This is a genomic window from Xanthomonas nasturtii (genome assembly GCF_001660815.1).
In the GTDB taxonomy this organism is placed as follows: Bacteria; Pseudomonadota; Gammaproteobacteria; order Xanthomonadales; family Xanthomonadaceae; genus Xanthomonas; species Xanthomonas nasturtii.
This window is the reverse complement of sequence record NZ_LYMI01000005.1, coordinates 1-57,671: the sequence shown is the minus strand read 5'-3', so window position 1 is coordinate 57,671 and position 57,671 is coordinate 1. Positions and strand designations below refer to the sequence as shown.

General features: G+C 61.9%; 40 protein-coding genes, 1 other RNA gene and 4 pseudogenes (1 of these 45 running past the window's edge). 21 read left to right on the top strand and 24 right to left on the bottom strand.

Features of this window, described 5'->3' with window-relative positions:
* The 5 genes in view from A7D16_RS02590 to A7D16_RS02570 are tightly spaced (at most 37 nt apart) and all read left to right on the top strand, a layout consistent with a single transcriptional unit that may run on beyond the window.
* A protein-coding gene (locus A7D16_RS02590) for a DUF4007 family protein (protein WP_064629547.1) crosses the window boundary here: on the top strand, positions 1 to 651 show its 3' portion. It extends 279 nt beyond the left edge of the window; 651 of the gene's 930 nt are visible here — the last part of the coding sequence; its start codon lies beyond the left edge, outside the window; its stop codon occupies positions 649 to 651.
* Positions 648 to 4,133, top strand: coding sequence for a hypothetical protein (locus tag A7D16_RS02585; RefSeq protein WP_153043114.1), 3,486 nt, complete (start codon positions 648 to 650; stop codon positions 4,131 to 4,133). The genes A7D16_RS02590 and A7D16_RS02585 overlap by 4 nt, the downstream gene beginning before the upstream one ends.
* Positions 4,130 to 4,930 carry a phosphoadenosine phosphosulfate reductase family protein gene (locus A7D16_RS02580; protein WP_064629544.1) on the top strand — a complete coding sequence of 267 codons (801 nt, stop codon included), beginning with the start codon at positions 4,130 to 4,132 and terminating at the stop codon, positions 4,928 to 4,930. Before A7D16_RS02585 ends, A7D16_RS02580 begins: the two co-directional genes overlap by 4 nt.
* Positions 4,931 to 4,967: 37 nt before the next feature.
* Positions 4,968 to 7,346, top strand: a complete 2,379-nt coding sequence (locus tag A7D16_RS02575; RefSeq protein WP_064629543.1) for an ATP-binding protein — start codon at positions 4,968 to 4,970, stop codon at positions 7,344 to 7,346.
* Positions 7,347 to 7,348: 2 nt separating this feature from the next.
* Complete coding sequence (locus tag A7D16_RS02570; protein ID WP_153043113.1) at positions 7,349 to 9,343, top strand: hypothetical protein; 1,995 nt, start codon at positions 7,349 to 7,351, stop codon at positions 9,341 to 9,343.
* 132 nt (positions 9,344 to 9,475) lie between these two features.
* On the opposite strand, the gene A7D16_RS02565 is transcribed toward A7D16_RS02570, so the two are convergent.
* A complete protein-coding gene (locus A7D16_RS02565; protein WP_064629539.1) occupies positions 9,476 to 10,411 on the bottom strand; it encodes a hypothetical protein in 936 nt (311 codons plus the stop codon).
* Positions 10,412 to 10,665: 254 nt separating this feature from the next.
* Between A7D16_RS02565 and A7D16_RS24375 the strand changes: the two are divergent.
* A pseudogene (locus A7D16_RS24375) lies at positions 10,666 to 11,140 on the top strand (IS5/IS1182 family transposase); the annotation flags it as partial.
* A 146-nt stretch (positions 11,141 to 11,286) separates the two neighbouring features.
* On the opposite strand, the gene A7D16_RS24275 reads toward A7D16_RS24375, so the two are convergent.
* Both A7D16_RS24275 and A7D16_RS22850 read right to left on the bottom strand, forming a co-directional pair.
* A complete protein-coding gene (locus A7D16_RS24275) occupies positions 11,287 to 11,556 on the bottom strand; it encodes a BPSL0761 family protein (protein WP_283161835.1) in 270 nt (89 codons plus the stop codon).
* Between the two features lie 93 nt (positions 11,557 to 11,649).
* Positions 11,650 to 12,117, bottom strand: a complete 468-nt coding sequence (locus tag A7D16_RS22850) for a hypothetical protein (RefSeq protein ID WP_100097271.1) — start codon at positions 12,115 to 12,117, stop codon at positions 11,650 to 11,652.
* Positions 12,118 to 12,578: 461 nt separating this feature from the next.
* On the opposite strand from A7D16_RS22850, the gene A7D16_RS02555 reads away from it, so the two are divergent.
* The 3 genes from A7D16_RS02555 to A7D16_RS02540 all read left to right on the top strand — a co-directional run bounded on the left by A7D16_RS02555 (position 12,579) and on the right by A7D16_RS02540 (position 15,654).
* A complete protein-coding gene (locus tag A7D16_RS02555; protein ID WP_064629608.1) occupies positions 12,579 to 12,821 on the top strand; it encodes a helix-turn-helix domain-containing protein in 243 nt (80 codons plus the stop codon).
* 429 nt (positions 12,822 to 13,250) lie between these two features.
* Positions 13,251 to 14,408: a hypothetical protein gene (locus A7D16_RS02550; protein WP_064629535.1), complete on the top strand. Its 1,158-nt coding sequence runs from the start codon at positions 13,251 to 13,253 to the stop codon at positions 14,406 to 14,408.
* A 137-nt stretch (positions 14,409 to 14,545) separates the two neighbouring features.
* Positions 14,546 to 15,654 (top strand): IS3-like element ISXca2 family transposase gene (locus tag A7D16_RS02540; protein ID WP_087944180.1). Its coding sequence is split into 2 segments (ribosomal slippage): positions 14,546 to 14,798 and positions 14,798 to 15,654, totalling 1,110 coding nucleotides; the frame shifts between segments, so codons are not numbered across the junction.
* A 172-nt stretch (positions 15,655 to 15,826) separates the two neighbouring features.
* Here the strand turns inward: A7D16_RS02540 and A7D16_RS02535 are convergent.
* From A7D16_RS02535 to A7D16_RS02525, 3 genes are all read right to left on the bottom strand, one after another.
* Positions 15,827 to 16,579 (bottom strand): hypothetical protein, encoded by a 753-nt coding sequence (locus A7D16_RS02535; protein WP_046932797.1) that lies wholly within the window; start codon positions 16,577 to 16,579, stop codon positions 15,827 to 15,829.
* An 800-nt stretch (positions 16,580 to 17,379) separates the two neighbouring features.
* Positions 17,380 to 19,362, bottom strand: coding sequence for an XVIPCD domain-containing protein (locus A7D16_RS02530; RefSeq protein ID WP_064629533.1), 1,983 nt, complete (start codon positions 19,360 to 19,362; stop codon positions 17,380 to 17,382).
* Positions 19,363 to 20,265: 903 nt separating this feature from the next.
* Positions 20,266 to 20,928, bottom strand: a complete 663-nt coding sequence (locus tag A7D16_RS02525; RefSeq protein WP_064629606.1) for an imm11 family protein — start codon at positions 20,926 to 20,928, stop codon at positions 20,266 to 20,268.
* A 97-nt stretch (positions 20,929 to 21,025) separates the two neighbouring features.
* Here A7D16_RS02525 and A7D16_RS22845 point away from each other — a divergent pair, with 97 nt between their 5' ends.
* Positions 21,026 to 21,400, top strand: coding sequence for a hypothetical protein (locus A7D16_RS22845; protein WP_128698603.1), 375 nt, complete (start codon positions 21,026 to 21,028; stop codon positions 21,398 to 21,400).
* A 42-nt stretch (positions 21,401 to 21,442) separates the two neighbouring features.
* Here A7D16_RS22845 and A7D16_RS02520 read toward each other — a convergent pair whose 3' ends face one another.
* Positions 21,443 to 22,255 (bottom strand): DUF2971 domain-containing protein, encoded by an 813-nt coding sequence (locus tag A7D16_RS02520; RefSeq protein ID WP_046932765.1) that lies wholly within the window; start codon positions 22,253 to 22,255, stop codon positions 21,443 to 21,445.
* A 415-nt stretch (positions 22,256 to 22,670) separates the two neighbouring features.
* Here A7D16_RS02520 and A7D16_RS02515 point away from each other — a divergent pair.
* A pseudogene (locus A7D16_RS02515) lies at positions 22,671 to 23,528 on the top strand (PA0069 family radical SAM protein); the annotation flags it as partial.
* A gap of 68 nt (positions 23,529 to 23,596) precedes the next feature.
* Here A7D16_RS02515 and A7D16_RS02510 read toward each other — a convergent pair.
* Positions 23,597 to 24,318 (bottom strand): annotated as a pseudogene (locus A7D16_RS02510) (2OG-Fe(II) oxygenase).
* Between the two features lie 280 nt (positions 24,319 to 24,598).
* Positions 24,599 to 25,939, bottom strand: coding sequence for an outer membrane protein transport protein (locus tag A7D16_RS02505; protein ID WP_064629532.1), 1,341 nt, complete (start codon positions 25,937 to 25,939; stop codon positions 24,599 to 24,601).
* 217 nt (positions 25,940 to 26,156) lie between these two features.
* Between A7D16_RS02505 and A7D16_RS02500 the strand changes: the two genes are divergently transcribed.
* The 3 genes from A7D16_RS02500 (at position 26,157) to A7D16_RS02490 (ending at position 28,266) form a co-directional block, all read left to right on the top strand.
* Positions 26,157 to 26,849 carry a rhomboid family intramembrane serine protease gene (locus A7D16_RS02500; RefSeq protein WP_064629529.1) on the top strand — a complete coding sequence of 231 codons (693 nt, stop codon included), beginning with the start codon at positions 26,157 to 26,159 and terminating at the stop codon, positions 26,847 to 26,849.
* Between the two features lie 110 nt (positions 26,850 to 26,959).
* The gene (locus A7D16_RS02495) at positions 26,960 to 27,280 is read left to right on the top strand and encodes a DUF1820 family protein (RefSeq protein ID WP_064629527.1); all 321 of its coding nucleotides are present in this window, start codon (positions 26,960 to 26,962) and stop codon (positions 27,278 to 27,280) included.
* Positions 27,280 to 28,266: a D-2-hydroxyacid dehydrogenase family protein gene (locus tag A7D16_RS02490; protein WP_064629525.1), complete on the top strand. Its 987-nt coding sequence runs from the start codon at positions 27,280 to 27,282 to the stop codon at positions 28,264 to 28,266. The genes A7D16_RS02495 and A7D16_RS02490 overlap by 1 nt, the downstream gene beginning before the upstream one ends.
* A gap of 360 nt (positions 28,267 to 28,626) precedes the next feature.
* Here the strand turns inward: A7D16_RS02490 and A7D16_RS02485 are convergent, their stop codons facing one another.
* Positions 28,627 to 30,135, bottom strand: coding sequence for a S41 family peptidase (locus tag A7D16_RS02485; RefSeq protein ID WP_064629523.1), 1,509 nt, complete (start codon positions 30,133 to 30,135; stop codon positions 28,627 to 28,629).
* A 178-nt stretch (positions 30,136 to 30,313) separates the two neighbouring features.
* On the bottom strand, positions 30,314 to 31,612 hold the full coding sequence (locus tag A7D16_RS02480; RefSeq protein WP_181920666.1) for a murein hydrolase activator EnvC family protein: 1,299 nt from the start codon (positions 31,610 to 31,612) through the stop codon (positions 30,314 to 30,316).
* 97 nt (positions 31,613 to 31,709) lie between these two features.
* On the opposite strand from A7D16_RS02480, the gene A7D16_RS24370 reads away from it, so the two are divergent.
* Entirely contained in the window at positions 31,710 to 32,366 is a 657-nt protein-coding gene (locus A7D16_RS24370) for a DUF4097 family beta strand repeat-containing protein (RefSeq protein ID WP_330469433.1), read from the top strand.
* A 145-nt stretch (positions 32,367 to 32,511) separates the two neighbouring features.
* Complete coding sequence (locus A7D16_RS02475) at positions 32,512 to 34,320, top strand: M28 family metallopeptidase (protein ID WP_064629519.1); 1,809 nt, start codon at positions 32,512 to 32,514, stop codon at positions 34,318 to 34,320.
* On the opposite strand, the gene A7D16_RS02470 is transcribed toward A7D16_RS02475, so the two are convergent.
* From A7D16_RS02470 to A7D16_RS02450, 5 genes are all read right to left on the bottom strand, one after another.
* Positions 34,315 to 34,391, bottom strand: a non-coding RNA gene (locus A7D16_RS02470) — sX9 sRNA. The genes A7D16_RS02475 and A7D16_RS02470 overlap by 6 nt on opposite strands.
* A 405-nt stretch (positions 34,392 to 34,796) precedes the next feature.
* On the bottom strand, positions 34,797 to 35,243 hold the full coding sequence (locus A7D16_RS02465; RefSeq protein WP_064629517.1) for a PepSY domain-containing protein: 447 nt from the start codon (positions 35,241 to 35,243) through the stop codon (positions 34,797 to 34,799).
* 301 nt (positions 35,244 to 35,544) lie between these two features.
* Entirely contained in the window at positions 35,545 to 36,660 is a 1,116-nt protein-coding gene (locus tag A7D16_RS02460; protein WP_064629515.1) for a glycoside hydrolase family 5 protein, read from the bottom strand.
* 448 nt (positions 36,661 to 37,108) lie between these two features.
* Positions 37,109 to 38,161: a glycoside hydrolase family 5 protein gene (locus A7D16_RS02455; protein ID WP_064629514.1), complete on the bottom strand. Its 1,053-nt coding sequence runs from the start codon at positions 38,159 to 38,161 to the stop codon at positions 37,109 to 37,111.
* 500 nt (positions 38,162 to 38,661) lie between these two features.
* Entirely contained in the window at positions 38,662 to 39,735 is a 1,074-nt protein-coding gene (locus A7D16_RS02450) for a glycoside hydrolase family 5 protein (RefSeq protein WP_064629512.1), read from the bottom strand.
* A gap of 309 nt (positions 39,736 to 40,044) precedes the next feature.
* Here A7D16_RS02450 and A7D16_RS02445 point away from each other — a divergent pair, with 309 nt between their 5' ends.
* Positions 40,045 to 41,103 (top strand): NAD(P)-dependent alcohol dehydrogenase, encoded by a 1,059-nt coding sequence (locus tag A7D16_RS02445; RefSeq protein WP_064629511.1) that lies wholly within the window; start codon positions 40,045 to 40,047, stop codon positions 41,101 to 41,103.
* A 583-nt stretch (positions 41,104 to 41,686) separates the two neighbouring features.
* Here A7D16_RS02445 and A7D16_RS22835 read toward each other — a convergent pair.
* The 5 genes from A7D16_RS22835 to A7D16_RS02425 form a co-directional block, all read right to left on the bottom strand.
* Positions 41,687 to 42,160, bottom strand: a complete 474-nt coding sequence (locus tag A7D16_RS22835; protein WP_161945009.1) for a hypothetical protein — start codon at positions 42,158 to 42,160, stop codon at positions 41,687 to 41,689.
* Between the two features lie 145 nt (positions 42,161 to 42,305).
* Positions 42,306 to 42,659 carry a hypothetical protein gene (locus A7D16_RS21075; RefSeq protein WP_082925697.1) on the bottom strand — a complete coding sequence of 118 codons (354 nt, stop codon included), beginning with the start codon at positions 42,657 to 42,659 and terminating at the stop codon, positions 42,306 to 42,308.
* Between the two features lie 15 nt (positions 42,660 to 42,674).
* A complete protein-coding gene (locus tag A7D16_RS02435; protein ID WP_064629507.1) occupies positions 42,675 to 44,156 on the bottom strand; it encodes an FAD-dependent oxidoreductase in 1,482 nt (493 codons plus the stop codon).
* 127 nt (positions 44,157 to 44,283) lie between these two features.
* The gene (gltB, locus tag A7D16_RS02430) at positions 44,284 to 48,756 is read right to left on the bottom strand and encodes a glutamate synthase large subunit (RefSeq protein WP_064629505.1); all 4,473 of its coding nucleotides are present in this window, start codon (positions 48,754 to 48,756) and stop codon (positions 44,284 to 44,286) included.
* Positions 48,757 to 48,958: 202 nt separating this feature from the next.
* Positions 48,959 to 49,339, bottom strand: a complete 381-nt coding sequence (locus A7D16_RS02425; protein WP_064629503.1) for an I78 family peptidase inhibitor — start codon at positions 49,337 to 49,339, stop codon at positions 48,959 to 48,961.
* A 56-nt stretch (positions 49,340 to 49,395) separates the two neighbouring features.
* Here A7D16_RS02425 and A7D16_RS02420 point away from each other — a divergent pair, with 56 nt between their 5' ends.
* On the top strand, positions 49,396 to 50,667 hold the full coding sequence (locus A7D16_RS02420) for a DNA topoisomerase IB (protein ID WP_064629501.1): 1,272 nt from the start codon (positions 49,396 to 49,398) through the stop codon (positions 50,665 to 50,667).
* An 86-nt stretch (positions 50,668 to 50,753) separates the two neighbouring features.
* On the opposite strand, the gene A7D16_RS02415 is transcribed toward A7D16_RS02420, so the two are convergent.
* Positions 50,754 to 51,098 (bottom strand): hypothetical protein, encoded by a 345-nt coding sequence (locus A7D16_RS02415; RefSeq protein WP_064629499.1) that lies wholly within the window; start codon positions 51,096 to 51,098, stop codon positions 50,754 to 50,756.
* A gap of 313 nt (positions 51,099 to 51,411) precedes the next feature.
* Between A7D16_RS02415 and A7D16_RS23845 the strand changes: the two genes are divergently transcribed.
* Positions 51,412 to 51,783: a pirin family protein gene (locus A7D16_RS23845; RefSeq protein ID WP_239686937.1), complete on the top strand. Its 372-nt coding sequence runs from the start codon at positions 51,412 to 51,414 to the stop codon at positions 51,781 to 51,783.
* Positions 51,711 to 52,246 (top strand): annotated as a pseudogene (locus A7D16_RS23840) (ROK family protein); the annotation flags it as partial. The gene A7D16_RS23845 and the pseudogene A7D16_RS23840, both read left to right, overlap by 73 nt.
* Before the next feature lie 203 nt (positions 52,247 to 52,449).
* Here A7D16_RS23840 and A7D16_RS02400 read toward each other — a convergent pair.
* Together A7D16_RS02400 and A7D16_RS02395 are read right to left on the bottom strand one after the other, a co-directional pair.
* Entirely contained in the window at positions 52,450 to 53,916 is a 1,467-nt protein-coding gene (locus A7D16_RS02400) for a ribonuclease H-like domain-containing protein (protein ID WP_064629497.1), read from the bottom strand.
* On the bottom strand, positions 53,913 to 56,408 hold the full coding sequence (locus tag A7D16_RS02395) for a DEAD/DEAH box helicase (RefSeq protein ID WP_064629489.1): 2,496 nt from the start codon (positions 56,406 to 56,408) through the stop codon (positions 53,913 to 53,915). Before A7D16_RS02395 ends, A7D16_RS02400 begins: the two co-directional genes overlap by 4 nt.
* 177 nt (positions 56,409 to 56,585) lie before the next feature.
* On the opposite strand from A7D16_RS02395, the gene trhA reads away from it, so the two are divergent.
* Positions 56,586 to 57,248: a PAQR family membrane homeostasis protein TrhA gene (gene trhA, locus A7D16_RS02390; protein WP_064629487.1), complete on the top strand. Its 663-nt coding sequence runs from the start codon at positions 56,586 to 56,588 to the stop codon at positions 57,246 to 57,248.
* Positions 57,249 to 57,671 lie beyond the last annotated feature (423 nt).

Genomic DNA, 57,671 nt, shown 5'->3' with positions numbered 1-57,671 from the left:
GATCCGCGCAAAGGTGAAGATCCCTATCTGGAAGATGTAGGCAGCCTTTGGCTGCTGCATTGGCGCCTAGCCGCCACGGCCAACCTGGCGGCTTGGGAAGTGGCGTTCTTCGAAATTCCTGAGCGTGAAATCCTGCGCCGCTTTTTGTTTCAGCGTGTGGAGCGCCGCGCCGCTGATCTGGAGAAGAAGCTCTCAACGACGACCATCCGTCAGCATGTGGACATCTTCCTGAGCTGTTATGCCACGCCCCTGGTCACAACGGGGCAGACGGTGGAAGAAAGTCTCGGCTGTCCACTTCAAGAGCTGGGCTTGGTAAGACTGTCGCCGGCAGGTGATCGAGATGAGGTCATCGAATTTGCGCGGGGGCCGTGGCGGCATCTTAGTCCCGTGACTTTCCTTCGCATCCTACTGGACTACTGGCAACTACGCGCGCCTCACGACAAGACCATCGCTGTGCGGGCCCTGCTTACGGATTTCGCCAGTCCTGGGCTGACTTTGCGCTTGGACGAAGGCAACCTGTGGCAACTGCTACAGGCGGCTGAAAAAGTTTCGGGCGGCATTTTGCAGCTGGCCGACAGTATTGAACGACGCGCCGTGGTCCTTCAGACCGCCGATGTCCACCGCGCCAAGGCTGCAATCAACTACGTATGAAGACCTTCTCTTCCCCTCCCTTTATCAAGGACGCGCTATCGGTACGTAGTCGTTACGTCCGTGCCGTCAATATTGGGCGTGATTTGAACGATGCCGACGCGCTGAGCGGATATCTGATGACGGATAGTATTCGTCATGCCATGTCCCGCTTGTGCCAGGGCCTGATGGTCAGCTCGTCCCAGCGTGCTTGGCGAATTACAGGCAGCTACGGTGGCGGAAAATCTGCGTTCGGTCTGTTCCTGGCCAACCTGTTTACTCACCCAATCAACAAGCGTTCGGCGGTGGGTCGGTTGCTTGATGAAGCGGGCCCAGAGCTATTGGCGCTGGCCAAGAAGTTGCCGCGCTACGAAGTAATTGTCATCACCGGCACGCGCGACGATGCAAGCATCGCGTTGGCGAATGCTCTGTTGGAGCTCGTGAATCAGCGGCGTAGCAGTCCGACGCAGAAGCAGTTGGTCAACCGACTCACGGCATACATCGTGGCTCGCGAAAAAGGACAGAAGACACCGGCTGCGGTGCTTGCGTTGTTGACCGAAACGCGCAGCTTCCTTGCCGGCGGTGTCAACGCAGCTGAAGGCTTGCTGTTAGTCGTCGACGAGATGGGCCGCTGGCTCGAATATGCGGCTGATCCGGAAACTGATATCGATGCCTCCTTCTTTCAAGCTTTGGCAGAGGAATGTGGAGGCCGGGTTCGCGACATTCCGGTCGCCATTGTCGGCATCCTGCATCAGCGCTTTGAGGATTATGCGGCCGGGCGGCGCGACAAGCGCTCAGGCTTGGAGTGGGCCAAGGTCGCCGAGCGGTTCGAAGACATTACCTTCGCGCAGTCGTTCGAGAGCACAACGCGACTGGTCGCGCAGGCCATGGAATCAGATGCGAGTGCTTACAAGCGCGCCGGCATTGTCGCCCAGGCAGGTGCGCTCTACACGCAAGCGGTCAAGCTGGGAGTGTTGGAATCCGGTCTCCTACCTGGTGGCATCGCTGAAACTGGGCGTCTATATCCCTTTCATCCGATGGCGCTCGCCAGCGCGGTAGCGCTGTTCCGGCGTTTCGGCCAGAACGAGCGCTCCACGTTCTCGTTCCTGCTCGCCTCAGAACCTTTTGCGCTGCAAGACTTCATTGGTCGTCGCCGGCTGGCAGCCGATAGCTGGTATCGCGTCCATGATCTGTGCGACTGGATGCTGGCACAGGGCTCGCTTCGCACGCTCGACGAAGACCGGCTCAAGCGCTGGGCGCTGCTGCAGGAAGTTCTCCGCGCAGCGCCGGTGTATGAAGAGGCTGAAGTGCAATGCCTCAAGACAGTGGGCTTGCTCAATCTGCTGGAGCCGCAGTCAGGCATTTCCATCACCGCCGAACTGGTCGCTTTCGCTGTCGCGGATCAGGTCGATTCGAAAGTCGTGCTAGATGCCATCGCCAAGCTGGTGCAGAAGTCACTGCTATACGTGCGTCCGGCCACACAGGAGTTGTGCCTGTGGCCTCAGAGCAGTGTCGACGTAGCCAGTGAGCTGGCACGCGTGCGGAAGACCATGCCTGCGCTCACGCACCTGGGCAATCTCATCGATTTGCTGCCGTTCCCGCGCCCTGTCGTTGCCCACCGGCACTATTTGACCACCGGTACGTTACGCACGGCGCATGTGCAGTTGGTCGAAGACCTGAATGACGTTTCCAAGCTGGCATCTGCACCGCTGAGCAGCGATGGCGAGATCCTGGTAGTGCCGTGCTACCCCGATCAGGAATACAAGGCCGTGGCCAAGCGGCTGAAGGAACTGAGTGTGACTGCACCTGAAGGGCGGTTGCTTGCCCTGCGGCGGATCACCGAAGATGACCTTGAGTTAGCCGACGAGTTGTCGGCGTGGAATCGACTCGAGCGCGAATGCACAGATCTGCGCGTAGACAGCTACGCACGTAATGAAGTGCGTCAATCCGTGCATCGCTTGACCGCTGCGCTGGTGCACAGGCTTGCCGACCTACGATCGCCCACCCAAGGCAGCCGGGACGCCAGTTGGTGGCATGCGGGTGTTGCGCTCGACGTGGTGGACGGTCGCGAGCTCAATCGGCAGCTGTCGCAGATATTCGATCATCGCTTTGCCCAGTCGCCCAAAGTGCGAAACGAGCTCATCAATCGCAATGTTGTGTCGAGTGCGGCCGCCGCGGCACGCCAGCGCCTGCTCGAGCGTATGTTCAGTCACGCCCATGTGGAGAATCTGGGGATCGAGCAGACGCCGCCGGAGAAGGCGATCTACTTGTCCGTGCTGAAGGATTCCGGTCTACACACTGTGCGCAATGGCCAGTGGACCTTCCAACAGCCCGTACGCGGGAGTGACTGGCATCTGGCTTGGACTGCCTTGTACGACATGCTGGAAGAAAAGGGGTTGGTCAGTGCCAAGGAAGTCTTGAGGCATTTTGCTGCTTCCCCCTTCGGGATGAGGGAAAGCGTTGCATTGCTGTTGATCGGTGCATTCTTGTGTGTGCAACGCCATAACGTCATCCTGCGCGAGCGCGGGACATACATCACTCAGCTCGAAGACAGTCATATCGCGCGCCTGGTCAAACGTCCGGAGACGTTTGAGTTGCACATGGTGCACGCCCAGTCCACGACGCTGGCAGCTCTGGAGGTCTATCGCGATGTCCTTTCCGCGCAGGTGCCGGGTGATGCTTTAACTGCCACGGTGCCTGAGCTTACGCGTCGCTTGTACGAGTGGTATCTCAGCTTGCCGGAGCACACCCTCAATACTACCGATCTGGATGTGACCCACCGTGCGGCGTTGGCGCTGCTGGGCAAGTCCAGCGATCCGGTAGAGCTACTGACCGTCGGTCTGCCATTGGCCTTGGGCGTGCTAAAGCAGGCGCGTCCCATCGATGCTGGCTCCAAGCTCAATCTGCAGCTGCTTCGTGGCCGAGTGGAAGGCCTGCTGCGGGCCGGTAGCGATCGCTTGAACGTAATGCGCGCGGACATCCTCAAGGTAATGGCCGAGGAAGTCGGCGTGCGCGATCCGGCGACGGTGCGCTCGCATGTTATCGCCCTGGCCGACAAGGCCCAGGACGAAGTGGTCGATTACGCATTGAAGGCTTTCATCCAGCGTAGCGGTGACGGCCAGCGCAGCGAGGCCCAATGGATCGATTCCTTGGCCAGCCTGCTGGGCGGTCGTAGCCTGGAGACCTGGCACGACGACACGCTGCTGCGTTTCCGTGCCGAGCTGCGCCGTGTCTACACGCTTTTGACCCGCGTCGTAGCTTTGGCTAAGTTGACAGGCAAGCGCTCGGGCCCGGATCACACCGTGGTGGCCGTCCATGTCGTGGACCAAAAGGGCCGGGAACGCTTTGTCACCGTGCCTGCGGATGCTCAAGGCTTGATGCCCGCGGAGCAAATGGACGATCTGCGTGCTGCACTTGCCCGGTTTCCCGTGCCTGCCTATGCACTGGCACGTTTGCTGCTCGAGTACTCCGTTGAACTTTCTGTTACCCCCGAGGAGGCAGCATGAGTGAGCCCCGCCACATCCTGAGTCTCTCCGGTGGCAAGGACAGTGCCGCACTGGCGCTGTACATGCGTGATCGCGTGTCGAATATGGAGTACATCTTCAACGACACCGGCAAGGAACTGCCTGAGACCTACGAGTATCTGGATCGTATCGGTGACTACCTGGGGCGTCCGGTCACCAAGCTCAATGCCGATAAGGGCTTCGATCATTGGTATCAATTGTACGGTGGGATGATTCCGTCCAACCACCGGCGCTGGTGCACCAAGATGCTCAAGCTCAAGCCGTTTGAGGTCTACGTCGGCACCGATCCGGTGGTGAACTACGTCGGCATCCGGGCCGACGAAGACCGGCAGGGCTACATCAGCACCAAGCCCAACATCACACCAGCCTATCCATTCATCGAGGACGGGCTAGTGTACGCCGACATCGTACGCATCCTGCACCAGTCAGGCGTAGGTATGCCGCCTTATACCCGTTGGGGACGGACGCGGTCGGGTTGTTTTTTCTGCTTCTACCAACAGAAAATTGAATGGGTTCGTCTTCTAGAGACCTATCCGGACCTGTTTGATGAGGCTGCCGAATACGAAAAGGAGTACCAGCCGACCGGCAATCTGTTCACCTGGTCCAACGGCGAAAAGCTTGAGGACCTGCGTAAGCCCGACCGGGTTGCGCAGATCAAGGCGGACGCACTGGTGCGTTCGGCCCGCACGGGATCTAAGGACAATATGTCCTTGGCCGATATCTTTCGCGCCCAGCGAGAGCCCGTTACAGATGACGGCTGCGTTGTGTGCACGGTGTAATTAGTCAGTATCGATTCTACTGCCAGAGACGGGGATAATGGCATTCAAGATCAGCGCACGTACCATACTGCAGCTCGGATCAGAGCTCATATCATCGGATGCGGTCGCCCTCTATGAGCTGATCAAGAATTCGATCGATGCTCGCTCCAAGACTGGCGTCTCGATTACATTCGCCATCGTCATTCGCGAATCCGACTATAGCCACGCCATCGCACTTGCGGACGAATTGGGCTCGGACGCGCAGCGTATGGAGCGTGTCCGTAGTGCTCTTCTCAACGCGGTGCTCCCTACAGCGCCCGAAGAAAACCTGAAACTTTTCCGAAGCACGATAAATAAGTCCGCCAACCTCAAGGGCCTACTAGAGGCTGCAAAAGAGGCCTACCGAGCCTGCAACACCATCACGGTCAGTGATACGGGTGAGGGCATGACGGTAGACGATCTCCGCGACATTTATTTGTCAATTGGGACCACCAGCCGCGCCAAGCAAGTTAGGCTTGCGCAAGAGCGCGGCGAGACTGTATCTCCCTACCTGGGTGAGAAGGGCGTTGGTCGGCTTTCGGTGATGCGGCTCGGAAAAAAAGTCAGGATTGAGACGGCCACGGTCGAAGATACGCATATCAACCTGCTGCAAATTGACTGGCAGCTATTTGAGGACGCCTACGACAAACCTGCATCATCGGTGCTCATTGAGCCAACCGTTGACGGGCCTAAGGCCAAAGGTGAGCAGTTCACCAACATAATTATCTCTGATTTGCGCTCAAGCTGGTCCGTCACTGCGCTGGAGAGGATTGCTGCGACCCAGATCGCTCGCATGCTAGACCCGTTCTCATGGGATGGCCGCAGGTTCCAGATTCGTTTGTCCTTCAATGGACAGGCAATCGAGAAGATGCGGACGGTCTCCGGCGACCTTCTATCTCAGGCGCATGCGCGCTGCACCGGTAAGTTTTCGGTTGACGTTGAGGGTGTTCCGAGCCTGGCGATTGAGTTGGAGAGTTCTCTTTATGAAGGACCCAAGACGGCCCAGCAATTTGATAGAACAGATCTTTATTCAATGGCAGGACTCAAGGATCTTGGACTTCCGCCGGTTGTTCTGTCGCGGCTAGGTGACTTCAGCTTTGATCTGTACTGGTTTAATCGGCAGCGACTGCGCGCATTGCCTAACGTGGGTGATCGGAATGAAGTCCGGATGCTGGTGAATGCCTGGGCAGGTATCTGCCTGTTTCGCGATGGCTACCGCGTGTTGCCTTATGGAGACGAAGGTGATGACTGGCTTGAGCTTGACCGAAAAGCACTATCTTCCGGCGGCTATAAACTGAACACTAAGCAGATCATCGGCCGTGTTCGAATTGGGCGCCTCCTAAATCCCCAGCTGATTGACCAGACCAATCGCCAAGGTCTTACCGAAACACCCGAGAAAGTCGCGCTGGGCCGCATTCTGCACAATGTTATTGAGAAATGGTGGCGGGCCTACCTGACTGAAGCAACACGCGCACAGAAGAGTGCGGCCGCCATGGACTATGACACTCATAGGGAAGTGAGCACGGTTGACTCGCTGGAGAATCGGGCAAAGACATCCTTGCGTTCGATCCAGCGCGAGTTCACTGGAGACGCGTCGTTGCTCCAAGAGGTGACGGATGCATTCTTGGAGATCAAGGATGCACATGCGCGTGCCGTGGCCCACATTGAGACCGTGGAAAGCCAAAAGGAGAGACTCACCCAACTGGCGGGCATAGGCCTCATGACGGAAGTTGTAGCTCACGAACTGGCACGTGCGACTGAAGATACGCTCAAGACCCTTAAGTCCGTGCCGTCGCGTTCGCTTGATGCTTCAACATTGGCAGCGTTGAAAACGCTGTCGCAGCAGGTTGGAGTCATAAAAAAGCGTCTAGCGGCATTGGAGCCGCTGTCGGTGCCCGCACGTCAACGGCGCAGCTTGCAGGACATAGCCCAGATTGCGGCCTATGTTCTAGATGGGCACTCGGCCCAGTTCAAAAGGCATAAGGTTAACTTGGTCAACCATGTTCCCAGTGGTAAGACAATCATGGCCTTCGTCTCGGAGGGTAATGTCGTTCAGATCCTAGAGAACCTCATCAATAACTCTATCTACTGGCTGGATGTCTGGCGTGAAGAACACCCACATGTCGTAGCGGAGATCCATGTCGAGATGCTGGAGAATCCCCCGCGGCTGCGCTTTTGGGATAATGGCCCGGGCATCCCGAGCCCGCGGGTGAACGTCGTGTTTGAAGCGTTCTTTTCGACACGCACCGATAGTGAGACGCGCAGAAAAGGTTTGGGTCTGTACATCGCCAGGGAGAGTGCCGAAATGCTTGGTGGAAGTCTCTCCCTTGTCGATGAGGGGGCTGTCCGAGATGGACGGTACAACATCTTTGAGTTGGAGCTTAAGGAAAGTCGTTAGACATGAACGTCAGCGAAGCATTTGTTAAAGCAGGAATTCAACACGCCATCATTGTTGACGATGCATACGACCCTGCACCGACTACAGCGCTAGCTAATGCAAGCGCCAATACAGTGATCAACGACTTGGACGAGGCGCAGTACACTGCTCTGCTCGAGCTTCTGCAGGCCAATGTGCCGCTTGAGGAAGGAGCCGAGGTTGATTACGTCGATCAGGACCAGCAGTTGATCGCCTACCTGACCTCCTTGGATGGTACTCGGGTACTTTTTACCGAACGCGCGCGTTTCGCGCCAGCGGCAGAGCGCGCATTTGAGACCTACCTGGATCTCCAACGAACCAAGCTCAATGATGTGGAACTGCTCAAGGAGCGTCTTGAAGCCCATGGCATTACCGTAGACACCTATGGTGTAGATGCCGATCTGACGCGATCGAAGGACGCGCAGCTCTTGTTCTTGGACCTACATTTGCGCAATACAGCCGGAGGCAAGATTGGTGTCGAGGATGCGCTTGATGTGTATCAACGGATCGATCGGGTACACCCCCGAGCACATCGCTTTGTTTTCTTGATGTCGACGCTTGATAAGCCTCTGGAGCAGACGGCTGAACCTTTCCGTCAGCAGGCGAAGCTGTTCGTTTCACAGTTTGAGCCGCTCAAGAAATCTCTGATTGCGAAAGAAATACGGCTTGACGAGCTGCTGCGCAATTATGCGCTGACTCTACTGCACCTGCGGGGGCTCCGCACGGCTGTCAATGGCTTCGTTGATGCGATCAAGGACGCAGCTGATCGAATGGAAAACGCTTTTCTCGACGTCGATATCGCCGACTACAAGGTGCTGCAGGCAAATACCACAGGCATCGAGAAGGTTCCGCTTGGCGTATACGTCTCAGAACTTGCATTGGAGTACCTCAACTACGAAGTGGAGTCCGACAGTCGTGTCTGGGGACTTTCCAATGAAATTGATAGTTGGAACCGAGATAATTTACCGCGCTCACGATTCGCGCTCCGGCCCTCGGTTGGGAAGGTTTATTCCGGCAATGTAGTGCACGCCCGCGAACGTCTTGCGGGTGAAGACAAGGCCAAGCGGGGACCGAAGGACGGATTCTTCTACTTGGGCGATGTCTTCTTCAAGACAGACGACTGCAAGACGGGGACTGTTCCCAAGACCGCAATAGTCATTGCCACCCCTGCTTGCGATCTAGTTAGGCCGGAAGTGCTCGTCAAAGATCGCACTATCCTGTTATGCGAAGGGAAGGTATCCAAGCTTAGTATCACCTCGCCTATTCCCTCCCTTAAGGGTGGAATTGCGCCGTTGGTCATACCGCATCCAGTGGATGCAGGTACCCAGCTGGAAATAACTTGGAACATCAAAAAGCTTGTTACTTGGTCGGCGAAAGACATCAAGAATGTCCGGGGCCGTCATTCGAAATGGCAGCGTGTAGGCCGTCTGCGTCCGCTCTACGCACTACAGGTTCAGCACGCCATTACTGCCGATCTCAGTAGGATCGGCACCCAACGTGCTCCCAGTGAGCTGGTTCCATTCGGGATTGAGTTGCTTTATCGCAACGGAGATAAGTGGGCATCGTTGGATAAGGCGGAAGTGAAATCCAGCATCTGTGCCGCGGTCTACCAATCGGAGGATAAGAAGCGCTTTACCTTTGTTGTTTCTGATCCTACCGTGATGCGCTTCCGCGATGCCATCGCAGACCTGGGTCAGAAGACCAAAGACAAAAAGCTCAAGGCGGTCATTCGCGAGTTGGAGGTTCTGAAGAATCTGGATAAGCGCCTGGTCTACTACGTTGCAGACAAGTCAGCGAGGAACATTGAGGATTTTAGCGTGTACCCGCTGGATGACGGGAGGATTAGATCACCTAAGCGCAAATACATCGCTTATGCCGATGGACGGAACAAATGCTTCTATCGTTCTGTCACGGGTGGGGGCAGTGTAGCGGATGGTCAGGAGGCATACTTCGTTGTCCGTTTCACCAAACTTCCGTAGTAAATTGGTGCAATGGCTTCGCACGAGCGTAGGGTGTGAGCACTCCCGATGCATTTTTGCCCATACTGCGCTCAGCGCATCTTCGGCCACATGTTTTAAGTCGGCGCCTGTACGCCATTGGTATTGCAGCGGTCAGGTGTATAGGCGTCCGGCCTCTCGACTGGTAATGGCCAGATCGATTTCCGGGTAGTGCACCTGCACATGCCGGCTGAAAGCTACGATGGCATGCCCAAGCGTTTCAAGTTGAGCATCGATCGACTCATAGATATTGGTCTCTTCGGACGACCTGCAGCCGTCACCGAGCATATGAAACACCAGCATGTTGTTTGGGAGTAGATCGTACTGAGCGAAGGCCATACGCATACGGAGTTCAGACCATTGCGCTACAAGATGATCGATCGCAGACAGGAGCGTCAGATCGCTTACGACAAAAGCTGGACTATGTCGAACAGCCAGAATTTGGTTTAGATGCTCCTCAACGGAAAAGTGAATGTACTTTGCGCCCCAAGTGAGATATTCGATCACGGATGGGAGGTCAATAACATTCAGCAACTGCGTGAGGTTCCGTACATCCCGATCATGCTGAGTATCTACGGGCGTGACTTTCCATAGTGGAAAGTGCTGGGGATAGTGCTTGGCAGCAAGCTCAGGTTTTCGCGCCAGATCCTGCACAATGTCTGGCCAGAACACGATCTCAACGCCGAACTTGCCCTGTGAAACCCGGGCCATAGACAGCGTCCGCACATACTCTTGAAGTGTCGCGTTGGTATCGCAGGTCGAGGCGAGGTAGAACATGGTGATGGACGGAGTGAACTTCTCCGCATTCGCTACCTCGGCAGCCACCATTGCCGAAGAGATGGGATTGCTGGTGTTCTTGCACTGGATGGCTACCAAGTTGCCGGCGTGGTCTTGGCCGTATATATCGACGCCATGCTGCGGTTGGCCTTGACGGCCGTGTCTGGACAGGTTTGGGTTCGACCAGCGTACGCCGAACGCGTCGCGGCAGATGTCCTCGAAAGCGCTCCAGGACCTTGGGGGTGGTAGGCGTGAGCTAGCAATGGTCACCATGATGGAACGTCCTTGAGCACCAATACGAGATTGCTGCAGCCAGGTACCAGTCACAATCAAGCCCCAGCAACAGTCGCTCGGCCAGCAACCCTAGCTGACCGGTAGCCGTATATTGTGTGTGTCGTACTCGAAGCAAGCAATCAGCGGCCCATAGACCAATGCCAATTGCCGCCTTGGATACGGCGGTACCAACAAGGGCGCCTCCCTCAAGAGTGAATCGCCCTGACCTGCCGATCACTCCTGACCATTGTCGCGCCCAGTCTGGTCAAGAGACAAAGGATGGCGAGCGCGATCAACAGATGCACCAAATCAAGAAGACAACCAGTATCACTTCGGGACGAAGGCGCACATGGGTGGAAGATGAGTTCGGCCTGGTGCACTGCCGAATGCAGGTCGGCTAATGTGGCGAACATCATTCAGGATGTGCGTACCGCTGCATGGCAGGGAGAGTGCGAGCGGCTATACCTGGATGGACAGGCGCGCGAAGATGAAGCCCAAGCTACGTTACCTGATCGCGTAGAAGCCCTCCAAGCTCAAGTAGATCAAGAACAAGCGCGAATTGGAGTTCGTTGAGCATTGGGAGCACAAAAAGGCCAGCCCGACGGCGAAGGGGAACATTAATTTCGGGTAATCAAGCGCCAGTTCGGCTATGTCAACGTGCACTATCATGGCTTGGCCGAGAGCACCGCGGATATGCTGATGCTGTTTGCGTGGCGAATCTGTGCTTAACCACAAGCAATCACTGCGTGCCGTTGGAAAGGTGCGCCTTTAACACGGGAAAAAACCCCTAAAACTGCAAACAATGAATGTTTGAGCACCGCCAGCGTGGCCGACACGGTTTGTCTCATCCTACGACTGCATTGATCAGATCATCACTAGCCTCCGATGTGTGGACCACGCTTATACCCGCGAACCCAGTCAGGATCGAACGCGGTGACCAGATAGTTCCGTACTAGCCTTGACCCCGTAACTTGCAGTAGATGTGCCTCATTGGCCGCAATCGCTTCAACGTCCGACACTGAAGGAAAGTGACGCAGAAGTCGGTATGCCTCCGTTCGGACCGCTTTGGGCACGGCCGCATTAGCCGAGAGTTCTTTAAGAAACGCCCCAGCCTGGATAAGGTTGCGCGTGCGCTCGACTGGCATCGTCATTTCATCACTCCCTCTCGGGTAGGCCGCTGCCGCCCCTTGCGGATGTGCGGACCTAGGGTAGATTTCTGGCCCATATCCGAACCTCACTCATGGCAGTGTCTGGTTTGCGGTGGACGGAGGCCCATGCTTGGGCTTTGGCACATCGGACCAATACGACGTTCCCTCGGGTAGCAACATGCTCAAAAAGACGTCCAGAAGGACAGGCCGCTTCCAATTTGGATCCGGTACAAAGCGGTACTCATCACGTGCCAGCGTATTGCTGGTCGATCGGGAAGTGAGCCAACGCGCTCGGCGGCGCATCTCCTCTAACATCGCGTTACGTGCCGCTTCTTGATTCATGCCCGTTCGCAAGAACGCAGCGGCTGCCCCCCGGGCTCCGTACCACGCCAGGTAGCGCTTGCGCGCCAAACTGTGATTTGCCCACTCATCGGCCATCACATGCATGATCAAGCGCGCACCGGCGGGCTCTAGCGTGTGGCGACGTAGTAAGTGGGTTAGGTAGGTTTCGATCTCGGCATGAGCCAGCTCGCCCCATAGCTCCAGCTTGGCGTCCAAGGCATCGGGGCGTGCAGCCAGCTCTACCAAAGTGGAGTGGAGTCTGACTTGGAGATCATGCGGGCTGCCCCAGTCAGTGGGATAGAACCAGGCCAAAGGCTCGTACAGCGAACGCCGAATGCCTGGGTTCGGGCTCTGGGAGACCCGTATCGTTCCGGCATCCTCCAACCGCCCTAGCAGCGAGTGACTTAGCGCTGTTCCGGTGCTGAAGGGCGCCTCGCTCGAAGTAGATAGCTCAAGCGCGTACCAAGCGGCAAGGCGTACCAAGCCCAGCGACTGTGCATAGGGCACCAAGTCGCAGGCGGCGGGCGGCAGAGTCGGTTGAGTGGCTGCACATACCATCGCACCTCTCGCGAGTAAGCCGAGGATGCTACCAGCGGCCCTCTACCTTGGCTACATGTTTTTCATGTAACCGGTAGGTGGGTCATAGATTCCTCAGTCGTCCAAGCCCGGTGACGACGGTGGCATCCAAAACCATTTATCGCGATGACTACCGAAAGCTGGTGGAACGGCTACGGGACCGCCGCGAGATGCTGGGGCTGTCGCAGAGTGAAGTGGCCCGCGCATTGGGCTGGCCACAGCAGCGCGTCTCCGCGGTTGAGGCTGGCGCTCGCCGGCTGGATGTCATCGAGTTCTTCCAGCTGACTTCAACCCTGGGTCTGACTGAGTCGCAAGCCGTCAAACTTTTTTTTTCGCCCACCTGAGGGTGCTGCCGGCGGGCCCCTTCGTTTCTCGGGGTAGTGTGGTAATCCAGACTTAGGGATCTCCTGGACAACAACGCGGCCCAATGTTTCATCGAGATTAATACTGCCATGTCGAATCAGACACACGAATTCATGTTCGTCTCATGAATTTTAAAGTGATGACACATGGTTAGTTTCAAGAGGACTTCGCTGGACGGCCCTCTTCGAGGTCACCCAGGTCAGGGAAGGTGGCTCAGTGAACCCGCGACGCAGTTTTAGCGCGCCCTTGGAATCCAGGTAGCAGAGGGCATACACTGGCCGTGGCGCCCGCCTTGCTTGCACACGAGCAAAAACAGGCCGTATCCCTTGATCGACTCTTCTTCTGGCCAGCTGCCGGGGAGTTAAACGTGTGCGCCTGACCCGGATCTGCGTGGCCGTCGAGGACGAGTCATGACCATCAAGCAATATGCGTTTCATGCCCATGCGTACCTTCGGACGCAGGGCTTCGCGTCGCTTACCCGCAGCCAAGTCCATGAGCTGCTGGCGGCTGCCGCCGGATTTGCCACTCATGCCGCGTTCCATCACCAGGCCGCGTGGTGCGATGTAACTTGGCGCGATACTGGCCTCATGCCGGATAGAGACAGAGTCGTCCATCGGTGTCTTCACTTTGGGATGCCACTCGTGGAGGCGGAGCGAGCAGCCCAAGGCTTGGTCAGCTTTCTTGACTCATCCGGCTACGCGCCGGTGCGCTTTGAGGAGCTGATAGCCGCGCTCGCAAGCGATGAAGACGAGTGGGCGGACAAGGATGAGGCGGGGTCGGATGTCGTTGCCGAGTGGGTTTCGACCGAACTGATCAGCCGCATTCAGCAAGGGCATGATGCGCTACTAGGCGAGCTCGCCTTGCTGCTCGAAGGATTGGAGGCGGCTGCGGCGCGCGGCATAGCCGCTGCGCACCTTGCTACCGCGTACATGCTTGAGTCATATGGGGATCTGCCAGACGAGGATGACCGCCGCTTCGGTCGCGAACTGCGCCGGCGTGGTCAGTGGTTGACCGAGCCAGTGGGCTTCGCGGAGATTGCCACGGATACAATCGGTCCATTCGTTCAGTTGGTGGCTAAACATCGTTACCACCTCCTTGCTGCGGCACGGGGCGGCGATAGGCGCGCGATGCTGCTCACTGCGAAACGCTACGGTGATCCTGGGGCGCTCGAGCTTGAGCCGTCGGATGAAACGGATCCGTACGAAATGGTTGACTTGGCCGACACGCATGGTCGACCCGAGCTGGCCTACCAATGGCTGACCGTGCTCGCACGCGATGGGGATGTATCGGCCATGCGCGAGCTCATCGAAGGCCGGGGCGAGACCCAGTTCCGCGCTTGGATCTGGATGCACCTCTCGCGGATGCTGGGTGGGGACCTGAGCCAAGACCGGCATGAAGCGGCCAACGAGGACGGTACTCCGTATGACGACGATATCGGAGGGCCAGGTTATGTCACGGGCGACGACGGGATCAAGCTGGAGCCACTCGCGATTGAGGAGAACAGTCGCGCCAAAGAAGAGGCCGCTCAGCTGTTCGCGGTAATCGAAGAGCGCTACAAACTAACCTGATCAAATTCGGTCACGGGCGGGACGCTGCTAAAGGGAGCTGCCCGCATTTTCGCGTAGACGTGCTGTCGACTCCCCGTAAACTTGATCCAGCCATAACTAGAGGTCTCCGGGCACACTAGCCATCAAGGAGACCACCAATGCGCAAGAGCAAGTTCACCGATAGCCAGATCGTCGCCACGCTGAAGCAGGTCGAGGGTGGCCGCCAAGTCAAGGATGTGTGTCGTGAGCTAGGGATTTCCGATGCGACGTACTACGTCTGGAAATCCAAGTACGGCGGCATGGAGGCCGCTGATGTGCAGCGCCTTCGCGACCTGGAGACCGAGCACAACAAGCTCAAACGCATGTACGCCGAGCTGGCGATGGAAAACCATGCATTGAAGGATGTCATCGCAAAAAAACTGTAGACCCGGCGCACAAGCGCCCGCTTCTGGCCTGGCTCATCGAGCAGCATGGCTGGAGCGAGCGCCGGGCCTGTTCGGTGGTTGGCGTGGCGCGCTCGACGATGCGCTATCAGCGTCGTCCCGATCGGGATGATGAGGTTATCGCGCTGTTGTCCGAGTTGGCCGAGCGTTTTCCTGAGCGTGGATTTGGAAAACTTTTTCAAATCATCCGCCGTCGCGGACATGTGTGGAACCACAAGAGGGTCTGGCGCGTGTATTGCCTGATGAAGCTCAATCAACGTCGTCGCAGCAGGCGCCGGGTACCGACGCGTCATCCACAGCCGCTGGCCTGCGGTGATCGCCCCAATGCTGGATGGTCGATCGACTTCATGTCCGATGCGTTATGGGACGGTCGGCGTTTTCGCACGTTCAATGTCATCGACGATTTCAGTCGGGAAGCCTTGGCGATCGAAGTGGACCTGAATCTTCCGGCCGCCCGCGTCATCCGCACGTTGGAACGCATCGCAGCTTGGCGCGGCTATCCGAACAAGCTACGTTTGGACAACGGGCCGGAATTTGTCGCGCTGGCCTTGTCCGAGTGGGCCGAGCGTAAGGGCATCGCCTTGGACTTCATTGAACCGGGGCGTCCGATGCAGAACGGTTTTATCGAACGCTTCAACGGCAGCTACAGGCGCGGCGTGCTGGACATGCATCTCTTCCGCACGCTGAGCGAGGTCCGCGAACAGACCGAACACTGGCTTGCCGACTACAACCAACAGATCCCGCACGACAGCCTGGGCGGACTAACGCCCGCTGAGTTCCGTGATCAACATCAACCGCAGACCTCTAGTTTTAGCTGGCATTGAATTGCGGGGAGTCGACAGTGCGCCCTGCGCGCCGTCAGATCGGTCTCACGTGTAGCAGTAAGTAGGTTGCGTTGCTGTAACAGACCAGGTCCGCTTTCGGCCAAGATCGGACGTTCATGGCATGAAGTTGACCAACCCGAACCTGCTTCGCCGGTTCGGGTGGAATGAATTTTCAGACCTCAACCCTGGTTGGAAAAGTGCTTGCAAGCTCCGGCCCAGGATCAAGGTGGTAGAAATTGCAAAGTTCGGCTATGTTGATACCAATAAACTTTCGCACGGCAAACAGTCTGTCGTTCATTTCCTCGAAGCGAACATCGGATCGCGTTGAGTTCATGTAATGACGGCACGCGCCGATGATCGAATCAATGATCACAGTGAGCCTTGAGGTCTGCTCAATTTGCCCAGCCAGCAAGGTAAGGCTGCTGCGCAAGTCTTGCATAGACTGAACCACATAATGGTAGTTCTCTTGCGGATACGGCACGAAAAGAAATCCCTTATCTTTCAGAAGAGCGAGCGCCTTGTTCGCAGCCGCGTAGTCTTGAGCATGCGTGCCAAACTGAAAGACTGCTCTCTTCCCACCCTCCAGGCATTGCTTTATAAGCGTCTCGTGATCTTTTTTCCAGTTTTCAAGCTGAACTACCGGATAGGACACGCCTTGGTTCTTGTCAATCAGGTCGGCGCAAGCGCCGCATAGCCATATCGCGTTTGCTATCGAGCGGCGCTGTACGCTGCTTTGATTGGGATCGTACCGCGGGCCGCCCTTGCTTGCAGCCTTGATGTGTGAAGCTTTTCCGGTGGATATGGACTTATTCTGATCAGCGTAGTCTGGTCCAATTGTGAGCCTTCTGCACACTGGATTAGAGCAAATGTAAGCGGCACGCCTAGCCGCTCGGCTTGCCGTTGTAGGTGAAAATCGATCGGCCATGATCAATCCGTCTAGTTCTGAGTGCAAGAATAAGCCGACCCACGCAGCGGGTTCGGCTCGAATGAGTGATAAGCCGATCAGCTACTTTTCCTTCACCGCAGCAACCGCCATTGCGGAGAGAGCCGCAATAGCTACTGCGCCTGCCACTTTGCCGATAATAGAGGCGACTCCGGACCCGGCATCAGCGACAGTGCCTGTGCAGCTCGGGCATAACTCGTGATCGTAAACTTGGGTGCCTTTGGCAAAATCGTGGCAGCCTGGAGTGCGGCATAGAAAAACTGTCTCGCCGCATTCCGGGCACTTACACCTATCTCGCCGAATAGTATTTTCTTCTATGATTTCTGCGGCGACGTTTTTGCTGCAGAATGGGCAAATTCCCTTTTGCTTTGCATTCATTAGATCCCCCTGATGTTATCTGATGATGGTTTAATTAACTTTATAAAAAATACACTATTCCGTGCGTTCCGGCTACAAAAGGCAAGTTTTCGTGATCCGCTACAAACGGGGAACTGTGACGAGCAAGCGCCATCGCAGAACTAGAAAATCAGGCCTTGGATGGGAAAGCAAATTGGATGGCGAACTCAGCCGGCGGGACATCGCCGGTCGAGGAATACATGCGCGACGTCCCCTCACCTAATGGACAACGGATCTTGCGGCACTCCTTGAGTTTCGATTTTCTCACTGCAACCGATTCCTTTGCCATTGCTCCTAGCGTGAGGCGTGGAACAGACACCGCCTCAGCACGTGAGGTTCGTCGTCGCCACAGTCTAGTCTTCGCTTCAGTCAGATACCTATCCCGGTTATGACATCCGCGGCCCGTTCCTGCTTTGATCGTCCTGGGTATGGTCGCGTGCTTGTGCTAGCTCCTGCAATCGCGTTTGTTCCTGTGTATCACGTGCCTGGTTTGCCGCCAGGTACTGTTGTTCGGGAGCCGCAGCCAGTGCCTCGCTGGTCGGCATCTGTGCGCGGTTGGCATACGGATCCGGGGACGCGCCTGGGCCTGAGCGAATCACGAACATCGTCACCCCGCCTGGAAGCTTGTCGGTCGGGACATTCAATGCGACGTCGACCTTGTCGCCGGGCTTGAATCCCGCTTCAACAGCCATTTTGTACGCGCTCGCAACCATGCGATCGCTGCGCTCATCCCACGGTTTGTTGGCGCTTTCATCGAGCCTTGCGATGGATGAGCGTAGTTGCTCCACCAGCGCAGCGTCTTGCGGCTTCGGGCCAACGTCGCTCTGACGACTCACAGATGGCTGCTCGTCTTCACGTGGATCGTGCCATGCAACAGAGCGCGCACCCATCTGCATTCCCGGTGCGGCGACCTGTGCTGTGGTCGCGCCGGTGGCCGCTGTACGCCCCTGCGCATGATCGTCGTCCAGCGAGGGCGACCTTCCTGGCGCTGTCTGCGACGACGGCGCGCTGGGTAATGGGGTTTGCGAGGAAGGTGCCGTAGGCTGCTGCATCTGAGTCGACTGCGCAGGGGAATTGGGCGAGGTGGCGTTGGCAGGCATAGCCTGCTGCCGTTCTGCCTGCGATATCTCTGCTGCCGTCGTGGTCGCCTTGATCTCCATGCGGTCGTCGTTCTGGCCAACCACGGTGGCGATCGATCCGTCTTTCTGCAGCTGCAGGAAGAAGGGCATCTGCTTGCCCGTATCGCGTGCATGGTCTTGTGCAACTGCGGCCGTGGCGGCATCAATCTGCGCGTCAGTGCGCGTAATGCCAGCGCGGGCGTACATCCCGGCCACCTGGCTGTGCAAGTCGCTCTGCGTCGGTGTGGGATTGCTGCGGGCGACCTCCGCCATGGACGCCATGTCTTGAAGCCCGGCCTGTTGGCTCTGCCACGTGCGGTTCAATTCCTCGCGCGTGTTGCCGGTGGCCGCATTGGTGCCATAGAGCGTGCCGGGCGTGGTCCATTCGCCGTGGGCGTCGCGGGTGTAGGAATGACCGTCGGACGCCTGTAACGGCTGCGGTTGCGTGCGTGCGTTCGTGATGGCCTGCGGCACCGGCTCGCGATTGGCGAACTCATTCCAGCCGAACTGGTTGTAGGCGATCTGGTAGCGGGCCGCTGTTGCTTCCGGCGTGTTGGCGGCGTTCTGCGCAATGATCGTCTGGGACTGGCTCTCCAACTCGGCCCCACGCTCGGCACTGATCGGGGCACTGCGTGTGACTGGTATCTTGCCGTCGATATTTTGCCTGATTTCAAGCTGCCACTTCCCGGTCTGCGCATCGCGCACATAGTCGCGGCCCGTTTCAAACGGTTCGCGCGGCGGATGCGTTTCGTTCTTGGCATCCAGGCGGTATGGATCCTGTGGCTTTGGTGGATTTGCCAGCCCGAGTGAGTAGGAGTCGTTAGCCGCGCGGTAATTCAGTTCATCGGCAAGGCGGCCAGCAGCAACCAGGCGTGTCTCCTGATAGCCGCCGCTTGGCAACGGAGCGCTCACCGTACGCGTCCACGTGCCCTGTGGATCCTCTGGGTTACGCGTCCACTCGTTGCCACTGCGGTCCGGCTGTGTGTAGATCCGGTTGATGTCCTGCTTCTCTGCCCAACGTTCGCCAAGGTAGGCGCCCGCCACGCCGCCGACCAAGCCAGTAGCCAGCGCTCCAGGACCCGTCCAGGACCCTGTGACGGCCCCGTAGCCTGCACCGAGCAAGAAGCCGCCGGCGATACCACCTGCATTGCGGCCGACGAAATGCGTGGCTGCTGACTCGGCGCCAGTATCGTTGCCCTGCGTACTTAGCTGGACAACGCGGTGGCCGGTCACGGCGAAGTCATAGGCCATCAGCGCAACACCGGCAGCACCCGCGACACGAGCACCAGAAAGCCCCCGGGCTCCGGCAGCCTCCGCTGCAAGCCCTTCGCCTGCCACGATGCCGCCTTCGCCTGAGGCGCCGGGAAGCCGCGGTCCAGCCGGTGGCCTAGTGAGAACCGGGGGCATCTCCTGAGCAAAAGCTAGGCGCAGACGGGCTTCAATCGGTTCGGTGACTGGCAGACGCCCGGCCTGGTTCGCTTCAGCAACTGCTGTGCCCAGCGACTTGTGGCCACCCCATTTGTCGCTGAGCGTGGATGATCCCGGCTGATTGATCGCATCCAACGCTAACTTGACGTTACGCTCTGACTGAGTGACGCCAGCCCATTTCGCCTCTGCATCTGCCATCTTTCCCAATTCGGAAATCTGGGCTGCATGGCTCTGTTGGTATGCAGCGAGATCCCCATGAAACGCTCGAATCTTCGCGTTCGCTTGCTCCTGCGTCATGCCCTGAGTCGTGTTAGTGACAAGATCGCCATTGACTAAGCCCACCTTAAGAGTGTCGGTTAAGGCATTGACCCTAGCTGCGATTCGCTGAGCTGCTCCCGGGTCCGTTGCTTTATCCCCAAGCAGGGTTTGTTGGCCGTCAGGAGATATCTCTAGCCGATCAAGAGCAGTCTTAAGCTCGTCGGTGTATGCGCCGAGGGGACCACCTGGATGAGGCGACAATCCCATCTGTGCTGCCAATGCCTGGTCTGCGGGCAGATTGAGAATATTGCGTGGGCCATGCAGTTCAAACAAACCGCGTTCCGATAGCGCCTGTAGTAATTCACTGCGGGCATACGCAACTTGCTCAATTACGTGATGTCCCTGGAAAACAGGTGTGTCGGCCATGCTGGTGCTCCTGCGCAAAAATCCATGAATGCGTCGGGGGAATCAAATTTCTGCAGCGTCTCGTATCCGAACACCGTCGAGGTTCGCAGCCATTAGTGCGTCGGCTAGAACACGGTCGCAGATAGCATCTATCGCGAGTCGCGGTTGCCGGAAAACGTGCGCGTCACCAACGATCTCTTCCTTGAAACCGAGACTTGCACCGCCAGCCACGCTGTAGAACTTGAGATCTTCTGCGGTCTGGTGATCGCGCTCATACTCGATCTTCACTCGTGAATTTTCCTCATCGAGCGCATCGAGAGAACGCACCACACCACACAAGTAGTACTGGGGACCTGCAGAACCATCGGCGAGGGTAAAATCACACGCACAAAAAGCGAACCCGTGCGGATCAATAGACTCGAAGATGTGTTTCAGAGATTCGGAAACAATCCACTTACCTGCCAACTTTTCAAAATCTCTTGGCATCCCGCCTTGGTCGGGTACATGGATCAGGTGGGGTCTTTCTGGGTATTGATTTGGATCGCCATTTGGATTTTCAATCATGAAAGTCCCAGGCAGCCGTAGCTGCTTCTTGTTAGCAATCTCTAAGCCGGGCTGTCTGCCATTTCCCCAGAAGCTGGGCTCAAGAACAAAAAACTTCCCCTTCTGAGATGCGCTCATAACAGTGACCGGAATCGCACTTTGATCGTTCATTTGGGCTTCCATCATGGATGCGGGTGTGCTGCACATTGAAGTTGAATCCTCCTGCCGTCGCCCCTGCTAGAGTAGCAGATGGGCTTGCCTTCTATTGATGAGGTCTTACATGATTGTTATAGAAAAAATTTCTAGCGTGGCTAAGTTATTGTCTGAGGCTGCCCAGTCGAGAAGCACTGTTGGATTTAGGAAGCTTCACGAAATTTTCGATGAGGGTACTCGAAGTAATGACGTGTACGATACTTTGGAAGCCGCTAGCCGAGCGCTTTGCGACACACGCACAGCTATCTACAGTGCAGTGCTGGCGAAAAATTCCGATGGTTGCCCTGGAAGTAGTTTTTACGACATATTTAATAATATTCGCAGCCAGGATTTTTTCGGAATCGCAGGACACAATGACATCCATAAATTAACAGATGAAGACCGGGTGGCAATGGCAGGAGTCGAGCGTGATCGGGTCTACCAGCACGCAGAGGAAGATTGAACACCTTGTTCTACTTCGAGAACTGAGAGTAAATAACTGATCCTACTGCCTGTAGGGCGTCTTCGATGTATCCACTGGCACAGACCACTCAACATCCCCGCCATCGCTGCGATAGGCACTCTCAACTGAGCCGAGAAACATTTTCATGGATAGTGAAGCCAGGTGCTGATCCCGAATGGGGCCAACACGAACACTAACTATCGCTTCTGCAGGGATCTCGATCTCAACGTAAGGAATCAGCATCCCATTCCTGGGTCTGTACTTGATGTCGTGCTGATCTGGGCGCGCGATCATGCGAACTTCGCTTTCCTCCTCGAAACCCGCATCTTTGAAGGTGGCTGCCAACTCGATCAGTTCGATCTGCTTGTCGATCGAATCAACGCTAATGCAGCCGTTAATCTCAGCCATGGACCGCGAAATGCTGGTGCCAGCATTGGTCAACTGCTGTGAAGCTTGGTCCGCCTTTGACTTGCTATCGTAGATGCAGTCCCTCAGCTTTAGTCCGAATTCCTTTAGGCGCTCGCTATCAAAGGCGACAGCGTAGTTGCCGTATCCACGCCACTGACTGAGCAGATCATCCTTTCTGCTGAAAGACATGGCAAATACAGGATCCTCAGTCCACGAAGCGTCTTCATATTCGTCCAATGAATTAGACAAATATGACATGGCTTTCTCAGCATAATCCCAGTCGTAGAACAGCCCATGCGGCTGGTGCTCCATCGCCTTCTTCAGGATCTCGACGCCATGCGAAAGTTCGGTCGAGTCATTCATAAAACGTAAGTCAGTCAACCAAAGCTTCCGGTTGACCAGTATTGATTGCACAGCTTGCGCATCGGTGTAGTGGTACAGGTTCATAGCTTTCTCGGATTGCCCTAGTGGATGCGCGGCAATAGCGCGTATGTAGAGATGGGCCAGGGAGGGGAAGCGACTGGTATCAAACGGTGTACCGAAAGACAAGTTTGCGGAAGTGATGATAGTCCGCCGGGCTAAGACTTGGCTCATAGGCAAACGGGCGATCAACTGCCTAGTCGCTCATCTTGACGCACTGCCAAAAACTGGTTTCAGGTTGTCTCCCACTCAGGGTCAAGGCGGTCAGCTCAAGCGGGGCGTGAAAGCTACCCCAACCCCCCTTACGGGTGGTGCTGGCGGCCAGTAGCCTTGGATGCAATCAAGCCGATCTTGCGCACTTTGCCCAAATGCCACTCCCAGATATCGTTGTTGACCCTCCAAAGCAACTGAACAAAAGAGCAAAGTCTCCATACAATGCTGGTGCAGTTACTGCTTCGCGCGGCCCTCGCACGCGTATCTCAATCTCTCGCCGGGGTTGGATTTCGAAACCAAGCTGTTCGCCAAAACCAATGCGCCGGAGCTGCTGCGCCGCGAGTTGGCCCGGCCGGGTTACGTGCCCAGCCCGATCGCGTTGGGCATCAACACCGATGCGTATCAGCCGATCGAACGCAAGCGCGCCCTGACCCGCCAGTTGATCGAGGTGCTATGGGAGGCGCGGCACCCGTTCACGCTGATCACCAAGAACGCGCTGGTGACGCGCGACCTGGACCTGCTCGCCCCGCTGGCCCGCGAGAACCTGGTCAACGTGCATTTTTCGGTGACCACGCTGGACCCGCATCTGTCGGCCAAGCTCGAGCCGCGCGCCTCCGCCCCGCACGCACGCCTGCGCGCAATGCGTGCCCTGCACGAGGCCGGCGTGCCGGTCGGGGTGATGGCCGCGCCGGTGATCCCATGGATCAACGACCATGAACTGGAAGCGATCCTGCAGGCCGCTGCCGCTGCCGGCGCGCACAGTGCCGGTTACGTACTGCTGCGCTTGCCGCATGAAGTGGCGCCTCTGTTTCGCGACTGGTTGCAGACCCATCACCCCCAGCGCGCCGAACACGTGATGAGCACGATCCAGCAACTACGCGGCGGCAAGGACTACGACAGCGCCTTTGGCGCACGCATGCGCGGACAAGGCGTGTATGCAGATCTATTGGCGCGCCGCTTCGCCCTCGCCCACCGCCGCGCAGGATTCGGTGCGCGCGACATGCCGACGCTGGACTGCAGCGCATTCCGCCGCCCGGCCCCGCCGGCCAAGCCGGTGGCGGATTCGCCGCAGGGCGTGCTGTTTTAGAGCGGGGAATCGAGAATTGGCAATGGGGAATCGCAACAGCAACACCAACGCGTTGCCGTTGCGTTTGCCTATTCCCCATTCCCTACTCCCGATTCCCCGCCGTACAGCGCCTGCGCCGACTGAAACAGGATCCAGCTGGTGGCAATGAACTTGTCGCCGCCAACCGGGCGGTTGCCGCAGTGGGTGTGGGTGAAGGCGGTGGGAGCGATCAACAGGCTGCCAGTGCGCGGGCGCGCCTTGCGTTGCTGGAACAGGAATTCGGTCTCGCCTTGCTCGAGCTCATCGTTGAGATACAGCGTCCACAGCAGATGGCGGTGCAGCGTGTCGGCACTCGCATCGCGTGGGTACAGCTCGCAATGCCAGTACGGGTAGCCGCCCTGGTCGGCGGCATACCATTGCAGATTGATCGCGCCCTGACGCAGGCAGGTGCGTGCCAGGTCGCCCAGCGCCTGGTCGCTCATCTGCGCGATGTCTTCGGCGACCAGACGATGCGGTGTGCCATCGGCGGTGGTCACCTGCAACATCAATGGACAAATCAGCGCCTGCGGGTACTGCCGTAGATAGGTGAGCACGCCGTCGAACACGGCCTGTTGCAGCCGGCTTTCCACCGCAGCCACTCGGCCACCCCGCTGATGCGCAGATCACGGTTGTGTTTGAGGTCGGGAAACACGCCGCCGCCGATGCGGCCGGGATGCAGCTGCTGACTGTCGCGCATGCGCTGCACGATGGCCGCGCAATCGGCGGCCGAGACGGCGTTGTCGGTGATCTGGATAAAGTCGGGTTGGTTCATGCGCACGACCATCACAATCTGCAGTGCGGCCTGCACAGCCCGCTCGGCATGCCGCAGCAAAGCGCCATGCAGGGAATCAATGCGCGTGCGCGACGCGTTGTTTCAACGGCATCGCATGAGTCCTAAAGCGCGCGTTCTATGCGCCGCATGTGATTGATCGCATCTGCTTGCGGCGAAGGATGCCGTCGATGGATGGCGACGCGGTTGGCCGTGCAACGGCACGCCAAAGAAAAACCCCGCCGAAGCGGGGTTTCTGATCACACGATGCGGAGTGCGACGATCAGAACTTGTAGTTGATCGAAGCGGCCAGGATGTTGCCCTGCACATCGTAGCTACCCGCCAGACGATCGCCGGTGGCGCTGCGGCTGTCGGTGGTTGGGTCGCTGACAAACAGATGGGTGTAACCGAAGTTGTATTCGGCCTGCTGCGACGGACGCCAGCTCAAGCCCAGCGAGACCCACTTGCGGCTGGCATCGGGCACGCGCACGTCGCGGTGCTCGGCGGTGGTCGGGGTCTGGTCGTAGGCCAGGCCGCCACGCAGGGTCAGCGTCTCGCTCATGCGGTAGTCGGCACCGATCGAGGCGAAGGTGGTGTCGCGGTAGGAGAAGTCCAGCACGCTGTCGGGCTGATTGGAGGCGAAGTCCACGGTCACCTGGTCGAACTTGCTCCAGGCGGTGCGGGTGACGTCGGCCATGATCGACCACTGCTCGTTCACGTTATGCGTGAAGCTGGCGGTGGCGCTGGCCGGCAGCGTGACGGTGGCACGGCCCTTGGTGTCGATGAAGGTGCCCGGTGCGGCGACGCTCAGCACGGCAGCGGCGTTAGGCGGGGTGGTGAAGTCGGCATCGCCGTCGGTGATCTTGTGTTCCACTTCCGAGCGGTAGCTGAAGCCGATGTGGGTGTTCTCGTCGATGCTGAACAAGCCACCCAGGGTAAAGCCCACTTCGGTGCTGTTGCCCTTGATGCGCGAGTAACCGTCAGCGCTGCCCGGTGCGAAGCCCGGCGCGCGGCGCGCGGCCAGAATGCTGCCGAAATCCACCGCGTTGGCAAGGTCGATATCCAGACGCTCGGCGAATACCGAGGCGCCAAAGGACACATACGGGTTCACGTCGTAGGAGAACGCGACATTGAAGTCGATCGCCTGCAGCTCGGTCTTGGTGCCGTGGTAGCGGCCCACCCAGTCACGGCCGTAGTCGGTCTTGAAGCCGAACGGCACGGTGAGCGAGGTGCCCAGGTGCATGTTGTCGTTCTCGCCGAACGGCAGGTGGAAATACATCGCCGGAACCGGCGCAATCATGCCGGCGTCGCCGCCGTCGCCGCCGGAGACCGGGGCGCCGTTGGCATAGGTGCCGCTCTCGGGCTTGAACTTGGCCGAGAAATGGATGGCGCTGACGTCGGCCTGGAACATGCGACCGTCCAGCTGGCGCATGCCGGCCGGGTTGTTGACGATAATCGAGGCATCGTCCGGGGCGCTGCCCGCACCTGCGAATGCGCGGCCGAGGCCCTTGGCGCTGTTTTCCTTCAGCTGGAATGCGGCGCCGTGCGCCTGGCCAACGGCCAGAACGCCAGCGATACCAACGGCCAACAGGGTGGCGCGGCTCAGAGTGGAAGCGGTAGACATGAGTTGTAGCTCTCCGGATAAAGACTGCAATGGTCGGTTCAGCGCCCGCGCCCAGCACCAATCCAGTGCCTGGGGCGCGCCGGAGACCCCCCCCGACATACGACGCCGTACGCAGTATACCCACCTCGATTAACCGAACAATAACGACTTTCGTCCTGAACACGCGGTTGAGTTGGGGTTGGGTTCAGTCCCGTGGACCAGCTATTGTGCGACTCCGATGTTCGTCTCCCTCCCCTCCCGCAAGAAGCCCACCCGGCGCTGGGCGGTGCCGCTGTTGTTCACCACGGTGTGGCTGGCCTACCTGTGGTCGATCAGCCGGCCCGGCGAAGCGCGCAATACGCTGTGGCTGGACTGGGGCGCGCTGTCCAGCGGCGTCTCCAACCTGGGCGACTGGTGGGCGACCTTGCGCGATGGCAGCGTGCTGCGCTTGTTCACGGCGCTGTTCCTGCATGCCGACTGGTCGCATCTGCTCGGCAATCTGGTGTTTTTGCTGATCTTCGGGCTGCCGGCCGAGCGCATCCTGGGCCCGTGGCGCCTGCTGCTGCTGTTTCTGGTCGGCGGTGCGGCCTCCAACCTGGCGGCGATCTTTGCGATCGGCACGCCGGACCGGGTGATCATCGGTGCCTCGGGCGCGGTGTCGGCGTTGATCGGCACCTATCTGGCGTTGTTTCCCGGCGCCAAGCTGGGCGTGGTGCTGCCGCTGGGCGTATTTCTGGAATTTATCCGCGTCCCGGCGCCGTTGCTGATCGGCGCCTGGGCGATCCTGCAGGTGGTGTTCGCCTATATCGGCCCGGCCTTCGGCATGGTGGCGTGGTCGGCGCACATCGCCGGCTTCCTGTTCGGCATCGTCTACGGGCTGTATGTGCGCGCGGCCATCGCGCGACGGCTGCGCAAGCGCCACGGGTTCTGAGGAACACAGCGCTCCTTGCCGAACAAGCAGGTTTTGATCGATACGCGCCGCGGCACCAGCGCACGCATGTTCGGGCGACGGCGGTCAGGCGCGCGCCTATAATCGGGCGCATGTCCAAGCCTCTGTACAAAGTCACCTTCCTCAATCACGGCAAGGTGTACGAGCTCTATGCGCGTGAGGTCACCGGCAGCCATCTGTGGGGCTTCAACCAGATCGGCGAGCTGGTGTTCGACGTGCACGACGGGCTGGTGGTGGACCCCACCGAAGAACGCCTGCGCGAAGAGTTCGGCAACACCAAGACCTTGCACCTGCCGATGCAGAGCATCGTGCGCATCGAAGAAGTGGAGAAAAAAGGCCAGTCGGTGATTCGCGATGCCACCACCGGCGACAAGGTGGTGACGCCGTTCCCCCCGCCGATCAAGCCACGCTGATGCGCATTGTGGTGCCCGACGACTATCAGCGCGCCGTCGCGCAGCTGCCCTGCCTGCAGCGGATGCAGGACCATCAGGTGCAGGTGCTGGGTGCACTGGACGGGGATCTCGATGCGCGCGCCGCGTGTCTGGCCGACGCCGATGCGCTGGTGCTGATCCGCGAGCGCACGCGGGTGGATGCAGCGCTGCTGCAACGGCTGCCGCGGCTGAAACTGATCAGCCAGACCGGGCGGGTGGGCGCGCATGTAGATGTGGCGGCGTGCACCGCGTTTGGTGTGGCGGTGGCCGAAGGCGTCGGCTCGCCGGTGGCGCCGGCCGAGCTGACCTGGGCCTTGATCCTGTCGGCCAGCCGTCGGCTGACCGAGTACCAGCATGCATTGCACCAGGGCCGCTGGCAGGCGCTGGGCGACCCTGGCTTGGGCCGCGTGCTGCATGGGCGCACGCTGGGCATCTGGAGTTACGGGCGCATCGGCCAACGCGTGGCCAGCATCGGGCGTGCCTTCGGCATGCAGGTATTGGTGTGGGGCGGTGCTGCGTCCTGCGGCCAGGCAGCGCGCGACGGGTTCGCGATTGCGGGTAGCCGCGAGCAATTGTTCGAACACAGCGATGTGCTGTCGCTGCATCGGCGCCTGACGGCGCAAACGCGTCACGACGTCACTGCACAGGATCTGGCCCGCATGCGTGAGGATGCGTTGCTGGTCAACACCAGCCGCGCCGAGTTGGTCGCCCCTGGTGCGTTGCTGGCCGCACTGGAAGCCGGCCGGCCCGCGCAGGCGGCGCTGGATGTCTTCGAGCACGAGCCGGTGCTGGACCCGCGTGATCCGCTGCTGCGGCATCCGCGTGTGCTGGCGACACCGCATCTGGGCTATGTGGAACGCGACAGCTATGCGCTGTATTTCGAGGCGGCATTCGACAATGTGCTGGCGTTTGCAGCCGGCGGGCCGCGCAATCTGGTCAATGCCGATGCGCTGGCGAACGCGCGCTAGCCATGCGTGCCAGGTGATTGCCATCGCGTGCGTGCGGCACACACTTAATCGTGTTTTCGGCGCGATTGGTCGCGCAAGGCTGCACTGGTCCAGGGCCGATTACGCGTTCAAGACTGCGTGCACACGGCGTCTTGATGAGCGCGTTGCGCTACCGGTGCGCTTTGTGGCGATTGGGGAAGGCGTTCGCGACGGGGCTCGTTCCGACAACGCAGAGCCTTGGATGATCGAAGCGGCGCGTCTGCACCGACCGCCGCGATCGCTGTGCAGGCACATGAGGCCTAGGACTGCCTGCCCGTGCTCACGCAGCGGGTGAGATTCACCCGCTGCGTGCACGCCGATCGTTCCGCGGTGCTGAGGTGATCATTTGGCTGGTTCGGCCGGCTTGGGCTTGGCTGCCGGCGACGCCGGCTGTGCCGGTTCGGCTGGTTCGGCGTTGCCCGCAGGTTCGGCCGCTTTGGGCTTGTCGGTGGCTGCCGGGCGCGCGGTTGCCGGCTTCGGCTCGGCTACGGCCTTGGCCGCCCTCGTCTTCTGTGCGGCCTGGGCCTTGGCCTTGCGTGCGGCTTGCGCCTTGGCCGCCGAGCCGGGCTGCTTGAGTTCGGCCAGGGCCGCGGCGATCGGGCCATCGCCCGGCAGCACGTCGCCGGCGCTATAGCCCTCTTCGCCTTCGGCATCGCCACGCAGATGGCCCGGCAAGGTGGCTTCGCTGTAGTCGGTCAGGCTGGCCGGCAGATCGGTATCGCCAGGCTGCGATTCGGGGGTGAGCAGCACTTCCGGCACGATGCCGCTGGCCTGGATCGACTTGCCGCTGGGCGTGTAATAACGCGCGGTGGTGAGCTTGACCGAATCGCCGTTATCCAGCGGCAGCACGGTCTGCACCGAGCCCTTGCCGAAGGTGCGGCTGCCGATGATGCGTGCGCGCTGGTTGTCGCGTAGCGCGCCGGCCAGCACCTCGGAGGCGCTGGCCGAGCCGGCGTCCACCAGCACGACCACCGGCACGCTCCCGAGCAGATCGCCCGGTGTGGCATCGAACTTGGCATCGCTGATCGAGATGCGGCCGCGGGTGCTGACGATGTTGCCCTTGTCGAGCAGATCGTCTGCCACCTGCACCGCCGAAGTCAGCAGACCGCCGGGGTTGCTGCGCAGATCCAGCACCAGCCCGCGCAGTTTTCCGCCGGACTGCAGCTGTTTGAGGTTTTTCTGGAAATCGGCACCGGTGTCGGCCTGGAAGGTGCTGATGCGGATGTAGCCGTAGCCCGGTTCCAGCAGCTTGCTGCGCACGCTGGCCACGCGGATGGTCTCGCGCTGCAGGGTGACGTCGAACGGCTTGGGCGTCTTCTCGCGCAGGATTGTCAGGGTGACCTTGCTGCCGGATTCGCCACGCAGCGGCTCCATCGCCTTGCTGGCATCGATCGGCTTGCCGTCGATGGCCACGATGACATCGCCTGCGCGAATGCCGGCGCGTGCGGCCGGGGTGTCGTCGATCGGCGCGATCACCTTGAGCGTGTTGTCCTGTTGCTGCAGCAGCTCCACGCCGATGCCGTCGTAGGCGCCGTTGGCCTGTTCGTCGAAGGCTTCGGCATCTTCCTTGTCGAAATAGGTGCTGTGCGGGTCCAGGTCCGAGAGCAGCCCGCGTACTGCGGCGTGCATCAGCTTCTTGTCTTCGACCGGGTCCACGTAAGCCTGCTTGACCGCGTTGTACACCGCCACGAAGCGGCGGATCTCGTCCAGCGGCACCTTGGAGACAGCGGCTTCATTGGCTTCCGGATCGTCCGCGGTGGCCTGGACGGCAGCGGGGCCGGCCTTTTGCGCCCAAACGGGCGACGCGAACAGGGCCAGCGACAGGGCAACGGACAGGACGGCTACGCGCATGAAGCACTCCGACAAAGAGATAAGGCGCCCCGCACCGCGGAGCTGACCGGATTATGCGCGAAGCTGCGGTAAATCCGCGTTGAATCGCGGGCGTGCCACGCAGGCAGTTCGATGGTGGCCAGCTGGCAAGGCAGGGCAGAGCCGCAGGGCGGTGAGCGCAGTCGTTTTGTCTGCCGCTCTAACGCCGCTGCAACCAGCTCGATGGATCCACCGGTTGCCCGTTGCGACGCAATTCGAAATACAGCGCCGGCACGCCCTGCCCGCCCGAACTGCCGACCTTGGCCACCGCTTCGCCACGTTTGATGGCCGCACCGGCATCGCGCAACAAGGTGTCGTTGTGCGCGTACAGGCTCATATAGCCGTTGCCGTGGTCCACGATCAGGATCATGCCGTAGCCGGTCATCCAGTCGGAAAACACCACCGTGCCATCGGCCACTGCGGTGACCGTGGTGCCCTTGGGCGCGCCGATCAGCACGCCCTTGCTGGTGTGGCCATCGGGCAAGGTGGCATTGAAGCGTGCCAGCAGATTGCCCGACACCGGCCAGCTCAGCCCACCGACCTTGGGCGCCGGTGCAGTGGCGACCACTCTGGGCGGCGTCTTGCCGGGGCGCTCGGGGCGCTCGGTTTTGCCGCGTTTTGCCTGCGCGGCGGCTTCGGCAGCGGTGCGTTTGGCGGCGGCGCGACGTTCGGCCTCGGCCTTGGCCGCAGCCGCACGCAGATTGGCGAGCAGCCGCTCCAGCGACTTGGCATCCTGGCCCAGCGCCTTTTCGCGTTCGGCGCGTTGTTTGTAGCGGTCGTCCAGTTGCGCGACGGTGGCCGCCTGCTGCGAGCGATCCTTCTGCAACGTCGCGGCCTGCGCCTTTTGCTGCGCGCGCGCCGCATCCAGCGCCTGGCGCCGCGTGGCGATGTCCTGTTCCACTTTCGCCAGGGCATCCAGTTGCGTGGTCAAGGCGTGGATGCGCTGCGCACGCGCGTTCTGCACGTAGCGGTGGTCGGCCAGCATGCGCGTGGCATCGCCCACCGTGTCCTGCGACAGCAGCACCTTCAACGGCGCATTGCGGCCTACCTGGTCGGCAGCGCGCAACAACGCCGCCAGCTGCGTGCGCTGGCGCTGCAGGCCGCGCTGCAATTGCGCGCGCTCCTGCTGCAGGGTGGAAAGGTGGGCTTCCTGGGTGCGCATCGCAGTTTCGGTCTCGCTCAACGCGCGTGCGGTCTTGGCCACTTTCTCGTCGGCCTGGCGCAACTGCTGCGCAGCGGTGCCGCGCTTGCCTTCCAGGTCGCGCCGATCGGCGCTGATGGTCTTGAGCTCATCGCGCAGCTGCTGCAATTTGCGCTCGGTCTCGCGCTGGCTTTGCGCGCTGGCGCTGGCGCTGCCCAGCAGCGTGCAGGCCAGCACACCCGCTGCCAGCCACATCCGTCCACGGCCGGTGGACGGAGCGAGCGGCAGGCGCGGCAGCGGTGCGGACGAAGGGGGCAACGAAAGATCCAGTGACTTCAGGCAGGTGCGCGATTGTAGCCAAGCATGGTGTGATCGCCGCCACGCCCCAGACAACCGCCGCCGCGCGAGGTTCAGCATGAAGTCCCAACTTCTTCTCCTGGCACTGTCCCTGGTCTGCACGAGCGCCTGGGCCGACGAGGGCATCAGCAAGGTCAACGGCCGCATCAGTGCCGAGGCCGGCAAGACCTATGGTTCCCTGGGCACGGTCAACGGCTCGATCGAAATCGGCGCCGGTGCGCAGACCAACACCGTGGAAACCGTCAACGGCGGTATCCGCATCGGCGACAACGCGCGTACCGGCGGGGTGGAAACCGTCAACGGCTCGATTACGCTAGGCCAGAAAGTGAGCGTGTCCGGCGGGCTGGAAACCGTCAACGGCAGCATCCTCGCCGAGCGCGGCAGCCAGATCAGTGGCGGGGTGGAAACCGTCAACGGCAGCATCGGCCTGGTGGGAACCGAGCTCGGCAAGGGCATCGAGACGGTCAATGGCGACATCACGGTGGGGGTCGACTCGCACGTGCGTGGCGGCATCGAAGTGACCAAGCCGAACTTCGGTTTTTCGTTCCAGCCCTCGCGCAAGCCGCGCGTGGTGATCGGCCCGGATGCGGTGGTGGATGGACCGCTGCGGTTCGAGCGCGAGGTCAACCTGTACGTGCATCGCAGCGCCAAGATCGGCGCGGTGAGCGGTGCTACCGCGCGCAGCTTCGACAGCGACGTGGCGCCGAAGGACTGACGCATCCGGCACGCGCGGGTGTGCGTCGAGGGCGTTTGCTCCGGCGCCCTGGCCGGCGTGCAGGAAGCAGCGCGTGCTGCCGCGCGCTCACCTCAACCTCCCGCGCACGCTCTAAGATCGGAATTCCGCCGCCCGAGGAGTTCCGATGCCCCGCAAGATCCTGTTGTGCCTGGCCGCGACGCTGGGCCTGGCCGGCTGCAAACGCGAACCCGCCGATGCGCCCCGCGTGGCTGACACGCAGACGCCGGCCGATAGCGCGCCCAGCGCGCCGGTCAGCCGCCATGCCTTCTCGCCGGAGCTGACCAGCGGCGACTTCGCCGAACTGGTCAAGACGCTGGCCTCGGACGATTTTGAAGGGCGCGGCCCGGGCACGCCGGGCGAAGAAAAGACCGTGACCTACATCCGCGACCAGATGCAGCGCATCGGCTTGCAGCCGGGCAACGGCGACAGCTGGTTCCAGGATGTGCCGATGGTGGAAACCACCGCCGATGCGGCCACCGCACCGAGCCTGCGCAGCGGCGAGCAGACCCGCACCCTCGCCTTCGGTACCGACATCGTGGTCGGCACGCGCACCGGCCAGCCGGAGGTCAAGCTGGACAACAGCGAGCTGGTGTTCGTCGGCTATGGCGTGGATGCGCCCGAGCAGCAATGGAACGATTACGCCGGCCAGGACTGGAAAGGCAAGACGGTGGTGATGTTCGTCAACGACCCCGGCTTCCACACCGGCGATGGCAAGCTGTTCGACGGCAAGCGCATGACCTATTACGGGCGCTGGACCTACAAATTCGAAGAGGCCGCACGCAAGGGCGCGGCCGCTGCATTGATCGTGCACGACACCCCTGGTGCCAGCTATGGCTGGGACGTGGTCAAAAACTCCTGGTCTGGCCCGCAATACGATCTACCGGCCAAGGACGATCCGGACCCGCGCCTGCCGGTGCAGGGCTGGATCAGCGCCGACACTGCCAAGCAGTTGTTCGCCAATGCCGGGCTGGATCTGGCGCAGGCCTACAAGGACGCCAGCAAGCGCGGCTTCAAGCCGGTGCCGTTGAAGGCCAACTGGTCGGTGGACCTGAAGAGCGCCATCGCGCAAAAGACCTCGCGCAACGTGGTCGGCGTTTTGCCCGGCAGCAGCCACGCCGACGAGGCGGTGCTGTACATGGCGCACTGGGACCACCTGGGCAGGCATCCGGGCGAGACCGGCGACAATATCTACAACGGCGCGGTGGACAACGCCACCGGTGTGGCCGGCATCCTGGAAATTGCCGATGCCTTTGCGCACCAGGACCCCAAGCCGGCGCGCTCGGTGGTGTTTGTGGCGGTGACGCTGGAAGAATCCGGCTTGCTTGGTTCCAAGTACTACGTGGCCAACCCGAGCTTCCCGCTGGACAAGATTGCCGCGGTGATCAACCTGGATGCGATGTCGGTGGCCGGGCGCGCGCGCGATGTCACCGTGGTCGGCATGGGCAGCTCGGAACTGGAAGACATCCTCAAGCCGATCGCCGCGATGCAAGGCCGCACCCTGCATGCCGAAGCCACACCGCAAAGCGGCTCGTACTTCCGCTCGGACCACTTCAACTTCGCCAAGGCCGGTGTGCCGGCGCTGTATGCCGATGGCGGCGAAGACCTGCGCGAGGGCGGCACTGCCGCCGGACGTGCCGCCGCCGAGGACTATGGACGCCACCGCTATCACGCCCCTGGCGACGAATACGACGCGGCCACCTGGAAGCTCGATGGCACCATCGAAGACCTGCAGGTGGTGTACGGCGTGGGCAAGGAGGTCGCAGCCGGCGAACGTTGGCCCAACTGGTACCCCGGCAACCCGTTCAAGGCCGCGCGCGACCGCATGATGGCCGGCAAGCCTGCAGCCACCGCGGCGAGTGCGCTTTCGGCCGATGCCGCGCCTGGCGACACAGGCACGGCGCCCACGGGTGCGAAGAAGGCCAAGAGCGACTGACCACACGTAGCGAGCCGTCGTCAGCTGGGCGCGGACGGCGCGCGCAGACCCGGAGGGTGTGCGTGGTGTCTGAGGCTTCCGAGCACTGGCCACGAGTGGCTGGTAGCTCCAGTCGTTTGATGAGCCGCTCCACGTCCACACGCGCAAGCCCATCGCTGCGGCCTGCTGCTGCAGTACTGACGCGTGGTGGGCGATGCAGCCGCAGCGTGAGGGCATTGCGGGGAATGCGGGACCACCTATCGCACAAAGGGCCTCCAAGCGGAGGCCCTTTGCGTTGCTGGGTCAGGTGAGGCACTTGGCTGATCGCCAGCTTGTGCAATGCCGACGCGATTTCGCGCTACCGGCGATTGGCGGCATCTGCCGCGACGCGCCAGCCTACCAAATGGCAGCCCGGTAACCGCCGCGTCTGCGCATGCACCTGCAACGACCGACCTGCCCTACCCGCTTGTCAGCGTACAGACGCAAGGCGTGCGCCCTCAATCGCCATCGACGCTCACCACGTGTCCGTCTTCCGGATCGACATGCAGCTCGACTTTTTGCGCATTGCGCTTGGCATCGGCCTTCCATAGGCCGTCCTTGAACTTGAGGTCGTGCACATCGCTATAGCCTCCCGTGGACAGCGACGCGCGGACGTCGGCTTCGCTGAACTTGGACGTGGTCTGGTCGCCGTAGACGCGGCTGGTGACCGGGTCGATGTGCACATCCACATCCTTGCCATCGCCGCTACGCGCGTCCGCCGTCCACACGCCATGCTCGAACTTGACGTCGTGCACCTTGGTATAGCCCTTCGCGGTGAGCATGCTGGTGACCTCGACGGAGGTCAGCGCCTTGGCCGGTTTGTCGGCCGCTGCCTGTGCAAACGCGCCTTGCGTTGCCACCGCCAATGCGCCGATCAGTGCGGTCTTCATCAATCGATGTGCCATGAGAATGCTCCTGCAGTGAAGTGCGCTCATGCTGGCGGGCGCGCTATCGCTATCAGGTGAAAACACCCAAGCAATCGGGAGAAAAGTTCAGTTAGCTGAAATGCCAGGGCGCGCATTCACCTGCGATGCACGCTTTCTTTACATTGCGAATCGTTGTCATGGTCGAGCACGCATCGACAATCTTCTGCCCGCAACTGGCCTACCGGGCAATGGTCGCTGACGATCTCGCGCATTACTCGCACCACGCATACGAAATGCGTCCAACAAAAAAAGCCGCCTTGCGGCGGCTTGGTGCTTTGCATCAGCGTGCAGTGCGTGCAGTGGCTTTACTTGCGGCAGCGGTACGCGCTGCTGCGGCAACCGGTGCACGCGTGGCGCGTGCGGCCTGCGGCGAGAGGATCGACATCTGTGGCTTGTCGGTGCCGTCCTTGTTGGGATGCACGTTGTACGAATAGGTGATGTTCCACCACGAGCCAGCGGCCCACCAGGTCCAGCCCAGCCAGACATCGGCGTTGGTTTCCATGTGCGCCAGCATGTCTTGCAACGCCTCGTTACAGACCGGGTTATTGGCGGTGCCGAATTCGGCCAGGAACCCGCGTTTGTGGTTGGTGCGCAGCCACGCGGTGAAGTTGCGCAGCCGATCGGCGCCAATCGTGGCGCTGACACAGGTGCTGTTGGTGCCGCTGGAATCGGCATCCAGATACTGATGCACTTCGAATGCGTAGCGATTGAGCGGGTCGTCAATAGACGCCAGCGCAGTGGCGTTGGAATACCCGTCGGTGGTAGTGGAATACCAACTGTGCGCGCCGGTCCACAATGCGCCGGGGACCAGAATCAGGTTGTTGGCACCGGTCCTGCGGATTGCATCGATGGCGGCCTGGGCCGCGCCGGCCCACTCGCTGGCGGAGATGTTGTTGGGCTCATTCATCAGCCCGAAAATCACTGCATTGTCGCCGTTGAAGGCCAGTGCGAGACGACGCCACACATCGGTAAACGTCGACACCGGCACTTCCGGGCTGCCGATCTTGTAGCCGTAATATTTGGCGTAATTGTGGATGTCGATCACCAGATACATGCCGGCTGCTTTGGCGCGCGCCGCCGCCTGCTGCACCAACGCCAGCTGCGCCGGATCCAGCTCTCCGCGCGCGCTGGGTTGCAGCCGTTCCCACAGGATCGGCAGGCGAATCGTGTTCATGCCGACGCCGGCGAAATAGGTGTAATCGCTGGCCGCAGCGTACATATAGTCCTTGTTGAGGACGCCAGGCTTCTTTGAGGAGGCGAATTCGGCGCCCGACAGATTGACCCCGGCGTAGGTCAGCGCGCGCGTTTGCGCGTGGGCGAGCGGCAGGCTGCCGATCACGAGGAAGAGCAGCGCAGATCGCACAAGCGTGCGCAGCGAAAAAGACATAGCAGACATGAAACAACTCCTTCAACGACGGGGGAGATGCATGCACTGCCTGCGCGTTGTGCGCGATAATGCTGCACTCGCCTGAGTTAATGCATGTGCTGTGCCCAATCATTGCGCATAGCGAACGAAGCGCCAATCTGAGACGTGTATCGCAGTCGCATCGAATAAATACGCTCTTACGTCGGATATACCGCCCAGATGCACGCAGAAAGACGCAGCATTACCGCGCTAGCGCCGAGTTCGTTGCCGCACTGTCGACTTTGTGGCGTATGGAAGTGCTCGCCGTCAGTGGCATGACGTCATCTCTATGACGCCCTGCCGTTTTGAATCACCGGGAAAGCGATCGGTAATAGCCAGGTGGATGCCGATCGCTTGGCTGGAACCGGTATACGAGCAATGTGTTCAAATCGATCTGCAGTCGCGCCCGCCTGGGTTTCGCGTCGTGATGGTGCCGCGCTTAATCGGTAATTCGTCGTGCGCGTGGGCTCAATATCGACATCTGCGGCTTGTCGCGGCCTTGCGCATCCGGGTGCACGTTGAATGGATACGCCCCGTTCCACCATGCGCCTGCTGCCCACCAGGACCAGCCCAGCCAGACGTCGCTGTTGGATTCGATGTAACCCAGCATGCCGTTGAGTGCACGATTGCAGGTGGCGCTGTTGCCGGTGCCGAATTCGCCCAGAAACCCGCGTTTTTTGTTCAACCGCAGCCATTCGGTGAAGCTGCGCAACCGCTCGGCGCCGACGGTGGCGCTGACGCAATCGCCGCTGGTGCCGCTGGAATCGCTATCCAGGTACTGATGCGCTTCGATGGCATAGCGATTGAGTGGGTCGCGAATGGAGGCAAGCGCGACCGCATTGGATTGCCCGGCCACCGTGGAGTACCAGCTGTGCGCGCCCGTCCATAACGCACCGGGCACCAGAATCAGATTAGTGGCGCCGGTTTTGCGAATCGTGTCGATCGATGCTTGTGCAGCCGTTGCCCACGATTGCGGATTGATGTCGTAAGGCTCGTTCATCAGCCCGAAGATCACGGCGTTGTCGCTCTTGAAGGCGATCGCCAGCCGTCGCCACAGATCGTTGAAGGTACTGATTGGCACTTTTCTGCTGCCGATGGTGTGGCCGTAATACTTGGCGTAGTTATGCACATCCACAATCAGGTACATCTTCGCCGCCTTGGCATTGGCGACCGCCTGCCGGATCAACGCCAGCTGTGCCGGGTCCAGCTCGCCGCCGGCCTTGGGCTGCAGGCGTTCCCACAGGATCGGCAAGCGAATGGTGTTCATGTGTTTGCCGGCGAAGTACGTGTATTCATTGGCCGCCGGATAGCGATAGTCGCTATTGAGCACGCCGGGTTTTTGCGAGGATTTGATTTCGGCGCCGGAGAGATTGACGCCTGCATACTTCAGGCCGGTTGTAGTTTGCGCCTGTGCCAGCGGCAGGGCGGCGAGCAATAGCAAGGACAGCGCGCGGCGGTGCAGCCGGCGCATCTGCAGGGTGGGGGGCAGCATGGGGACTCCTGAGACTTCTGCGTGCGAGTGACGTGTGCAAGGACAACGCGCCGCCGCTGGCATGAATTCGACCGACATACGACAACAACGCGTCCATCACCAGACTAGGCGTATGCGCGCGTACAAACTACGGATGCAAGGTATCAATGCATCAAGCTGTGCAGTGTCTCGCAGTTATTCAGTCGGTGCGCGCACGCGTGGCGCGAAAGCAACGCGATGTGTTGCGAACGCTTCAATCGAAACGGCAGCGCAGCATGAGGTCCTCAATGGCGTACTGCACATGGCGCGAATGCTGCTGTTTGTCTGCGCACTCTCTCTAGCGTTGCAGCGCTCACTTTCAATCGAGATGCGTTGCTTCATTGGAAACGCACATGCGCCATGCGTCGTGAGTCATCGTGGAAAGCACTGCGTAGGCGATCGTCTGCACGCAGACGCGTGGAATCCGCGAAAAAAAAATGGCCGCAACGCGGGTTGCGGCCACTGCATGCCTGCGGCGCAGGTTACTTGCCGGCGCGGCGCGCGTACTTGCTCAGGATCGACATCTGCGGCTTGTCGCTGCCGTCCTTGCCCGGCTGCACGGTGAAGGGGTAGTCCGGCTTCCACCACGCGCCAGCCGCCCACCAAGTCCAGCCCAGCCACACATCGCTGTTCTTTTCCATGTAGCCCAGCATGCCTTCCAGCGCCTTGTCGCAAACGGGATTGTTGGCGGTGCCGAATTCGCCCAGGAAGCCCTTCTGCTTGTTCTCGCGCAGCCACGCGGTGAAGCCGCGCAATTTTTCTTCGCCCACCGAATTGCTGGTGCACACCGGCTTGGTACCGCTGTAGTCGTTGTCCAGGTACTGATGCGCTTCGAAGGCCAGGTTGTTACCGGGGTCGTTGAGGATTTCCAGTGCCTTGGCGTTGGAAACGCCGTAGCTGGTGCTGCGCCAGCTGTGCGCGCCGGTGTATGCGGTGCCCGGCACCAGGATCAGATTCTTCGCGCCGGTCTTGCGGATCGCATTGATCGCGCCTTGTGCGGCAGTGGCCCAGTCCGGTGCGGAGATGCCGTTGGGCTCGTTCATCAGCCCGAAGATCACCGCCTTGTCGTCCTTGAACTCCAGCGCCAGCCGGCGCCACAGATCGGCCAGTGCGGCAGCGGGCACCTCGTCGGTTCCGATGCGCTTGCCGTTGTACTTGGCGTAGTTGTGCAGGTCCAGGATCAGGAACTGCTTGTTGGCCTTTGCCGCCTCCAGCGATTTCTTGATCAGCCCGAGCTGGGCCTTGTCCAGATCGCCTTTGAGCTCAGGCTGCAGGCGTTCCCACAGAAACGGCAGCCGGATCGTATTCATGCCCTTGCCGGCGAAATAGCTGAAATCCGAGGCGGACGGGTAGGTGTAGTCCTTGAACAGGGTGCCGGGCTTCTTGCGCGAATTGAACTCGGCGCCGGACAGATTGACGCCGACGTATTTCAGGCTGCTGGACTCTTTGCCGGGGCGTGCAGGTTCTTTGGCGTGGGCAAGCGGCAGCGCGGCGAGCAAGGTCAGTGCGAGTGCGGCACTGCGCAGGGATGGGAATTTCGGGGGAGAGCGGAACATGGAAGCCTCCTTCGGCATCGACGTAGGCGGCCGCAGGGGGAGGGCACGGCCAACAGGGATGATGGTGCAGGGCAAGACGATGGCTGGTCAGCGTAGAAGCTCCGACGTTAGCGCGCCATTCACGCCGACAGCATGGATTTGATCGTGCGCAAACACCAGCGCGGCGCACCATGCCGCGCAGGTTGCATTCGCAACGGGCAGGCAAAACGCACTGTCGCAGGTGTGCGACACGCGCCTGTTTTAAGCTAGCGCGCTTACTTTTTGTCTCCTGCACTGTCGCGGGGGACGTCATGCCCCGGAGCCCCTCCCATGAGCCAAGCCCACGCCTACGCCGCCCAGGCCGCCGATCAACCGCTTGCCCCGTTCGTGTTCGAACGGCGTGCGCCCGGCCCCAACGATGTACAGATCGACATCGCCTATTGCGGCGTGTGTCACTCGGATCTGCACACCGCACGCAACGAATGGCACAACACGCTGTATCCCTCGGTACCCGGCCACGAGATCGTCGGCCGCGTCACCGCGGTAGGCGATGCAGTCACCGGCTTCAAGGTCGGCGACCTGGCTGGTGTCGGTTGCATGGTCGACAGCTGCCGCAGCTGCGCCTCCTGCCAGGAGGGCGAAGAGCAGTACTGCGAAGCCGGCTTCACCGGCACCTATAACGGCCCCATGTTCGGTGGCGGCGAGAACACCTACGGCGGTTATTCCGACCATATCGTGGTCGACCAGAAGTACGTGCTGCGCATCTCGCATACCGACAACCTGGCCGCGGTGGCGCCGCTGCTGTGCGCCGGCATCACCACCTACTCGCCGCTGGCGCACTGGAAGGTCGGCCCCGGCCAGAAGGTGGGCGTGGTCGGCCTGGGTGGCCTGGGACACATGGCGGTGAAGATCGCCAAGGCGATGGGCGCCACCGTGGTGTTATTCACCACCTCCGAGAGCAAGCGCGCCGACGCGCTGCGCCTGGGCGCCAGCGAAGTGGTGATTTCCAAGGACGAGGCGCAGATGGCCGCGCAGTACAACACCCTGGATTTCATCCTCAACACCGTGGCCGCGCCGCACAACCTGGACCCGTTCCTCAATGCGCTCAAGCGTGATGGCGCCATGGTGCTGGTGGGCGTGCCGGAGCAGTCGCATCCCTCGCCGAGCGTGTTCAACCTGGTGATGAAGCGCCGCACCCTGGCCGGCTCGCTGATCGGCGGCATCCGCCAGACCCAGGAAATGCTGGATTTCTGCGCCAAGCACAACATCGTCTCGGACATCGAAGCGATCCGCGCCGACCAGATCAACGCCGCCTACGAGCGCATGCTCAAGAGCGACGTGAAGTACCGCTTTGTGATCGATATGGCGACGTTGGATAAGGCGGCCTGATTCGCGATAGCAGCAGGATTAACTCCACCGCTTGCGTTGTTTTGTATGACGCAAGCGGTGGCCGGGTGCGCTGTGTCACCCGAGTGGTTATCGGCATGAAAAAGGTTGACGTCCCAACCTTTATGCGCATCGAACTATTTTGCTCGGCCTAATGACTGGACGGATTCTTGTCAGAATGCCGCGACCCACGGACGAGGAAAGAGATACTGAACACTAGGGCAGACAAGAATACGATTGCGGCGAGATAAAGAATGACAACATTAAACCAGTAACTAAAAGGCGCGTCGTAAACCGAGAAAAAACCGGCACTACAGCGGCGACACGATACCGTACCAGTCACCAAAGCTTCCCAGACCAGTAATGCTGGCGTTGCCCCAAGGCCGAATGCAAAGACGGCTCCGAGCACGACACGAGAACGGGTCTTGGGCCGTGTATATCTGTTCCAGAAAAAAAGATGTGCGGCCCAAATCATCAGTGGCAACGCTGCCCCGAAGAACCAAACGGAATTTAGCGACATGATGTCCATGGTGATCTAACGCCCAATGCCGTCACTACGCGTCGCAGCGTCATGAGGTTTCATTGGCTAGGGTTGCTTGGTCATTTGCAATGAGCGGTTGAACGCTTCCAGATGGCTGCCACCGAAATGGTTGGCCGCTATACACTCGCCCATGAGCGAGCCATACCGCTGCGCGTCTTCGCGAGAACCGATCACGGCGGGAATCGCAATCAGATTACTCGTGGCGCAGCGTTCAAACAGTGGCTCCATGGCAACGAGACAGTCTTGGTGACTTCCATTCAAAGAACGCTGCAAAGGTGAGTCCGTGCATAGTCCGGATAACACAACAGACTTGAATCGGGAAAGCCAGGCATCTCGTGGCATACCTGTTGCTGATTGGCGCTCTGCCGCCGATTTCTTCCAGCCGTTTACCACGCCTCTACCTACACCAAAAATGACAAAAAACGTGCAAAACACCATGAAGGTCAATGTGCCGTACTTCAGAAGTTTGCGCATAAAGCGTGTTGATCTCATGGCACAGCAGTTGAGTTGAGCCAACACGCGAAACAGCGTCGGCCGGACGAATCGTCGATGGGCATTATCCACAACAGCGACCCGAGCGAAACAGGTATTGCAGCGCCGAGTAGAAGCCGCCCCTGAAATAAACTGGGCTACGAACGCGCTTCGATCAGAAGAGGTGTTAGGCCTATGAGACTCGAGTGTTCAGCACGCCAAGGACACATTTTCCTCGAACAATCGCGTACCCCCAGGCAAACGGCTTCCCACTCACCGGCCAAAGCTGCTCATAAGCCACGAAATAATCACCTGAGCGGTACGGCTTCTCGAGCCACAACCAATCTTTGTTGCCATAAGCAAATGGCACTTGCGGCGCCGTTGTATTTGCAGCCGCGTACTTGACACCAATTTCTTCCATCTGCACGATGGAAAGAGGCAAGCCATCAAACCGTAGGTTGTCCGATTCCTGGCACGTGGCGGCCGGCGCTGCAGCCGCGTTATTGGCAGTCAAAATCAGAAAACAGGTAACGAGTGACCTGAGCATGGGACCTGGCATGCCTCACGCCGCAGCCGGCTCCTTGACCTGCGCCTTCACTCCCAGCAGCTGCACGATGCTTCCTGCCGCATCGCGGCCTTCGGCCACGGCGGTGACCACCAGATCCGCGCCGCGCACGCAGTCGCCGCCGGCGAACAGGCGTGGGTTGCTGGTCTGGTAGGGCAGGCGGCCGTTGCCGTCGGCCGGGGCGACGATGCGGCCGTTGTTGCCGGCTTCCACGCCTTGCGATGCCAGCCAGTCGGGCAGGGTGGGCGAGAAGCCGAAGGCGATGATCACCACGTCCGCTTCCAGTAGCGATTCGCTGCCTTCCACCGGTACCGCATTGCGGCGGCCGCTGGCGTCGGGTTCGCCCAGCCTGGTTTCCACCACGGTCACGCCGATGGCTTCGTCGTCGGCGCCGGATTCGATCGACAGCGGCTGGCGGTTGAACAGGAAGCGCACGCCTTCTTCGCGCGCGTTGGCCACCTCGCGCGCCGAGCCCGGCATGCTGGCCTCGTCGCGGCGATAGGCGCAGGTGACCTTGGCCGCGCCCAGGCGAATGGCGCTGCGCACGCAGTCCATGCCGGTGTCGCCGCCGCCCAGCACCACCACGCGCTTGCCGTTGAGGTCGGGCAGGGCGAGCTGGTCTTCCCAGCCGGCGATCGGCCGGCCGTGCGGGTCGTTGCCGCTGACGATGCGGCTGTTCTGCACCAGAAACGGCAGCGCCGGCAGCACGTTCTTCAGGTCCTGCCCGGGCAGGCCGCCGTCGGTGTAGCGGTAGGCGCCGGTGCCTAAGAACACCGCGTCGTATTCGCCCAGCAATTGTTCGATGCTGACGTCTTTACCAATCTCCACGCCCAGGCGGAACTGCACGCCCATGCCTTCGAGGATCTCGCGGCGCTTGCCGATCACCGACTTGTCCAGCTTGAAGCTGGGGATGCCGAACTGCAGCAGGCCGCCGATCTGCTCATAACGGTCATAGACCACGGCTTCGATACCGGCGCGCACCAGGCGGTCTGCACACGCCAGCCCGGCCGGGCCGGCGCCGATCACCGCCACGCGGTGGCCGCTGGGCTGCACGTTGCCCAGGTCCGGGCGCCAGCCCATCTTGAAGGCGGTATCGACGATGTACTTTTCCACCGCGCCGATGGTGACCGCGCCGAATTCCTCCAGCGTGCAGCTGCCTTCGCACAGGCGGTCCTGCGGACACACCCGCCCGCACACTTCCGGCAGCGGGTTGGTGGAATGGCATAGCGCGGCGGCTTCTTCGATGCGGTTTTCCTGCACCAGCTGCAGCCACTGCGGAATGGCGTTGTGCACCGGGCATTTCCAGCTGCAATACGGGTTGCCGCAGTCCAGGCAGCGGCCGGACTGGTACTGCGCGTCGGCCTTGTCGAACTTGCCGTACAACTCGCCCCAGTCGCCGGACGTCCGCAGCTCCACCGGAATGCGCGTGGGCATGGTCCGGGGCAGGTCGAGGAATTGGAAGGCTTGCTTGCGGCTCATAAAAGAAATCCGTGGCTGATTCCCTTCTCCCACCGGGAGAAGGTGCCCCGAAGGGGCGGATGAGGGGTAGCCGGGCGAGCGCCCTCACCCCCGACCCCTCTCCCGCGAGCGGGAGAGGGGAGCACGACTAGGCGGCGCGCCGCAGCGACTCAGTGAGCGACTCGATGCTGGCGGCCTTGGGTTTGACCAGCCAGAACTTGCCGATGTAGTCGCGGAACTCGTCCAGAATCTGTTGCGCCCAGATGCTGCCGGTGAGCTCGCGGTGGCGGCTGATCAGGGTGTGCAGGTGCTGGCGATGGTTCTCGAAGCCTTCGGCAGAGACGCGGTGGATGTCGATCAATTCGTGGTTGTAGCGGTCCACGAAGTCGCGTTCGATATCCAGCACGTAGGCCAGGCCGCCAGTGAAGCCCGCGCCGAAGTTCAGGCCCACCTTGCCCAGCACCAGCACCACGCCGTCGGTCATGTATTCGCAGCAGTGGTCGCCTGCGCCTTCCACCACCGCCAATGCGCCGGAGTTGCGCACCGCAAAGCGCTCGCCGGCGCGGCCGGCGGCGAACAGCTCGCCACCGGTGGCGCCGTACAGGCAGGTGTTGCCCACGATCGGCGTGCTGCGCGCCTCGAAGCGCGCGCCGCGCGGCGGACGCACCACCAGCCGGCCGCCGGCCATGCCCTTGCCGACGTAGTCGTTGGCTTCGCCTTCCAGCTCCAGTTGCAGGCCACCGGCATTGAACGCGCCGAAGCTCTGCCCGGCGGTGCCGCGGAAGCGCAGGTTCAACGGCGCATCGCTCATGCCAAGGTTGCCGTGCACGCGTGCGATGGCGCCGGACAGGCGCGCACCGATCGAACGGTCGGTGTTGTGGATCAGGAAGCGATGGTCGCCGCCGCGCTTGTTGGCGATCGCATCGGCCAGCAGGCCGTCCATCTGCGTGGCCAGGCTGTCCGGCGATTCGTACAGGCGCTGGGCGGCGCAGTGGCTGCCGTCGTAGCGCGCATGGGTGAGCAGGCGCGACAGATCGACCTTGACCCCGGCGCGTGGCGAGACCTCCAGCTGTTCGAGCAGGTCGGTGCGGCCGACGATGTCGTCCAGCGAACGCACGCCCAGGTACGACAGCCACTGCCGCACTTCTTCGGCGAGCAGGCGGAAGAAGTGCTCCACCCGCTCCGGCAGGCCGGTGAAGTAGCCGGCACGCAGGCGCTCGTCCTGGGTGGCCACGCCGGTGGCGCAGTTGTTGAGGTGGCAGATGCGCAGGTACTTGCAGCCCAGCACGATCATCGGCGCGGTGCCGAAGCCGAAGCTGTCGGCGCCCAGCAGCGCGGCCTTGACCACGTCCAGGCCGGTCTTCAGGCCGCCGTCGGTCTGCAGGATGGTGCGCTCGCGCAGGTCGTTGGCCACCAGTGCCTGGTGCGACTCGGCCACGCCCAGTTCCCACGGCACGCCGGCATAGCGGATCGAGCTGACCGGGCTGGCACCGGTGCCGCCGTCATGGCCGGACACGGTGATCAGATCGGCGCCGGCCTTGACCACACCGGCGGCAATGGTACCGACGCCGGCATGCGCCACCAGCTTCACCGACACCAGTGCGGTGGGGTTGACCTGCTTGAGGTCGTAGATCAGCTGGGCCAGGTCTTCGATGGAATAGATGTCGTGGTGCGGCGGCGGGCTGATCAGGCCGATGCCGGGCTTGGCGTAACGCAGCCGGGCGATCAGTTCGTTGACCTTGTGGCCGGGCAGCTGGCCGCCTTCGCCGGGCTTGGCGCCCTGGGCGACCTTGATTTGCAGCACCTCGGCGTTGACCAGGTATTCCGGGGTCACGCCGAAGCGGCCGGAGGCCACCTGCTTGATCTTGGAGCGCTTCTCGGTGCCGTAGCGGGCCGGGTCTTCGCCGCCTTCGCCGGAATTGCTGCGCCCGCCCAGCCGGTTCATCGCAATGGCCAGCGCTTCGTGCGCTTCGGGCGATAAGGCGCCCAGGCTGATTGCGGCGGTGTCGAAACGGCGCAGGACGTCTTCGGCCGGGGCGACTTCATCCAGCGGGGTGGGGGTGTCGGCACGCTTGAGCTGCACCAGATCGCGCAGCGTCGAGGCCGGGCGCGCATGCACCGCGTCCACGTACTTCTGCCAGTCGCCGGCGTCGCCGGTGCGGGTGGCGCGCTGCAGCGTCATGACCACGTCCGGGTTGTACATGTGGTACTCGCCGCCGTGCACATACTTGAGCAGGCCGCCCACTTCCGGCTTGAGCTGGTCGTTCCAGGCGCGTGCGGTGAGCTCGCGCGCCTCGGTGTCCAGCCGCGCCAGGCCGACGCCGCCGATGCGTGCCGGGGTCTCGGCAAAGCACAGTTCCACCACGTCCGGGTCCAGCCCGACGATTTCGAACAGCTGCGCGCCACGGTAGCTGGCGATGGTGCAGATGCCCATCTTGGAGATGATCTTGGACAGACCCTTGTAGATGCCCTTGCGGTAGCGGCGCCCGATCTGCGACTGCTCGCCGCCCTTGCTCAACTGCAGGATGCCGCGCCGGCCCAGGTCGAACAGGGTCTGGTAGGCCAGGTACGGGTACACCGCAGTGGCGCCGAAACCGAGCAGGCAGGCCATGTGGTGCGCATCGCGCGCGGTGCCGGTTTCGATGATCAGGTTGACGTCGCAGCGCAGGCCCACCTTGCACAGGTGGTGATGCACCGCGCCGGTGGCCAGCAGCGCATGCGCCATCGGCCGGTCCGGCACCGGGTAACGGTCCGAGAGCAGCAGCATCACCGCACCGGCGCGCGCTGCGGCTTCCACGTCCTGGCAGATGCGTTCCAGGCCGGCCTTGAGGCCTTCTTCCACGCTGTAGGACAGGTCGATCAGGCGGTTGCGCTCGACGTACTGCTCCATCTTCAGCAGCTGGCGCAGCTTGCGCTGGCTGAGCACCGGCGAGTTGAGGATGACGTGGTTCACCGTCTCCGCGCCGGCATGGAAGATGTTGGTCTCCTTGCCGAGCTGGGTGGTGAGCGACATCGCAATGCCTTCGCGCAGCGGGTCGATCGGCGGGTTGGTGACCTGCGCGAAGGCCTGGCGGAAGTAGTCGTACAACGGCCGGGTCTGGCGGCTGAGCACCGCCATCGGGGTGTCGTCGCCCATCGAGCCGGTGGCTTCCTGCTCGGTCTCGGCCAGCGGGCGCAGGATCTGCTCCACTTCCTCGGTGCTGAGCTGGAACAGCTTGTGGTAGCTGCGCAGGGTCTGCTCGCTGAAGGGTTCTTCCACCAGCGAGGGGTCGATCAATTCGGTCTGCAGGTAGGTCACGCCCTGCTGCAGCCATTGCTTGTATGGGGCACGCGCACGGTTGATGCGGTCGATGGCGTCCGAATCGAGCAGATCGCCGCGCTTGAGGTCGATGGCCATCATCTCGCCCGGGCCCAGCTTGCCCTTGCGGGTGATGCGCTCGGCCGGCAGTTCCCACACACCGGCTTCGGAGGCCACCAGGAAATGGCGGTCGGAGGTCAGCATCCAGCGGGCAGGGCGCAGCCCGTTGCGGTCCAGCATGCAGGCCGCATAGCGGCTGTCGCAGGCCACGATGCCGGCCGGGCCGTCCCACGGCTCGGTGTTCAGGCCATAGAACTCGTAGAACGCGGCCAGGTCGGCGTCCTTGAACTCCAGCGACTGGGTCGCCGGCGGCACCAGGATGCGCAGCGCCTGCAGCAGGTCCATGCCGCCGGCGATCAGCAGCTCCAGCATGTTGTCCAGGCTCTGCGAATCGGAGCCGTGCATGGAGATCACCGGGTCGAACTGCGCGATATCGAAGCGTGGGGTCTGCCACACCTTGCTGCGCGCCTGCGCCCAGCGCCGGTTGCCTTCGATGGTGTTGATTTCGCCGTTATGCGCGAGCAGGCGGAATGGATGCGCCAGCGGCCAGCGCGGCAGCGTGTTGGTGGAAAAACGCTGGTGAAAGACAATCGCGCTGGAGGACAGATCGCTGCGCTGCAGGTCCGGGTAGAACGTGCTCAGCTTGTCCGGCAGCACCATGCCCTTGTAGCTGATGCCATTGGGCGAGAGGGTGGTGACGTAGAAATCTTCGACCGCATGCAGCGCCTGCTCGGCGCGGCGGCGCGCCAGAAACAGCGCCAGGGTGAAGCCGTCTTCGGTGTGTTCGGCGCCGGCATCGACAAAGACCTGTTCGATGCGCGGCAAGGTATCGCGCGCCAGCTGGCCGCACACGCTGTCGTCTGTGGGCACCACGCGCCAACCGCGCAACTGCACGCCAGCGCTGTGCAACTGCGCTTCCAGTTCGGCGCGACAGCGCGCGGCCTCGGCCTCGTCCAGCGGCAGGAACACCACGCCGGCCGCATAGCGCGTGCCCAGGGTGATGCCGGCATCGCATGCCAGCCCGCGCAAGAACGCATCGGGTTTGCGGATCAACAAGCCGCAGCCATCGCCGGTGAGCCCGTCGGCCGCCACACCGCCGCGGTGGGTCATGCGCGAGAGCGCCGCAATCGCGGTGTCGACCAGCGAGCGGGAAGGTTGGTCGTCCAGCTGAGCAACCATGCCAAAACCACAGGCGTCGCGCTCATCGCGCACGCTGTTGTAGAGACCGTAGTCGTTGAGCCCTTGGCGAGTGCGGGGGGCCATGTGTGCCTCGTTGCGATCTAGGAGAGCGGCGACGACGTTGCAGCGCTCGATCCGTGGAGCGTTTCGAAGAGGTCACCGGATGATCGACTAGACCACAGTTGATGCGGTGCCGCAATACACCGTTACAGCTGCAACGAGAGCGGTTGCAAGCCCTTGTGCCAGTTGGCTTGGCGCCCGTCCGGCGACAGGCGCCACCGCCTTCTCAGCCGCAGCGCACCGAGGCGATGACGCTCTTGGCGTCCACTTCCAGGTTGAGGCGTTCGCCATTGAACTCCATGGTGGTCATCTGGCCGGGCTTGAGCACGCGCACCGACTTGGCGCCGGCATCGCTGCGTGCCTGTTCGCTCACTGCATCGGTCAGTGCCTGACCCACCAGCGATTGCACCTGGGTGGCATCGCAGCTACCGATCGGCGGCGCTTCCGGCGCGGCGTCCGGTGCGGGCGCAGCCGCTTGTTCGGCCGCATGCTGGGCCTTGGCGGCGACGGCTTCCTGCTCGTCGGGTTGCGGTTTGTTGCAGGCAGTCAATGCAGTCAGCACAACCAACGTACAAGCCAGGCGGGCAATAGGCAGGACAGCGGGCATCGATGACTCCAGCAAGGGGGGATGCCCAAGCATAAGCACAAAGTTGCGCGATCGGCATCGCTTGCGCACGCGGCGTTGTCGTTGCGTTGACGCGGCCTAGTCTTGCCGCGCTCGACAATCGCCGCCAGTCCTTCGACCTGTGCGCAATGAAAGCCAAACGTGTTCTCCGCAATGCCGCAGTCACCGCCAACACCGCCGGTAAGCTCGCCGCTGCGGCCACCGGCGCCGCCGTCGCCACGGCTGCGGTGGCCAGCGTGGCCGCCGTGGCACAGGCCAAGGCCACCGCGCGCGCGGCCGGGCTGACCTACGTCAACGACCAGCAGCCCGGGATCAGCCGCCGCAAGGCCGGCAAGAGCTTCAGTTATCGCGACGCCGATGGGCAGCGCATTGGCGATGCCGATACCTTGCAACGCATTCGTTCGTTGGCCATTCCGCCGGCCTACACCGAGGTGTGGATCTGCGCCAAACCCAACGGCCATTTGCAGGCCACCGGGCGCGATGCGCGGCGGCGCAAGCAATACCGCTATCACGCCGACTGGGCGCAGGTGCGTGGCGAAGGCAAGTTCGAACGCGTGATCGCCTTCGGCACCGCGCTGCCCAAATTGCGCCGGCGCTTGCGGCGCGACCTGGTGCTGCCGGGATTTCCGCGTGAGAAGGTCCTGGCGATCGTCGTTGCACTGCTGGCCGACACCTTGGTGCGCGTAGGCAATGCCGAATACGCGCGCAGCAATCGCTCGTATGGGCTGACCACGCTGCGCAACCGGCACATGGAATTTTTGAAGGGCGGCCGCGCGCGGCTCAAGTTCCGCGGCAAGAGCGGCCAGGACCACGACATCGAAGTGGACGACAAGCAGCTGGTCAAACTGATCCGCGAATGTCAGCAATTGCCGGGGCAATCGCTGTTTCAGTACCGCGACGACGATGGCCAGTTGCAGCCGGTGGATTCGGGCGAGGTCAACGACTACCTGCGCGAGGCGATGGGCGAGGACTTCACCGCCAAGGATTTCCGCACCTGGGGCGGCACGTTGGCCGCATTGCAGCGCCTGGCGCGGCTGCCCTTACCCGAACGCAGCAGCGAACGTGCGCTCAAGCAGGTGCAGAACGATGTCATCCGCGAGGTGGCCGATGCGCTGGGCAATACGCCGTCGGTGTGCCGCAAGGCCTACATCGACCCGCGCGTGTTCGAAGGCTGGCGTGCCGGCCACCTGCAGGCCATGGCCACCGGCGTGCGTGGCGAGCGGCAATGGGAGGCGGCCACGCTGAAATTCCTGGCCTCCTCGCGCGCCAAGCTCAAAACAGCGGCGAAGACAGCCTCGAAACGCAAGTGAGTGGCGTGACCCGGGACCGAAAAGACGCGAGGCTTTTCGATTCCCGATTCCCGATTCCCGATTCCCGATTCCCGATTCCCGATTCCTCAGCCGCAATACACCGCAGTGATGTTGTTGGTCGGGCCGGTTTCGATGCTCAGGTGATCGCCGCCGCTTTCGCTGGCACCCTGCGCCGGGTCGGCCAGGCCGCTGGCGGTGGTACCGCCGGTGGTGCGCTCGCCGCGGCGCACGCTCACCTGCAGGCTGTCGCTGTCCACGCGCGCGCGTTCGATGGTCTGCGCTGCCGCGGCCAGGCCCACGATGCCGCGCACCTTTTCGATATGGCACTGGCCGGAGATGACGCCATCGATGGGCTGCACCTGCACGACCTGATTGGAAGCACAGGCCGAGAGCAACAGCACGGCAGCGAGCGGGGCGAGGGTGCGAATCATCGTGGGTCTCCAGCGGAAGAATGGCGCAAGCGTGAAGAAACCGTTGTTGGCGTGGCATGAAGACCGTCCGCTGGGGCGAGCACTCCAGCGGGGACATGGCTGTGCGTGCCTGCACCGATGGTTGGGCGGCCAGCATCTGGATCACTGAGCGAAACGCCCAGTCAGCGCCACCGCCGCAACGAGATTTGTCATGGGCGCACAACTGGCCACCGCCTGAGCCGATCAGCCGCAGCGCGAGACAAGCGTGGAGGCGCCGCCGCGGCCAGTGGTGTTCCGCACCCACGGCACCGCCCGCGGCCCGATCACCCAGCTGATGAGCCAGGGCGATCTGGGCCAGTTGGTCAAGCCGTTCGTGTTCCTGGACCTGTTGACCGTCAAGCCGTCGATCAGCGGTGCGCCGATGGGCATGCACCTGCATTCGGGCATTGCCTCGCTCACCTCCCTGATGGAAGGCGAGGTCGGTTACGAAGACAGCACCGGCAAACAGGGCAACGTGCCCACCGGCGGTGTGGAGTGGATGCGCACCGGCAATGGCGTGTGGCACGACGGTGTGGCGGTCGGCCAGTCCTCGGCCAAGGGCTTCCAGCTGTGGGTTGCGTTGCCGGCGGCTACTTGCCTGCGCTGGTGGAGGCGGTGCTGCAAGCCACCGGTGTGGGCCGGCAGCGTATGTTCGGCCTCGGTCTGAGCATGACCGGGCCGCGCATCGGTGATGGGACCCGGGTCAATCCGCCGCTGTCGCTGGAAGCGGAATGGATGCAGGTCGAGCTGGACCGGTTGGTCGCCGACTGCCTGCAGCTGCCGGTCTGGATGGACAACGATGCCCACTGCGTCGCCTTGGCCGAAGCGGTGTACGGGGTGGGCCGGCAATCGCCGGATCTGGTGTATCTCTACATCGCCGATGGCTTTGCCGCGGGCGTGACCGCTGCGGGCAGCGTGCGCCGCGGCGCGCATGCCAATGCGGGCGAACTCGGCCGAATTTCCGCCATCACCGGCATGCCGCGACCGAGCCTACTGGAAAGCCTGCGTCGGGCCCTGTTGCCGACAGGCATGTGTTCCGGACCTGCGTGCCTGTTGCTGCACTACGCGCGCAGTGGCCGCAGATCGACGCCTTGCTGGATCTGGTGCAACCCACCGTGACCCTGCCGATCATGCCCACCAGGCCGGTGATGGCCTGCCACCAGATGGGCCAGATCAAATCAAGCCCCAGCTGGCGCTGATCAAGACGCTGGGCTGCATGGCCGCCAGCCGTACTCCGGTGCGCCTCGTTTTGGATTGGTCTTTCGCACCTGTCCGTCGCGCCCGCGCCGCCGTGCGGCGTTACGGCCGCGCACTGCAACGCGCCTGATTCCAGTCATGGCGCGTCCATCAACGGAATCACCTCGCGGTCCTGCGCCTCCACCGCCACCAGCCGTTGCATCAGTAGCGAGAGCGTCACCACGTCCTGGTGGTTGTGCTCGGCCACGCGGCGCAGGTTGCGCGCGCTGCCGCCACGCAGGTAACTCAGCCAGGCGGCGGGGGCTTCGGAGCCGGGCAGGTCGTCGTCGCGCACCACGCGCAGCAACTGCCGTTCGATGGTGGCCAGCTTGCAGTTCTCCCAGTTGCCGCGGTAGCGGCGGCGGGTGGGGAACAACAGGTCCACGTGGTCCAGTGCAGACAGCGGGTCGCCGCGGCGTGCCAGGCGATAGCGCGTCTTGAGCAGCGGTGCGTCATAGCAGCGGCCGTTGTAGCTGGACAGCACCGTGCGTGGGCTCAGCCAGGTGCGGAACAGATCGAGCATGGCGCTTTCGGCAGCCATCGTGGACAGCATCAGCTGGCGCACGCGCAGGCCGCTGCCTTGCGCGGCATCGGTATACCAATCGGCCGCCCCGATCATGAAGGCGCGCGTGCCGGTACCACCGGCCAGGCCGGTGGTTTCGGTGTCGAAGAACAGCAGATCCCGCGGGTCGACCGCATCGTCGCGTTTGGCGAACGCCAGCGAGAGCGCCTCGCACGGAATCGCCTGCGGCAGAAACGCTTCGATCAGATGCAGGCCGGGTGCGATCTCGGTTCCCGGCAGGTGCCGGTCGTTCGATGGCGCGCGCACGGGTGTGTGCACCGCCACCGCACGTTCGCGCAGGCCGATCATCTTGCGCAGGCCGGCAATGTCGGTGCGTCGCTGCGGCGGCGGTCGCGGCGACGTTGATGTTGATGTTGCCGGTATTGCCGATGGTGTCGTTGTGCTGCGCGCTATGGGCGAATGGCGTGCGATCTCCGTAGCCACAGCGGTGATGGCATCGGCAGCCGATGGCAGCGCCGGTTTGTGGCACACATCGTGTTCCACCCACGCAAACACCGATGCGTCACGCCCAGGCGCTGCAGGAGTGGGTGAGTGCAAGGCGCGGCGTGTGAGTACCGGTGCGGTGCGCGCATCGTGCGGGCGAGCTGCCGCAGCGTCATGACGTGCAGCGACTACATCGCGCGATGGCAAGCGTGCAGCGGGTGATACGGTGCTGGAGACCGCTGCACGCTGCGCACGTGTCGGCATCACCGCATCGTCCTTGCGCGATGCAGGCGTCAGCCCGCCGACCTGGCGGCGCAGCAGGCGCAGACGTTCCGCGCTGATACGCGGAGCATCACCGGGCGCAGGCGACCTGCCCTGCGTGGCCGCGCCGGAAGCCGGCTGCGTCACCTCACCGCCACGTGCGGTCTCCACTTCCTTTGCATTCAACGCCACTGCAGCTTGCAGCGCATCGCCGTCAGCAACCACCGCAGGCGCACGCACGTCCGCATGCCCGGCCTGCCGGCGCAGCAAGCGCAGCCGGTCCGCACTCACACTCATGCAAGCACGTCCAGCGCCAGGTCGTCGTCCACCTGTGTGGCATGCCGCAGCGGTGCATCCGCATCGAACAACAGTGCCAACACCGTCAATGCCAGCGATTTCGGCGATTCGCCCTTGGCAGCTTCGTGCGCGGCCAGCACCGGGCCCACACAGGCCGGGCAACCGGCGCTGCAATCGCAACGCCGCACCAATTCATCGGCGCGCTGCAACAGCTCGGCCTGGCGCAGCCACAGCGGCTCGCTCAGGCCCACGCCGCCGGGGAAGTTGTCGTACAGGTACACCGTGGGCACGAATGCCTGCTGCAATTCCACCGCGCCTTCTTCGCCTTCTTCCACTCCGCGCAGCTGCCCGCGCCCGGTCTGGTCGGCCACTGCAAACCAGGCGCCATCGCCATTACCCACGGCCTTTTGCAGGTCGCGCGCGTCGGCCATCACTGCCACCGTGGCGACCACATGCAGCGCGTAGGCCGCGCCCAGGAATCCATCCAGCGCATCCTGTTTGGACGCGAACGCCTTGCCCAAGGTGGCCTGCGGCAACTGCCACCACACCGCCGTAGTGTGCAACTCCTGGTCAGGCAAATTGACCGGGCCGTAGCCGATGTTTTCATGCGTGTAATAGCGGATTTTCTTGTAGCCGGAGACGCGCCGCACCACATGCACCTCGCCATGGTGCGAGTCGCCACGCCCGGCCACGCCGCCGTCGAAGCGGTCCAGTACCTTCAGCTTGGTGTAGTCGATGCTGTCGGTGTAGTAGTCCACGTGGGTGCGCGTGACATAGGCCTTGCGGCCTTCCCAATCCAGCCGCTCCACCTGGTAGGGCGTGCTCTGCACCATGTGGATGGCGCCTTCGTACAAGGTGAGCGCGGCGGCGGAATAATCCACCTCGGCAATGATCTGCTGCTTGCCGTCGGTCTTGTCCACCACCACGAAGTTGCCGTCGGCCACCGAGCGCAGGCTCACCGCATTGGCCGGGTAGCTGTCGGCGATCCATTCCCAGCGGTCGCCTTCCTGGTGGATCACCTCGCTTTCGGCCAATGCTTCCAGGAACACCAGCGGGTCGATCGGCCCGAACGGCTCGCTGGCAATGAACGGCAACTCGAACGCCGCGCAGCGGATGTGGTCGAACAGGATCAACGGTTGATCCGGCGCGGTGCGCGCATGTTCGGGTGAGGCATCGGCGAAGAAATCCGGGTGCCGCACCACATACTGGTCCAGCGGTTGCGAACTGGCCACCAGCACGCCCAGCGCCGGCTGCTGGCGCCGCCCGGCGCGGCCGAAGCGCTGCCACGTCGCCGCCACGCTGCCGGGGTAGCCATTGAGGATCACCACGTCCAGCGCGCCGATATCCACGCCCAGCTCCAGCGCCGAGGTGGAGACGATGCCGTCGATGTTGCCCGCGCGCATCGCACGCTCCACTTCGCGCCGCTCGGTGGGCAGATACCCACCGCGGTACGCACGGATGCGCGGCGGCTTGCGCGGGTCGTTGTCGAAGATGTCTTTCAGGTATTTGGTCAGCACTTCCACCATCAAGCGCGTCTGCGCGAACACCAGCGTTTTGAGCCCGCTCTTGATCGCGATGCGCGCAATGCGGTTGCTCTGCGAGCGTGCCGATGCACGCAGCCCCAGGTCTGCATTGACCACCGGCGGGTTCCACAGCAGCACGTGCTTGTCGCCGGTGGGCGCGCCCGATTCGGTGATGGCATGCACCTGTTCTTCGATCAGTGCCTGCGCGTGCGCATGCGGGTTGCCGATGGTGGCCGAGCACAGGATGAACTGCGGGTTGGCGCCATAGAACGCGCAGATGCGCTTGAGCCGGCGCAGCACGTTGGTGACGTGGCTGCCGAACACGCCGCGGTAGGTGTGGATCTCGTCGATCACCACATAGCGCAGGTTTTCGAAGAACTGCGCCCACTTGGTGTGATGCGGCAGGATCGCCTGATGCAGCATGTCCGGGTTGCTCACCACGATGTCGCCGTGCAGCCGGATCGCCTGACGTGCGTCGCCGGGCGTATCGCCGTCGAAGGTGAAGGCTTTTACGCCCAACTCGCCGGCGCGGTTCAACTCCAGCAGCTCGGCCACCTGATCCTGTGCCAGCGCCTTGGTCGGGAACAGGTACAGCGCCTTGGCGCCGGCGGTCATCGCCGCGCTCACCACCGGCAGCGTGTAGCACAGCGACTTGCCCGAGGCGGTGGGCGTGACGATCGCCACATGCTCGCCGCGCTGGGTGGCCGCCCACGCATCGGCCTGGTGGCTGTAGAGCTGGCTGATGCCGCGCGCGTGCAGGGCATCGGCCAATGCGCTGGGCACATCGTCGGGGATGGGCGCATAGCGGCCCTCGCGCCCGGGAAGGGTGAAGCTGCCGGTGATGCGGTCGTGGTAACGGCGCTCCAGGCGTTCGGTGAGCAGCGCGCCGTCGCGGCTGGGGCGGCCATCGGTGGTGGCCAGGGCGCGTTCGGCGGTTTCGGTGCGGGGAGCGAGGGCAAACGGAGGCATACGGCAAGGGCTCCCAAAGAGGGAGATCAAACGAAAAGGATGTCTCAGGGTATGAGACCGGCGCCCGCGCGCCCAGCCTGCCTCACTGAGCGGATTCAGCAAGCCGGGTATCCTGTCGCCCCCACTGCGTCATGGCTGTCTGCACGCTGGCGGGCTCCCCCACATCGAAGAATCGCCGTGCCCGTGTCTGCCAACGTCACTGTTCCGCACTACAAGTCTGTTTCTGCCCGCCGTGCCGATGTCGCGGTGCATGCCGCCGGCCTGTTCCTGGCCATTGTTGGCGGCGCCTGGATGGTATGGCGCGCGCGCGCCAACCAGACCATGCTGCCGGCCACCTGCATCTATGCGTTGGGGCTGCTGGTGATGTTCGCCTGCTCGGCCGCCTACAACTTCGCCCCGCCGCAGCGCCAACCGATGCTGCGCAAGTTCGACCATGCCGGCATCTTCGTCATGATTGCCGGTTCGTACACACCGTTCTTCCTGGTCGCGCTCGATGGTACCTGGCGCTGGACCATGATCTTGAGTGTCTGGTGCGTGGCCTTGTTCGGCGTGTTCGCCAAGCTGTGCCTGCCCGGCATCGCCAAGGGTTTCTGGGTGGCGATCTACCTGCTGCTGGGCTGGGCCGGCATTGTGGTGATCAACCAGATGATCGCCGGGCTGGACAGCGCGGTGCTCTGGCTCATCGTCGCCGGCGGCGCGTTCTACACCGTGGGCGTGGCCTTCTATGTGCGCAAATCGCTGGTCTACAACCGCGCCATCTGGCACGCGCACGTGCTGGGCGGGGCGCTATCGCATTGGTATGCCATCTGGCTGTGCTTGCGGCCGGTCGCCGAGGGGTAGGGCGGCTGGCCGCGTCTTGCCAGCAAGCAAAAGAGCAACGCATGCCTGCCACGGCCTGCTGGTGCGGCCACGCCACCCAGTGCTGCGCGCATGTGCTGCACACGGCGGTGCGTCCCAGCAGGTGCCGCGTGCTGATAAGCACCGCAACGCCGCCGGGTGACGCGGCAGCCGCTACCACATGAACTTCATCTCGCAGCCAAGGTAGCGGCTGTGGTGGCCACCCGCCGCGCGCACGCTCTCGCCGGCCTGGTACTGCACCACTTCCAGCGCGGTCTGCAGGTGTGTTTGATCCCAGTCTTTGATGGTGCATTATTTTCCCACGAATGGAAGGAAGCACTATGGGCCAGGTTCTGCATGGGAGCGCCACTACGACAGAGGCGATCCGTCGAGCGATACAAAATAGTCAAGAGAGCCTGAGAGCGC

Coding starts and splice junctions, on each gene's coding strand:
- A7D16_RS02585 (WP_153043114.1), top strand. CDS start 648: ATGAAGACCTTCTCTTCCCCTCCCTTTATCAAGGACGCGCTATCGGTA.
- A7D16_RS02580 (WP_064629544.1), top strand. CDS start 4,130: ATGAGTGAGCCCCGCCACATCCTGAGTCTCTCCGGTGGCAAGGACAGT.
- A7D16_RS02575 (WP_064629543.1), top strand. CDS start 4,968: ATGGCATTCAAGATCAGCGCACGTACCATACTGCAGCTCGGATCAGAG.
- A7D16_RS02570 (WP_153043113.1), top strand. CDS start 7,349: ATGAACGTCAGCGAAGCATTTGTTAAAGCAGGAATTCAACACGCCATC.
- A7D16_RS02565 (WP_064629539.1), bottom strand. CDS start 10,411: ATGGTGACCATTGCTAGCTCACGCCTACCACCCCCAAGGTCCTGGAGC.
- A7D16_RS24275 (WP_283161835.1), bottom strand. CDS start 11,556: ATGCCAGTCGAGCGCACGCGCAACCTTATCCAGGCTGGGGCGTTTCTT.
- A7D16_RS02550 (WP_064629535.1), top strand. CDS start 13,251: ATGACCATCAAGCAATATGCGTTTCATGCCCATGCGTACCTTCGGACG.
- A7D16_RS02535 (WP_046932797.1), bottom strand. CDS start 16,579: ATGGCCGATCGATTTTCACCTACAACGGCAAGCCGAGCGGCTAGGCGT.
- A7D16_RS02530 (WP_064629533.1), bottom strand. CDS start 19,362: ATGGCCTATGACTTCGCCGTGACCGGCCACCGCGTTGTCCAGCTAAGT.
- A7D16_RS02525 (WP_064629606.1), bottom strand. CDS start 20,928: ATGGAAGCCCAAATGAACGATCAAAGTGCGATTCCGGTCACTGTTATG.
- A7D16_RS22845 (WP_128698603.1), top strand. CDS start 21,026: ATGATTGTTATAGAAAAAATTTCTAGCGTGGCTAAGTTATTGTCTGAG.
- A7D16_RS02520 (WP_046932765.1), bottom strand. CDS start 22,255: ATGAACCTGTACCACTACACCGATGCGCAAGCTGTGCAATCAATACTG.
- A7D16_RS02505 (WP_064629532.1), bottom strand. CDS start 25,939: ATGTCTACCGCTTCCACTCTGAGCCGCGCCACCCTGTTGGCCGTTGGT.
- A7D16_RS02500 (WP_064629529.1), top strand. CDS start 26,157: ATGTTCGTCTCCCTCCCCTCCCGCAAGAAGCCCACCCGGCGCTGGGCG.
- A7D16_RS02495 (WP_064629527.1), top strand. CDS start 26,960: ATGTCCAAGCCTCTGTACAAAGTCACCTTCCTCAATCACGGCAAGGTG.
- A7D16_RS02490 (WP_064629525.1), top strand. CDS start 27,280: ATGCGCATTGTGGTGCCCGACGACTATCAGCGCGCCGTCGCGCAGCTG.
- A7D16_RS02485 (WP_064629523.1), bottom strand. CDS start 30,135: ATGCGCGTAGCCGTCCTGTCCGTTGCCCTGTCGCTGGCCCTGTTCGCG.
- A7D16_RS24370 (WP_330469433.1), top strand. CDS start 31,710: ATGAAGTCCCAACTTCTTCTCCTGGCACTGTCCCTGGTCTGCACGAGC.
- A7D16_RS02475 (WP_064629519.1), top strand. CDS start 32,512: ATGCCCCGCAAGATCCTGTTGTGCCTGGCCGCGACGCTGGGCCTGGCC.
- A7D16_RS02465 (WP_064629517.1), bottom strand. CDS start 35,243: ATGGCACATCGATTGATGAAGACCGCACTGATCGGCGCATTGGCGGTG.
- A7D16_RS02460 (WP_064629515.1), bottom strand. CDS start 36,660: ATGTCTGCTATGTCTTTTTCGCTGCGCACGCTTGTGCGATCTGCGCTG.
- A7D16_RS02455 (WP_064629514.1), bottom strand. CDS start 38,161: ATGCTGCCCCCCACCCTGCAGATGCGCCGGCTGCACCGCCGCGCGCTG.
- A7D16_RS02450 (WP_064629512.1), bottom strand. CDS start 39,735: ATGTTCCGCTCTCCCCCGAAATTCCCATCCCTGCGCAGTGCCGCACTC.
- A7D16_RS02445 (WP_064629511.1), top strand. CDS start 40,045: ATGAGCCAAGCCCACGCCTACGCCGCCCAGGCCGCCGATCAACCGCTT.
- A7D16_RS21075 (WP_082925697.1), bottom strand. CDS start 42,659: ATGCTCAGGTCACTCGTTACCTGTTTTCTGATTTTGACTGCCAATAAC.
- A7D16_RS02435 (WP_064629507.1), bottom strand. CDS start 44,156: ATGAGCCGCAAGCAAGCCTTCCAATTCCTCGACCTGCCCCGGACCATG.
- gltB (WP_064629505.1), bottom strand. CDS start 48,756: ATGGCCCCCCGCACTCGCCAAGGGCTCAACGACTACGGTCTCTACAAC.
- A7D16_RS02425 (WP_064629503.1), bottom strand. CDS start 49,339: ATGCCCGCTGTCCTGCCTATTGCCCGCCTGGCTTGTACGTTGGTTGTG.
- A7D16_RS02415 (WP_064629499.1), bottom strand. CDS start 51,098: ATGATTCGCACCCTCGCCCCGCTCGCTGCCGTGCTGTTGCTCTCGGCC.
- A7D16_RS23845 (WP_239686937.1), top strand. CDS start 51,412: ATGAGCCAGGGCGATCTGGGCCAGTTGGTCAAGCCGTTCGTGTTCCTG.
- A7D16_RS02400 (WP_064629497.1), bottom strand. CDS start 53,916: ATGAGTGTGAGTGCGGACCGGCTGCGCTTGCTGCGCCGGCAGGCCGGG.
- A7D16_RS02395 (WP_064629489.1), bottom strand. CDS start 56,408: ATGCCTCCGTTTGCCCTCGCTCCCCGCACCGAAACCGCCGAACGCGCC.